The following is a 56,745-nucleotide window of genomic DNA, read 5'->3' as shown; positions in this document are numbered from 1 at the left end:
CGCGGCCGTCGTCGGGCATCCGCGCGGTGCCGATCGTGGTCTTGATCCGCTCGGCCGTGCTTTCGCCGACGAGCAGGTTCATGTTGCGCCGCAGGTAGGAGATCACCGCCTCGTCCATGCGGTCACCGCCGACGCGCACCGAGCGCGCATAGACGATGTCGCCAAGCGACAGAACGGCGACCTCGGTGGTGCCGCCGCCGATATCGACGACCATCGAGCCGGTGGGATCGGTGATCGGCATGCCGGCGCCGATCGCCGCGGCGATCGGTTCGGCGATCAGCCCGGCGCGACGCGCGCCCGCCGAAAGAACCGACTGCCGGATCGCGCGTTTCTCGACCGGGGTCGCGCCATGCGGCACGCAGACGATGATCTTCGGCTTCGACAGGGTCGAGCGCTTGTGCACCTTGCGGATGAAGTGCTTGATCATCTCTTCGGCGCTGTCGAAATCGGCGATGACGCCGTCGCGCATCGGCCGGATCGCCTCGATCGAGCCGGGGGTGCGGCCCAGCATCAGCTTGGCATCCTCGCCGACCGCGAGGACCTGCTTCTTGCCGTCCTTGACGTGATAGGCGACCACCGAGGGCTCGTTCAGCACGATGCCCTTGCCCTTGACGTAGACCAGCGTGTTCGCCGTGCCGAGGTCAATTGCCATGTCCGAGGAAAAAATCCCGCCCAGTCCCGCCATGTCCGCTTCCCAATGAGTGATCGCCCGCGACTCGCCCCCCGAGCCCGGCCTCCCGCCCATATAGGCAAAGCCTCGAAAATGCGGAAGCAGATTCCCCTCACGGCCCGGTAACAGCCGCGGCATTCCGCCGGCCGGGGGAGGTCGAATAGCAGATTTCGAACATGAGGTCCGTCCGTGAGGCCGTGTCCCGGTTCGAAATGTTCATTTCGCAATTTCTCACGAAATCGTGTGATTTTGCGGCCAAAAACGGGTTGGCTGGGCTTGCGCGGGACGGGAAGGGGCGCCGGCGGATGCCGGCGCCCCCGGTCCCTGTCGCGGCCCGCTCAGAGCTTGTAGCTGACCGTCTTCATGTCGGCGTCGGGTGCGGTCTTCTGGCTGCGCACGCGCAGCCGGTTCAGCGCCCCGACATAGGCCTTGACCGAGGCGAGGATGGTGTCGGTGTCGGCGGCCGAGCCGGTGACAATGCGGCCATCCTCCTCCATCCGGACGCTCACCGTCGCCTGCGCGTCGGTGCCCTGGGTCACCGCCTGCACCTGATAGACCTTCAGCTTCGCCTTGGTCGGGTAGATCGCCTTCACCGCCTTGAAGCAGGCATCGACCGGGCCGTCGCCGGCGCAGGTCGCGCTTTTCTCGACGCCGTCGACCAGCATTTTCAGCTCGGCCTCCTGCCCGTCCGAGCCGCAGATCACGCGCAGCCATTTTACCTGCAGATAGTCGCTGCCGGTGTTGGCGGCGCTGTCCGACATCAGCGCGATCAGATCCTCGTCATAGATTTCCTTCTTGCGGTCGGCGAGCGCCTTGAACCGCACGAAGACGTCGTTGAGCTGGTTCTCGGCCATGTCGAAGCCCAGATCCTTCAGCTTGGTGCGCAGCGCGGCGCGGCCCGAATGCTTGCCCATCGCGATGTTGGTCTCGGTGATGCCGATGTCGGCGGGCTTCATGATCTCGAAGGTCTCGACGTTCTTCAGCACGCCGTCCTGATGGATGCCCGACTCGTGCAGGAAGGCGTTCTTGCCGACGATCGCCTTGTTGAACTGCACCGGGAAGCCCGAGACCTGGCTGACGCGGCGGCTCAGGTTCATGATCTTCGTGGTGTCGATGCCGGTGGTGTAGGGCATCAGATCCCGGCGCACCTTCATCGCCATCACCACCTCTTCGAGCGCGGTGTTGCCGGCGCGCTCGCCGAGCCCGTTGATCGTGCATTCGATCTGCCGTGCGCCCGCGGCAACGGCGGCGAGCGCGTTCGCCGTCGCCATGCCGAGGTCGTTGTGGCAATGGGTGGCGAAGACGATCTCGTCGGCGCCCGGCACCTTTTCGAGCAGCATCGCGATGATCTCGGCCGATTCCTGCGGCAGGGTGTAGCCGACGGTATCGGGGATGTTGATCGTCGTGGCGCCGGCCTTGATCGCGGTCTCGACGACGCGGCACAGATAGTCGCGTTCGGTGCGGATCGCGTCCATCGCCGACCATTGCACGTCCTCGCACAGGTTGCGGGCGTGGTTCACGGTGTCGGCGATGCGCTCGATCATCTGCTCCTGATCGAGATTGGTGATGCCGCGGTGGCTCGGCGAGGTGCCGATGAAGGTGTGGATACGGGCGCGCCTGGCGTGCTTCACCGCCTCCCAGCAGCGGTCGATGTCCTTGTAATTCGCGCGGGCGAGGCCGCAGATCACCGAGTTCTTGGCGTTCTTCGCGATGTCCGACACCGCCTCGAAATCGCCTTCCGAGGCGATCGGGAAGCCGGCCTCGATGATGTCGACGCCCATCTCGTCGAGAGCCTGGGCAATCTCCAGCTTCTCGTCATGGGTCATCGTCGCGCCGGGCGACTGCTCGCCGTCACGCAGGGTGGTGTCGAAAATCAGGACACGGGATTTGTCGGTCATGTTCGCAGCCATGGAAATGTCTCCTCGGGGTCTTCCTTAGCGTCAGGGAAACCCGAAGGCCAGCGTTCGCGTGGGCTTCGGGAAGGTCGGGCGCTGGATACCCCTGAGCGGTCGCGCCCGAAGGCACGCTCAGAGGCTGCTAAGAAGAAGGAGGCCACGGACGGACAGGCCGGAGGCAAAGGCCCCGGGACGGTTCGTCGAAATGTTCAGCATCCGTGTCATGGGAGGGGACTATAACGGCGCGGTCGCGTTTGAAAAGCGGAATCTGCATCCGGTGCGGGGCTGCACCGGGCGCAGGGCTCCCTTGCACGCACGCCCGGGTTGAGAACCGCGCCCGCACATGCCACATCGCGGAGCAGGGGAGAGACCGAAAGGACGAGAGATGAGCGAGATGAATACCCCCGAGGGGATGGAGCTGACGCTGCGGACCCTGGCGATGCCGGCCGACACCAACGCGGCGGGCGACATCTTCGGTGGCTGGGTGATGTCGCAGATGGACCTTGCCGCCGCGATCCGCGCGAACGAGCGCTGCAATGGCCGCACGGTGACGATCGCGGCGAACGAGATCGTGTTCAAGCAGCCGGTGAAGGTGGGCGACACGCTGTGCGTCTATACCGCGGTCGATCAGGTCGGCCGCACCTCGATGGTGATCCGGATCGAGGTCTGGGCCCGGCGCGCCTATACCGCGCTGCGCGAGAAGGTGACCGAGGCACGCTTCACCATGGTCGCGGTCGATGCCGAGGGCAAGCCGCGCGCGGTGGACACGCCCGCAGTCTGATCCCGGTCCCTGTCCGCCGCGGGGCGGGCAGGGATCAGTTCGCGGCGGGAGCTTGCGCGGCAGGGGGCTGCGCGGCGGGGGAAACCCCGGCCGGAGCCTCCGTCGCCGGCGCAGCGCTGGCCGGCGGCTCGGTCACGGGCGCTTCCTCGGTCAGCACGTTCTCGTTCCAGGTGCCCGAGGCCACTTCGCCCGACTTGTAGCGCATCACCCCCTTGCCCTGACGCTTGCCCATCACGAAGGTGCCTTCATAGCTGTCGCCGTTCGCATAGGTCGCCTTGCCCTGGCCGTCGATCTCGCCATTGTGCCAGCCGCCCTCGTAGACGAAGCCGTCGGGCATGGTGATCCGGCCCTGGCCCGAACGCTGCCCGGCCTCGAAGCCGCCCTCGTAGACGGTGCCGTCGGCATAGGTGGCCTTGCCCTGGCCCTGGCGCTGGCCATCGGCCCAGTCGCCGTCGTAGACATAGCCGTCGGGGTAGGTCATCTTGCCCTTGCCGTGGTTGCGTGCGGCCAGGAACTGGCCCTCGTAGACGAGCCCGTTCGCATAGCGCGCGATGCCGCTGCCCTCGATCACGCCGGCCGACCAGTCGCCCTCATAGCTCGAGCCGTCGGGATAGGTGATCTTGCCCTTGCCCTCGGGCAGGTCGTTCCTGAACGCGCCCTCATAGACCGAGCCGTCGGGGTAGGTGACCTTGCCCTGGCCTTCGATCCGGCCCTCGGTCCAGTCGCCCTCGTAGACATAACCGTCGGTGCCGCGGAACACGCCATGGCCCGAGCGCGCGTCGCCTGCGAAGCTGCCCTCGTAGGTGTCGCCGTTCGCGTAGGTCACCTTGCCCTGGCCCTGGCGTTTGCCGTCGACCATCTCGCCCTCGTAGGCGTCGCCGTTCGGCTGCACCAGCCGGCCGGTGCCGTTCATCTGGCCGCCGGCCCAGAGCCCCTCGTAGACGAGCCCGTTCGCCATCGTGAGCCGTCCGTGGCCTGCGCGCGCGCCCGCCAGCATGTCGCCCTCATAGACCGAGCGGTCGGGATAGGTGATCTTGCCCTGTCCCTGCTTCACCCCCCGCACCCAGTCCCCCTCGTAGCGATAGCCGTCGGGGCCGGTCAGCACGCCGTGGCCCTCGTGCAGGGCGTTGACGAACTTGCCCTCGTAGGTGGTGCCGTTCGCATAATGGGCGATGCCGTTGCCGGTGATCTCGCCCATCACCCAGTCGCCCTCGTAGGTGCCGCCGTCGGCGAAGGTGATCTTGCCCTTGCCGTCGGGCTTGCCGTGCGAGAAATGGCCGACATAGACCGAGCCGTTCGGAAATTTCGCCGTGCCCTCGCCGACGATCTCGCCCATCACCCAATCGCCCTCGTATTCGTATCCCGAGGGCAGGCGGTAGATGCCGTGGCCGTGCTGCTTGCCGTCCTTGAACGTGCCTTCGTAGATGCCGCCATCCTCGTATTGCTTGGTGGCGACCTCCTGGGCCGCAGCAGCGCCTGCCGCCAGCGAAACCGCCAGTCCGATTGCGAGAATCCGTGTGCGCGCCATGTTTCCCCCTGACTCGGCTGCCCGAAGGCCGGGCAAATCTAGAGCGCGGGGGCAGATCGCACAAGCATCGCCGCCCCCCGCCGCCGCATTGCGGCACAGAACGGCGCCGGTTTTCGTCCCGTGCGGCTTTCCACCGCAGCGCCAAGAGGCTACATCGGGGGGCAGACGAACGAGGAGCCCCGCATGGCCGACAAATTCCGCCTCACGCTCGCCCAGCTTAACGCCACCGTCGGCGATTTCGCCGGCAATGCGGCGAAGGCGCTTGCCGCCTGGGAGGCGGGCCGCGCCGCGGGCGCCGACATGGTGGCGCTGCCCGAGATGTTCCTGACCGGCTATCAGACCCAGGACCTGGTGCTGAAGCCCGCCTTCGTCACTGACGCGATGGCGGCGATGGAGGAACTCGCCACCAAGATCATCGACGGCCCGGCGCTGGGCATCGGCGGTCCCTGGTGGGACGAGAGCGGCCATTACAACGCCTGGTGGGTGCTGGAAAACGGCCGCGTCGCCGCGCGCATCCTCAAGCACCATCTGCCGCATGTGGACCTGTTCGACGAGCTGCGCGTCTTCGACAGCGGCCCGATCTCCGGCCCCTACCGGGTCGGCCCGCTGGTCATCGGCTCGCCGGTGTGCGAGGATTCCTGGCATGCGGACGTCGCCGAGACGCTGGCCGAGACCGGGGCCGAGATCCTGCTGGTGCCGAACGGCTCACCTTACTATCGCAACAAGCTCGATCTGCGGATGAACCTGATGGTTTCGCGCGTGGTCGAGACCGGGCTGCCGCTCGTTTACCTGAACATGGTGGGCGGGCAGGACGACCAGCTCTTCGACGGGGCCAGTTTCGTGCTGAACCCGCACGGGGCGCTGGCCGCCCAGCTGCCGGCCTTCGAGGAGGCCGTGGCGCATATCGACTTCGAGCGCGGCGCCGACGGCTGGCGGGCGCTTGCCGGCCCGGTGACCGAGGCGCCCACCGACTGGGAGCAGGATTACGCCGCGATGGTCACCGGCCTGCGCGACTACCTCGGCAAGTCGGGCTTCTCGAAGGTGGTGCTGGGGCTCTCGGGCGGCATCGACTCGGCTCTGGTCGCGACGATCGCGGCCGATGCGATCGGCGCGGCGAACGTGCATTGCGTCATGCTGCCCTCGCGCTTCACCTCGCAGGGCTCGCTCGAGGACGCGGCGGACCTTGCCCGTCGCCTCGGCGCCCGGCTCGATACCGTCGAGATCGAGGGGCCGCGCGACGCGGTTGCCGGCGCGCTTTCCCATCTGATGGCGGGCACGAAACCCGACATCACCGAGGAGAACATCCAGTCGCGCCTGCGCGGCGTGATGCTGATGGCGCTCTCGAACAAGTTCGGGGGAATGCTGCTGACCACCGGCAACAAGTCCGAGGTCGCGGTCGGCTATTGCACGATCTATGGCGACATGGCGGGGGGCTACAACCCGATCAAGGACCTCTACAAGACCCGCGTCTTCGAGACCTGCCGCTGGCGCAATGCGAACCACCGGCCGTGGATGCAGGGCCCGGCGGGCGAGGTGATCCCGCCCGCGATCATCGACAAGCCGCCAAGCGCCGAGCTGCGCGACAACCAGAAGGACGAGGACAGCCTGCCGCCCTATGAGGTGCTCGACGCGATCCTTGAACGGCTGGTCGAGCGTGATCAGTCGGTGGCCGAGATCGTCGCCGCGGGCTTCGACCGCGCCACGGTGAAGCGGGTCGAGCACCTGCTCTACATCTCGGAATGGAAGCGGTTCCAGTCGGCGCCCGGGCCGCGGCTGACGACCCGCGCCTTCTGGCTTGATCGCCGCTACCCGATGGTGAACCGCTGGCGCGACACCCGCTGAGGCGGGCGAACCGACAAGCAAAAGCCCCGGCGTCTCCGCCGGGGCTTTTTTGTCTCAGCGGGGGTCGGGATCAGCCGAAGACGGCGGTCAGCGCGCCGTCGACGGCATCGGTGATCGCGTCGATGTCATCGGGCGTCGCGATCAGCGCCGGGCTGAAGCACAGCGTGTTGTTGAAGCCGGTGAGCGAGCGGTTCGTCATGCCGAACATCACGCCGCGCTTCGCCCCCTCGGCCACCACGCGGGAAACCTCGGCCTCGGCCATCGGCTCCTTGGTGGCGCGGTCGGCGACCAGCTCGGCGCCGGCGAACAGGCCCGCGCCGCGGACGTCGCCGATCACCTTGTGCTTTTCCATCAGTGCGTTCAGGTTCGCCATGATCCGCTCGCCCATCGCGACGGTGTTCTCGAGCAGCCCCTCGTCCTCGATGATGCGCATGTTCTCGATCGCCGCCGCCGGGCCCGCGGTGCAGCCGCCGAAGGTCGAGATGTCGCGGAAATAGCTCAGCTTGTCCGAGGCGTCCTTGAACTGCTCGAACACCGCCTCGGTGGTCACGCAGCACGAGATCGCCGCATAGCCCGAGGCCACGCCCTTCGCCATCGTCACGAAATCGGGCTGGATGCCGTAGTTCTGATAGCCGAACCAGGTGCCGGTGCGGCCCATGCCGCAGACGACCTCGTCGATATGCAGCAAGATGTCGTATTTCTTGCAGATCTCCTGCACCCGCTGCCAATAGCCCTTCGGCGGCACGATCACGCCACCGCCGGCGGTGACGGGCTCGAGGCACAGAAGGCCCACGGTATCCGGGCCCTCGCGCAGGATCACTTCCTCGATCGCGTCGGCGGCGCGTTCGCCGTAGCTCTCAACCTCCCACTGCGCGCGGTATTCAAGGCAATGCGGCACCGAGACGAAGCCCTCGGGATAGGGGCCGTATTGCAGCGCGCGCTCCTCCTGGCCGCAGGCCGCAAGCGTGCCGATCGAGGCGCCGTGATAGTCGCGCTCGCGGTAGAGGATCTTCGACTTCTTGCCGCCATGCAGCCGCGCCGAGATCTGGCGCACCATCTTGAAGACCTTCTCGTTCGCTTCCGAGCCCGAGTTCGCGTAATAGACCCGGCTCAGCCCCGGCATCTTGGCGAGCAGCTTTTCCGAGAACAGCGCGCCCGGGATGGTGCCGCCGCTGCCCGCCCAATAGGGCAGCTCGATCAGCTGGTCGCGGATCGCGTTGGCGATGCTCTCGCGGCCATAGCCGACGTTCACCGTCCAGACCCCGCCCGAGACCGCGTCGATGAATTCGGCGCCGTGCTGGTCCCAGATCCGCAGGCCCTGGCCCTTGACGATGATGCGCGGGTCGGTGGTCTCAAGCGACTTGTGCTGCAGCAGGTGGTGCCAGACGTTGGCGCGGTCGGCCTCGGTGACGTGGGAAAGATCGTTGGTGAGCTTGTTCATGGGACTCGGTCCGTGCGTTCGGGGGAAAGGTGTCTACCTGCAAGGAAGCCACTTTCCGGTGCCTGCAACAATCCTTTTTCCGCTCTAGCCAAGTCCTTGATTTCGCGTGCGCGATCAGGGATGTTTTGCGAATGTCGAACAAGCGGAACGGGGCGGGGCGATGGATGTGGACGTCGGCGGCAGGTTGCGGGCGCTGCGCGCCGCGCGCGGGCTCTCGCAACGCGAGCTGGCGCGCCGGGTCGGCGTGCCGAATTCGACGATCTCGCTGATCGAATCGGGGCGCGCGAACCCCTCGGTCGGGGCGCTCAAGCGCATCCTCGACGGGTTGCCGATCGGGCTGGCGGAATTCTTCGCCTTCACCCCGGAAACCGAGCGGCGCTTCTTCTTCGCGGCCGAGGACCTGGTCGAGATCGGCAAGGGCAAGATCTCCTATCGCCAGATCGGTGAGGCGGGGGCGGGGCGGCTGTTGCAGATGCTGCATGAAACCTACCAGCCCGGCGCCGACACCGGCAAGGTGGCGCTCAGCCATCAGGGCGAGGAGATCGGCATCATCCTGACCGGCCGGCTCGAGGTGACGGTCGACGGCGAACGCAAGATCCTCGGCCCGGGCGATGCCTATGCTTTTGCCAGCCCGCTGCCGCACCGCTTCCGCAACCCGGGGCGCGAGCCCTGCACCGTGGTCAGCGCCTGCACCCCGCCGAGCTTCTGAGCGCCGGAAATCCGGCCGGACCCCGGCCCTTGGCTTCCAATTGCTCCAAATATCCCGGGGGTGAGGCCCGAAGGGCCGAGGGGGCAGCGCCCCCTTCTCCTGCCCCGCGCGCGCTCAGATCTCGGTGAGCGTGGTCGAGCGCAGCAGCCGTTTCACCGTGTGCAGCTCGCACAGGTCGGTGGCCTCGGTCATCACCGCCGCCGCCGCCGCCGCCGCGCCCCAGCGCAGCGCCTCGGGCTGCGGCAGGCCGCGGGTGCGGGCGAGCGAGAAGGCCGCGACGAAGCTGTCCCCCGCGCCGACCTTCGAGATCACCTCGTCCGGAAAGGCCTGCGCCACCCAGCGGCCCGCGGCGGTGGCAAGCACATTGCCATCCGCGCCGCGCGCCACGATCACCGCATGGGCGATGCCGCGGTTCACCAGGCTCTCGGCGAAATCGGCGCTGTCAGTGCGGCTGGGCAGCGGATGGCCGGCCAGCTCCTCGGCCTCGAGATCGTCCATCCGCAGCACGTCGGCCGGCTTCGCCCCCGAGCTCAGCAGCGCATGCAGTGCCTTGCCCGAGGTGTCGAGGAAGAAGCGCGCCTGGGTGCGGGCGATCCGGGTGGCGAGCCGTGCCGGGAAATCCGCGGGCACGCCCGGCGGCTGGCTGCCCGAGAGCACCACGATCCCCCCCTCGGGCGCGGCCCGGCCGATCCGGTCGAGCACCTTGGTCACGTCGCGCTTCGACCATTCCGGCCCGGGCATGACGAAACGGTACTGCTCGCCCGTCGAGGCGTCGGTGACAGTCAGGCTTTGCCGCGTCTCGCCGGGTGCGGGGAAGGGCGACAGCCCGATCCCCTGCTCGGCCAGCAGGTGCATCACCTTGTCCCCGGTCGGCCCGCCAAGCGCGACGAAGGCGGTCGAATGGCCGCCAAGCGCCGAGATCGCGCGGCTGACGTTGATGCCGCCGCCGCCCGGGTCGGTATCGGGGCGCGAACAGCGCAGCTTGCGCTCGGGCGCCACGTGATCGGCGGTGATCGCAATGTCGACCGTCGGGTTGAGCGTGATGGTCAGGATCGCGGGCATGCAATCTCCCCGGGTGTTTCGCGCGCGGCAAGTGCCGCGATCATGGCAGGTCCGCTGCCCTGTTCCAAGCGCTATCGCCGCAGTGCGGCACCTGTCAGAGGTCGAGCTGATAGCTCACCGGGACGAACCGAAAACCGTCCGCCGTCGGCTCGAGAAACCCGGCCCCGGGGAACGGCATGTGATAGCCGATGAACGGGATCCGTTCGGCCGCGATCGCGCCCAGCACGCGCTTGCGGGTGGCAATCGCCTGGGCGCGGTCGCTGTCGAAGCGCACCTCCCAGTCGGGGTGGCCGACCGACCAGACGTAATGGTTCGCGGTGTCGGCGGTCAGCATCAGCGCGCGCCCGGCGCTGTCGAGGCGGAACACCATGTGCCCCGGCGTGTGGCCCGGGGCGAGCGTCGCGGTGATGCCGGGCACCACCGTGTCGCCGTCCTCGAGAAAGCTGAAGCGGCGGGCGAGCGGGCGCACCCGGGTCTCGACGGTCTCGTTGCCGGCGGCGGACCAGTGTTCCCACTCGATCCGGCCGGTGACGCAGCGCGCCTTCGGGAAGGTGGGCACGCCGCCGTCACTGAGCCCGCCGATGTGATCGGCGTGCAGATGGGTGAGCACGACGAGGGTGACGTCCTCGGGCGCGTGGCCGGCGGCGACAAGTGCCGCCAGCACCCCCTCGGGGGCGAGCCCGGTGTCGAAGAGCACGGTCTCGCTGCCGGTCTCGACCAGCACCGGGGTGAAGGAATTGAGCGCGCGGTCGGCGGGCAGGAAGGCCGCGGCGCTGGCGGCGGCGAAGGTCTCGTCCGAGACGTTCAGGCCGAAGGTGCCATGCGGCGCCTCGATCGGTCGCTGGCCCGCCAGCAGCATGGTCACGGTGAAATCGCCAAGCCGCATCCGCCGCCAGGGCGCGATCGCCGGCGGAGGCGTTTCGGTCGCCGCGGCCGGCTGCGGCAGGGCCGAGGCGAGGGGCAGGGCGGCAACGCCGGCAAGGGCAGCGCGGCGGGTCGGGGGCGTCATCGTCGGTCCTCCGGGCGGGTTTCGGCTCAAGCTAGGGCCATGGCCCGCCCCGGCAAGCCGCGCTCACTCCCACCAGCGGTCGATCGCGGCGATATCGCCATCCGACCAGCCGAAGTGATGGGCGAGCTCGTGCACGAAGACATGGGCCACCAGCGCATCGAGCGCGACGTCGCCGCGCGCCGCCCATTCGTCGAGGATCGCGCGGCGAAACAGCCAGATCACGTCGGGCCCGCCCGGGTCCATCACCGATTTCTGCGTCATCGGGATGCCGTCATAAAGCCCGGTCAGCTCGAAGGCGTCCTCGATCTCGAGCTCGTCGAGCAACTTGTCCGCGGCGAAATCCTCGATCCGCAGCACCACCGCCGCGGCCGGGCCGCGGAATGCCTCGGGCAGGGCGGCGCGCGCGGCCTCGGCCATCGCCGCGATGTCGTCGAGCGAGGGCGCCTCGCAATCCTTCCAGCGTGCCGTCATCCTGTCCTCCGCCGTGCCGGTCCTGCCCCCGATATGGACAAGAACGGCCGGTTGTGAAAGAGCAGGGGCCCACAGGAGGCCCCCCGATGACCATCGTGACCCGTTTCGCCCCGTCGCCGACCGGCTACATCCATGTCGGCAACCTGCGCACCGCGCTGATGAACTATCTGCTTGCCCGCAAGGCCGGCGGCACCTTCATCCTGCGCATCGACGACACCGACCGGGAACGCTCGAAACAGGAATACATCGACGCGCTGAAGGCGGATCTCGAGTGGCTCGGCATCGAGTGGGACCGCGAGGAGGCGCAGTCGCGCCGGCTCGACCGCTATGCCGAGGTGGCCGATCAGCTGCGCGCCGCGGGCCGGCTTTATGAGTGTTTCGAGACCCCGACCGAGCTTGACCTCAAGCGCAAGAAGCAGCTCAACATGGGACGCCCGCCGGTCTATGACCGCGCCGCGCTGACGCTGGGCGAGGCCGAGAAGGCCGCGCTGCGCGCCGAGGGCCGCGAGGGCTATTGGCGCTTCGCCCTCGATCAGGAGCGGATCGAGTGGGCGGACGGCATCCTCGGCCCGATCTCGATCGACGCAGCCTCGGTCTCGGACCCGGTGCTGGTGAAGACCTCGGGGCAGGTGCTTTATACCTTCGCCTCGCCGGTCGACGATGCCGACATGGGGGTGACCCATATCGTGCGCGGCGCCGACCATGTGACGAATACCGCGACGCAGATCCAGATCATCCGCGCGCTCGGTGCCGAGCCGCCGGCCTTCGCGCATCATTCGCTGCTGACCGGGCCGCAGGGCGAGGAGCTGTCGAAGCGGCTTGGCGCGCTGTCGATCCGCGATCTGCGCGCACAGGGGATCGCGCCCGAGGCGCTGCTGTCGATGATGGCGCGGCTCGGCTCGAGCCAGCCGGTCGAGCTGAAGATGTCGCTCGAGGAGCTGGCCGAAGGGTTCGAGCTGAGCCAGTTCGGCGCGGCGCCGACGAAGTTCGACGCGGCCGAGCTCATCCCGCTGACCCGCGCGCGCAACCAGCATCTGCCCTTCGCCGCGGTGGCCGAGCGGATCGCGGCGCTCGGCATTCCCGCCGCGCAGGCCGAGGCGTTCTGGCGCGTCGCCTCGCACAACATCGACCGGCTCGACGATCTCGGCCATTGGGCGGATCTGTGCCTGAACGGCGCCGAGCCGGTGATCGAGCCCGAGGATGCCGAGTTCGTCGCGACGGCGCTGGCGCTTCTGCCCGAGCCGCCCTTCGGCCCCGGGACCTGGGGCGAGTGGACGGCGCAGGTGAAGGCCGCGACCGGGCGCAAGGGGCGGGGCCTCTTCATGCCGCTGCGCAAGGCGCTGACCGGGCAGTCGCACGGGCCCGAGATGGCCGATCTGCTGCCGCTGCTGCACCGGGTGCGGGCGAAGGGCTGAGGCCGCGCCGGGCCCCCGGCCGGGGCAGGGGGCGCTGCCCCCTCGGCCCGTCGGGCCTCACCCCCGAGGTATTTTTGCCAAGATGAAAGGGGCGCGCTCGGCGCCCTTTTTTCATGGCTTTTTTCCTGACAGGAATGTCGCTTTTTTCTGTAAAGCGTCGCATCCGTTTTCTTGCTTGCCAGATACGGGGGGCTTCGGCTATCGGAAGAGACGTCAGGAACGGGAGAAGCCGGCCACGCGCCGGTGCCGAAGGAGCAACCGCCCCGGTAAACTCTCAGGCAAAAGGACCGACCTGATCAACGACTCTGGAGAGAGGCACCCGGACACGGGGGCCCGCCGAAGGGATAACGATCTCAGGCGCCCGGCAACGGGTTGGGACAGAGGGGGCATCGAGCGGGCCGAAAGGCCATGGGATTCGGTGCCGGGGCTTTTCCGGCTGAAAGAGAGTGTGACATGGCCCGTGAAACCGGCCTGAAGCGGACGCCGCTTTTCGATCTGCATCTCGAGCTTGGGGCGAAGATGGTGCCCTTCGCCGGCTGGGAGATGCCGGTGCAATATCCGATGGGGGTGCTGAAGGAGCATCTGCACACCCGCGCCGCGGCGGGGCTGTTCGATGTCAGCCACATGGGGCAGGTGATCCTGCCCGCGGGCGCGGTCGCCGCGCTCGAGGCGCTGGTGCCGGTCGATATCGCGGGGCTCGGCCTGAACCGGCAGCGCTATGCGATGTTCACCGATGCCGCGGGCGGCATTCTCGATGACCTGATGGTGGCGAACCGCGGCGATCATCTGTTTCTCGTGGTGAACGCCGCCTGTGCCGAGGCCGATATCGCGCATCTGCGCGCCCATGTGCCGGGCGTCGAGGTGATCGCCGACCGCGCGCTGCTGGCGCTGCAGGGGCCGGCGGCCGAGACGGCGCTGGCGCGGCTGGTGCCGGGTGTGGCCGCGATGCGCTTCATGGAGGTCGCGACGCTTTCCTGGGAGGGCGCGGAGCTCTGGATCTCGCGTTCGGGTTATACCGGCGAGGACGGGTTCGAGATCTCGCTGCCCGAAGCGCGCGCCGAGGGGTTCGCCCGTGCGCTTCTCGCGATGGCCGAGGTCGCGCCGATCGGTCTTGGCGCGCGCGACAGCCTGCGGCTCGAGGCCGGGCTGTGCCTTTATGGCCATGACATCGACACCACCACCTCGCCCGTCGAGGCGGGGCTTGCCTGGGCGATCCAGAAGGCGCGCCGCACGGGCGGCGCGCGCGCCGGCGGCTTCCCGGGCGCCGAGCGGATCCTTGCCGAGCTGGCGCAGGGCCCCGAACGCCGCCGCGTCGGCCTGCGCCCCGAGGGCCGCGCGCCGATGCGCGAGGGCACCGAGATCTTCGCCGCAGAGAGCGGCGGCGCGGCGCTTGGCCGCGTCACCTCGGGCGGTTTCGGCCCCTCGATCAACGCGCCGATGGCGATGGCCTATCTGCCGGCCACGCTGGCCGAGGGCACGCTCGTCTATGGCGAGGTGCGCGGCAAGCGTCACCCCGCCCGCATCGCCCCGATGCCCTTCCATCCCCATTCCTACAAACGCTGAGGAGCCCCCGAGATGACGATCAAATTCACCGAAGAGCACGAATGGCTGCGCGTCGAGGGCGACCTCGTGGTTGTCGGCATCACTGAGCATGCCTCGGAACAGCTGGGCGACGTGGTTTTCGTCGAGCTGCCCGAGCCCGAGACCAAGGTCGCCAGGGGCGACGAGATCTGTGTGATCGAATCGGTCAAGGCGGCCTCCGACATCCTCGCCCCGGTCGATGGCGAGATCGTCGCGGTGAACGAGGCACTTTCCGACAACCCCGGCCTCGTCAACGAGGACCCGCTCGGCGCGTGGTTCTTCAAGATGAAGGTCGAGGACATGGAGCAGCTCGACGGCTTCATGTCGGAAGAGGATTACAAGGATTTCATCGGTTAATCCCATGTTCACGCCCACCTCCTACGATACCTACGATTTCGCCAACCGCCGCCATATCGGGCCGAGCCCGGCCGAGATGGCCGAGATGCTGAAGGCGGTGGGCGTGCCCTCGCTCGAGGCGCTGATCGACGAGACGGTGCCCGCCGCGATCCGGCAGACGCGTCCGCTGAGCTGGGGGCCGATGACCGAACACGCGCTGCTTGCAAAGCTGCGCGGGGTCGCCGCGAAGAACCGGGTGATGACCTCGCTGATCGGGCAGGGCTATTACGGCACGGTCACGCCGCCGGCGATCCAGCGCAACATCCTGGAAAACCCGGCCTGGTACACCGCCTATACGCCCTATCAGCCGGAGATCGCGCAGGGCCGGCTCGAGGCGCTGCTGAACTACCAGACGATGGTGGCGGACCTCACCGGCCTGCCGGTGGCGAACGCCTCGCTTCTTGACGAGGCGACCGCGGCGGCCGAGGCGATGACCATGGCCGAGCGCGCGGCGAAATCGAAGGCGCGCGCCTTCTTCGTCGACGTGAACCTGCATCCGCAGACGATCGGCGTGATCGAGACCCGGGCGTTGCCGCTCGGCATCGAGATCATCAAGGGCGAGCCCGAGGCGCTGGTTCCCGAGCAGGTCTTCGGCGCGATCTTCCAGTATCCGGGCTCCCATGGCCATGTCCGCGACTTCACGGGGCTGATCGAGAAACTCCACGCGGCGAAGGCCCTGGCGGTGGTCGCCACCGACCTGCTGGCGCTGTGCCTGCTGAAGGAGCCGGGCGCGATGGGGGCCGATATCGCGGTGGGCTCGGCGCAGCGCTTCGGCGTGCCGATGGGCTATGGCGGCCCGCACGCGGCCTTCATGGCAACGCGCGACGAGCTCAAGCGCGCGATGCCTGGCCGCATCGTCGGCGTCTCGATCGACAGCCGCGGCAACAAGGCCTATCGGCTCAGCCTGCAGACCCGCGAACAGCACATCCGCCGCGAGAAGGCGACCTCGAACGTCTGCACGGCGCAGGCGCTGCTGGCCGTCATGGCGAGCTTCTATGCCGTCTTCCACGGCCCGGTCGGGTTGCGGAGCATCGCGGAAATGGTGCATTTCAACGCGGTGCGGCTGCGCGATGCGCTGCTTGCCGCCGGCGCCGAGGTCGCGCCCGAGGCCTTCTTCGACACGATCACGGTGAAGGTCGGCGTCGGTCAGCAGGGGATCATGGCGGCGGCGCGCCATCGCGGCATCAACCTGCGCAAGGTCGGACGCGACCGCGTCGGCATCTCGGTCGACGAGCTCACCGACGGCGATGTGATCGCCCGCGTGCTCGACGCCTTCGGCATCGCCGAACCCGCGCCGGAAACGGTTGCGCTCGGCTTCCCCGAGACGATGCTGCGGCAAAGCGCCTATCTCACCCACCCGGTCTTCCACATGAACCGGGCGGAAAGCGAGATGATGCGCTACATGCGCCGGCTCTCGGACCGCGACCTCGCGCTTGACCGCGCGATGATCCCGCTTGGCTCGTGCACGATGAAGCTCAACGCCGCGGCCGAGATGATGCCGATCTTCTGGCCCGAGTTCTCCTCGCTCCATCCCTTCGCACCGTCGAACCAGGCCGAGGGCTATGCCGAGGTGATCGCCGATCTCGAGCAGAAACTGTGCGAGATCACCGGCTATGACGCCTTCTCGATGCAGCCGAACTCGGGGGCGCAGGGCGAATATGCCGGGCTGATGACGATCGCCGCCTGGCACCGCGCGCGCGGCGAGGGGCACCGTCGCGTCTGCCTGATCCCGGTCTCGGCGCATGGCACCAACCCGGCCTCGGCGCATATGGCGGGGATGCAGGTTGTCGTGGTGAAGGCCGCGCCGAACGGTGACATCGACCTCGAGGATTTCGCCGCGAAGGCGACCGAGGCGGGGGACACTCTGGCCGCCTGCATGATCACCTATCCCTCGACCCATGGCGTCTTCGAGGAGACGGTGAAGCGGGTGTGCGAGATCACCCATGAGCACGGCGGGCAGGTCTATATCGACGGCGCGAACATGAACGCGCTGGTGGGTCTGGTGAAGCCCGGAGAGATCGGCGGCGACGTCAGCCACCTCAACCTGCACAAGACCTTCGCCATTCCGCATGGCGGCGGCGGCCCGGGCATGGGGCCGATCGGGGTGAAGGCGCATCTCGCGCCACATCTGCCGGGCCACCCGGAGGTCGGCGGCGTCGAGGGGCCGGTGAGTGCCGCGCCCTATGGTTCGGCCTCGATCCTGCTGATCTCCTGGGCCTATTGCCTGATGATGGGCGGTGCGGGGCTCACCCAGGCGACGCGGGTCGCGATCCTGAACGCGAATTACATCGCGGCGCGGCTGAAGCCTGCCTATCCGATCCTCTTCATGGGCAACCGCGGCCGGGTGGCGCATGAGTGCATCCTCGACACCCGCGCCTTCGCCGAGGTGGGGGTGACGGTCGACGATATCGCGAAGCGGCTCGTCGACAACGGCTTCCACGCGCCGACGATGAGCTGGCCGGTGGCCGGCACGCTGATGGTCGAACCGACGGAATCGGAAACCAAGGCCGAGCTTGACCGCTTCATCACCGCGATGGAGGCGATCCGGGCCGAGATCGACGACGTCGCCGCGGGCCGGATCGGCGCCGAGGACAGCCCGCTGCGCCGTGCGCCGCACACGGTCGAGGATCTGGTGGCCGACTGGGACCGGCCCTACAGCCGCGAACAGGGCTGCTTCCCGCCCGGCGCCTTCCGCGAGGACAAGTACTGGCCGCCCGTCGGCCGGGTCGACAACGTCTATGGCGACCGGCATCTGGTGTGCACCTGCCCGCCGGTCGAGGACTGGATGTAGGACAGGCCGGGGGCGCTGCCCCCGGACCCCCGGAGTATTTGCGCCAAGAAAAAGACCGGATGGAAGGGGAGGGGAAACCTTCCCCTTTCCGCTTCCAATTGCCGCAAATATCCCGGGGGTGAGGCCCGCAGGGCCGAGGGGGCAGCGCCCCCTGGCGCCGTCACCGCCGGCGCTGTTGCCGAACCTCGCTCCCGCGCGGGGGCCGCCGGGCGGCGCGCCCGGTGATCTTCGCGGCCATCTCGCCGGTGCGCCTCTCCTTGCATTGCCGCCCGCCGCTTCCAATATATTCGGCAAGTCGAATGCAACGGAGGCAAACATGGCCGAATCGATGCGCGTGACCTGTCTCGAATGCGGACAGGCAAACCGGGTTCCCGCCGACCGGCTGGTCGCGGGGCCGAAATGCGGCGTCTGCGGCGCGCCGCTGATCTCGGGCAAGGTGACCGAGATCGAGACCGAGACCCTGATGAAGGCGGAAAAGGACGACCTGCCGCTGCTCGTCGACTTCTGGGCGCCCTGGTGCGGGCCCTGCCGGCAGATGGCGCCGCAGTTCCAGGCGGCGGCGGGGATGCTGGCGCCGCAGGTGCGGCTGGCGAAGATCAACACCGAGTCTCACCCGACGGTGGCGCAGCGCTACCGGATCCAGGGGATTCCGGCCTTCGTGCTGTTGCGCGGCGGGCGTGAGGTGGCGCGTGCGGCAGGCGCCCGGCCGGCCGCCGATCTCGTGGCCTTCGTGCGCGGCAAGCTTGGCGCCACGGCCTGAAACGGGGGCGCGGCGGGGGCGGAAAGTCTTCGACACCGGAAAATGAAAAATCTTTCATTCCCGTGTTTTGGGGCGCTTGACATTCCCCCGCCAAAGCGCGAAAAGCCCCCCCACGGCGAGGGGCTGTAGCTCAGTTGGGAGAGCGCATCGTTCGCAATGATGAGGTCAGGGGTTCGATCCCCCTCAGCTCCACCAAGCCGTTCCTTGTAATTTACAGATAACAGTGCCGATCTGGAGCGAAAGCGACCCGATCGGCTGTCAACATGTTTGTTGACGCGCAGAAGCCGTCCTCTCCACGACGTTTTCCGCCTTTCGGTGAATTTCCTCCTGTCCTTCGGCGATACGCTCTGCGTTGAACATGACGGCATCCGGATCGTGTTTGCGCGCACTCGATGTGCGGCCAGACGGGGTCGGCTTCCCTCTGAGACCAATCCCCATGACCTTCTGGACCACCGCCGACCTCCATTTCGGGCATGAGAGCATCATCGCCAATGCCCGGCGCCCGTTCCGCGACACCGCACATATGGACGTCACGCTGATCGAGGCGCTCCGGCAGAAGGTCGGGCCGGAGGGCGACCTCTGGATCATCGGCGATTTCGCCTTCGGCCCGAAGGCGAAGGATCCCGACTGGCTGCTCGCGCTCTTCGGTCAGCTTCCGGGCGCGCGGCGGCACCTGATCGTCGGCAATCACGACGGCCCGCTGACGCAGGCGCTGCCGTGGGGCAGCGTGTCCCTGCTTGCCGAGGTCGAAGGTCTCGCAGCGGATCTGCCGGTCACGCTGTGCCACTACCCGATGATGACGTGGAACGGCGCAAGGAAAGGCGCGCTGCACCTGTTAGGGCACGTTCATGGGAACTGGCAAGGCAGCGCCAAAAGTCTCAATGTCGGCGTCGATGTCTGGAATTATGCGCCTGTCACGATTGCTGAGGCCGCCCGGCGCGCAAAGGCATTGCCGAAGCACAAGCACTGGAAGGACGTGGAGCCGAGGGCGTGAGAGATAGTGGCGCTTTCTCGAATGGACGTCGGTGACGTATTCGGCAATAACCGCCGTTCGCTGCCCACGTGAGGAGCAACGCGACGCGCAGGTCACGGCCGTCGCAGATGGGGAGGCGCGCCTTGCGCGATCGACGTACCCGGCCCTGAGCCGACGGTCGAGCATGCGTCGCCGCCGCGGTGCAGCTTCCCCGAAGCGGTCGGTCGTGGCATTGTGCAGCAAAATCCGGGGCGAATGTCGCTGATGCGGGACGAAGCGGACAGTTGTACCTCGTCACCCTTGAAATGATGGGATGTGCGCAAAGGGGATACACATGGAAATTATACTGGGTGCATTCGAGGATTATATCCTCAAAAATATGAGGAAACGTAGCGTCATTAAGTACGTGCTTCTAGCCCTCATCGCCACGCTAGGTTGTGGCTTGGCTTACATGGAGTGGGCTGTCCTCTTCGGCGGCTAAAGGCTTCGAAGCGGCCATGCGGCGTCGCGGCATGACTGTCTTGAGGCCCGCGCCGCCGAATCGACGCCCCCGGCCCTGAGCTGCCTTTCAGTCCCTTGCCGATCTCCGCGGTGCAGCTTCACCGAACCAGCCATTCGTGCATCGCGCAGCATTTTTCGTGGGTGAAGGTCGGCGGTGCGGGACCTTGCAGACGATCAGTCAGTGCTTTCGAGATCCAAGTAGCCGATGAAAGACCAACTCAACGTCACTGCGAAGCTCGTAGAGCTGGTCGTTCCCTACGTTGCTAATTCTAAAGCAGTCGTTAGGGTCGGTATGTCCCAGCAAGCTTGTGCCCACAACATACGAGTAAATGTCAAAGGCCATTTCTCTTATTTCTTGGCCTACCTCCTTGCCTGCATGGATATTGATAGCCTCGGAAAGTTGGCGAAAAAGAGAATGATCCCAAATTTTCTCTTCGTGCAGCCGTCCGACGAACGACTGGTCTGAGTAATAGGGGCTGACAACGGCATTTTGGCCGATGATGAGTGATGCTTCGTGCTTATCCATTCTCCGAGGATAGAACCTTGATACGTTCGCAGCAACGTCCGCAATGGGCTCGAAGCGGCCATGCGGCGGCGCGGCGAGCCTTTCTTGGGGGCAGCGCCGCCGCGTCGACCTGTTTGGCTCTTAGCCGACCTTCGTCCCAGGGAACAACGCTGCCCAACAAGCCGTAGAAGCTGACACTGGATTATCCCACAAAATTCACCAGTATGAATCGCGAGCATGACCGATAGATTTAGACCATGAGATTTTACCGCGGATGCATGATGCTCCCTGATGCTGGTCATCCTTCCGCTCGCGGCGCGCGACGGTGCATGCCGCGCGCGTGGCATCGAGAGCGCGGCGCACAGAGGCGCCGCGCCCTGCTCCCCACGCTTGCCGCGCTCGTGCTTCTCGTGCTCGCAGGCTGCAACGAGGAGCGCTGGTACTGGCATCAGCGCCTGACCTTGGTGGTGAACACCCCCGCGGGCCCGAAAGCCGCCTCGAGCGTGGTGGCCTGCGAGGCGACGCGTCGGTACGGGGCGCTCTGGCTGCCGGAGGCGCGGGGAATGGGCGACGGCCGGGCCTGTCAGGGCGAGGCGGTGGTGCTGGAGGTGGCGCCGGGGCGCTATCTTTTCGCCTTGCTGGGCGATCCGAGCGCCTTTCGGGTGTTCTTCCCGGGCGCCTCGAAGGAAAAGGTCGTCGCGAAACTCGTGAAGCTGCGCGAGACGCGCGAAGTGCCGCGCCGGTTCTATCCGGTTCTGGTGACCTTTGGCGACGTATCCGACCCGAAGACGGTGATGCAGGTGGATCCGCAGGACCTGGCGGCGAGTTTCGGCCCCGGGGTGAGCCTGAGCGCGGTGACGCTGGAGATCACGGAAGCGCCAGTGACGACGGGCGTGGTCGAGGGGGTGTTGCCCCAACCCTTCTTCGTCGAGTGGGGACGAATTCATAAGGAAGCACTCGCGAGCGGGATAAGTGCTCCGTATTTCCAGAGTTTGCTTGGCAAGCTCAATCGAACTGATTTTCAGAGGTAGCGGCTCATGACGATTTCCAAGGAACTGCTTTTGGCGATTTTGTCTATGGATTCCTACAACAGGGGCTATGGAGCGGGTGTGAATAGTGATGGTGAGTCCGTTGGTGACGCTCACCTTTCGATCGACTCAGAAGCCGTATTCAAGGATCCTGAAGCTGCTCCTGAAGAATCCTCACCCGCCAAAACCGCCGGCTTCTACGCCCTCGCCTACAGCATCGACGCAACCGGCCCCGAAGACCTCGCGAATAAGACCGTCCTCGCCTATCGCGGCACCGACAATCCATCGACTTCCTATGACGCGGATTATGGTGGTTCAGCGATTACACAGGTGCAGGGGCTTTGCCGAGTAGCCTGCCGAAAGCGGGCAGGCTGTTGGCTGATCGGGGCTATGACGCCGATTGGTTTAGAGAAGCGTTGAAAGACAAGGGGATAAAGGTCTGCATCCCGGGCCGGAAGTCCCGCAAGAAGGCCATCAAATACGACAAGCGGCGCTACAAACGGCGCAACCGCATCGAGATCATGTTCGGCCGCCTCAAGGACTGGCGGCGCGTCGCACCCCGCTATGACCGCCGCCCGGAAACCTTCTTCTCAGCGATCATGCTCGCAGCAACCGTCTTGTTCTGGTTGTGAAACTCAATGAGTCTGGAGCCTAGGAGGCAATACCTAGCCGCATGGTAGACTTGGGCTCGAAGCGGCCATGCGGCGGCGCGGCGAGCCTTTCTTGGGGGCAGCGCCGCCGCGTCGACCTGTTCGGCCCTGAGCTGCCGTTCACGCCGGGCGCAGCGGATGGCCGGTCCCAGCCCCGAAGCGGACCTGCCCCGCGCCCCTGATCCGAGGCTTTGAGTCAGTCACGCAGGGCGGAAAGCGGTCGGTGGCTGCACTTCCTATGCAGCTGACCAGCTAACGCCTATCATGTCGCACTGGTGCGGCGATGCGCTGGTAGATGGTCGATTACCGTTTGCTGCAAATCCGGCTCCCAGAAGTAGTAGATGCGAAGGCACCGCTTCGGGTCGTGGCTGTTTCCGCCATTCTTCACATGCTGATCCACCTCGTAGCGCCTTCCCTGCCAAACAGTCTCATAGGTATCGCCGCCGCAATAGGCATTCAGTATACCCGGCTCAATTACTTCATCGCGAGTGCTGCCTCCTCCATTTAGCCGGCGCAGGTGTTGGTCCGTTGCAAGCCAACTTATAGCTCGCGCAACAGTTCCGACATCCTCAAACTCCGGATTTCGAACCAACCGCCGAGCGGTCGGCGTAAGGACAACACGATCAGGAAAAGTCTGATCGAGCCAATCAGAAAACTCCGACCAAGCTTGTGGAAGGGGCGGTTCGGTGGTCGGTGCCTCGGCTCCGTCTGCCAACGCACCCTGCAACTGCCTGATTTTGAAAAGAAGCGAACGGTTTTCTTGTTCTGCAGCCGTGGCGCGATCTTCGGCGATTCCAACTTCGGCGACGTAATCCCCGATCTCCTTTTCTTTCGAGGCGACCCGCTTTTCAAGATCGTCTATTAGCTCTTGCGCAAGGGATAGAAGCTCAGCGTCTGGAGCCTTCTGTTCAGCAAGGCTGTCTTTGCGTAAACGGCGACTGGCGGTCCGGACGGCGGAAAATTCAACGACGTCCTTGCCAAGTCTTGTAGATGAAATGCTCAGATCGGCGACAATACGGCGCAACCAAAGGCCGCAACGGGCAGCGTTTTCATCTTTTTGCAGCCATGTCGCCAAAAACAAGCGATGGCGGTAAGGATCATCGGAACTTGAGAAACCGGGAAGGTAGACCCGGACAGCGCCGTCGAAAACAGACCTCAACTTGCCGAAGCGTTTGGTCAAGACCCATGTAAGCTCAGCCGGAACACGAACTACCCTTACAAGTCCGGTCAATGCGCGCGCTACTTCGCTATCATTGATTAAAGGAGCGCTAACCTCTCCCTCCGGAAGCGCCACGACAATGATAGACAGACGACGTTCCGGGTCTTCGAGGTGATCGCACAGGTCTTGGGCGTCATTTTCGTTCCGAAGCGTGCTGGGAGAAGCGGCGAGTGTCCTGCCGCCTCGCAACAGCCCAGGAGCTGTCGCAATTTGTAAAACTGGACCGGGCACATGGTGTTCGATATTGAGATTTGGCTCGGTTGTGCTGACGATGAGCCGCAAGCTAAGATGCGGGCGTTTTCCGATTTCTCCTCCGATGACAATCTCATTGGTCCAGACCCGCCCAGGCACATTTTCGTCGGGCACTTCAGCACGCAATGACCAAAGATCTGCGGTGTCGGTCAGGAACCTGACCGCCGTGCTGTTTCGCCCGCCTGCTAGAAGTTCGAAGTCGGTGTGATCCCATGCCTCTTCAGGGAAGGTTCCACCTGCCCTCTTACGCGATGACGCCCATTTCAGAACAGCCTCTCGGGCCATCCTAGCCGAGGCATTAAAATCGTCACCGTCCAAATGGGTCGCTATCCGCAGGATTTCGATGTCACGCACTGGGCGCGGCATGCGCTTAGAGAGGGGAGCAAGAGCTTCGGCAAAGGTTACGGTCACAGAAATACCTTCCAAAATTCAGGTCTAATTGTTTCTCCACGATCGGCCTGTCTCTCAGACATGCATGCCTATCGGAGACGAATAGGAAGGGCTCTCAAGTCCTTCCTACGGCTCCCCTAGACAATGCCTTTCTGCATATTTTACGGTCAATATAAATTACGCAATTTCTGTTCGAGCGTCGATGTAGTTGCCACAGGCATTCGAAAATTGTCTCGCATCGGAAAGACTGAGCGCCGAAATCGAAAGCCCGTTTGGTGAAGCTGCACCAAGGCGCGATGACTTAATGCGACCGTCCGCAATGGGCCGGTCGCGCCCTGCCACCATGCGCGGCGGCTTGGACTTTGCAAAGGGCGCTTCTGCGCATCACCGACGTTCATGCACCGCGCCGCGAAGGTCCGGTCTCCGCCCGTGACGGGCAAAAGGGCGCGACCTTCGCTGCGCGGTGCATGAATGACCGCTTACCCTAGGCTCGCTGCGGTCGCCAAGCTGCGCCGCCGCAAGTCCGCTTCCCGCCCTCCACGTCTACAGCCGGCTGGAATCGCGGCACCATGCGCGAACGGCCGCTTTCGTCCGATGCTGCGGTCGTCATGCTCCATCGCCGTCAGGCTGCTTCTGCCCAATCTCCACTTCGCGACCACTGCAGCATCCAGCTACCACAAGTCGTTGAACCGATGCGCTGCCGTCCGCGTGTAGTGCGCTGTGTGCCTGGGGTCTCGGTGGCCGAGGTAGTCTTGGATGACCCGCAAATCGCGCCCCTTGTTGGCCAAGGCGAAACCGCAGGAATGGCGTAGCATATGTGGGTGGACACGCTCGAGCCCGGCACGGGTGCCGGCGGTCCCGACGATGTAGTTTACGGCCTGCCGTGAGAGCGGCTGCTTGCGCTCCGAGACGAAGAGCCAGGGCAGGGCATCCTCCCTGCGGGCGAGCCAGCGCTTGATAGCCCGCAGCTCTTCGCCCGCGACTGGCTGCTCGACGCTGAGTCCGTTCTTCAGCCGTGTGATCCAGATCCGCGACTGCTCTAGATCCACATCTCGCCGTCGAAGCCCGATCGCTTCGGAGACGCGAAGGCCGTGCCGGAACATCATCAGGATCAAAAGGTGGTCGCGAACCCCGTGGCGGCCCTTTTTGGCGGCAGCGAGAAGCAGGTCGATATCCGGCTGACCAAGGTAGTCCTGCTTCCAGGTGTGGGCATCAGTCGCTTGGTCATGGTCACTTTTGACACTTCGCCAGTTGGGCATGGATCCGTTGCCTCTCACAAGTCTCTACCTGGCAGGGCTTGGCCTTGAACAACTTTTACAAAACACACGAAGTGTAAAGAGTCGGTCGAGCGTTGAGGAAACATGAGCATGCGCGTCGCAGCGCACCAAGCGCACTTCTTTGACGGTATTCTCCGAGCTCGTGATGCATGCGAGCCAGTCATGCCGAGGTTCGGCGAGGACCGCAGGCTGCCCTTCCACGACTGTCGCGCCCCGAGCAGCGTCCGACCAAGCCCCGACGCGAAGGGCGGAAGGACTAAGCCGCTCCGCGGCATGGGCGCCTGTGGCTGGCGCTCAGCTCCCAATTCAGCGTTGCGCTTTGTGTGAGGCCTTTCCGGGCTGACGATTTGGGTCTTCCCACCCGTCAGACAGGAGGTTTCGATGAAGGAGGAGAAGACCACCCCGCTGCGCCAGCGGATGATCGAGGACATGAAGATCCGTGGGTTGTGCGAGAAGACCGAACAGGGTCACATCCGCGGCGTGACGCATTTCGCGTCTTTCCCTGGCCGATCGCCCGATACTGCCACGCCGGATGACCTGCGATCTTATCAGCTTCAAATGACGAAGGACGGGGTCTCGGCCGCCACGTTCAACGTCCGGATCATCTCGCTGCGGTTTTTCTTCAGCGTCACCTGCGGACGCGAGGAGATGAAGCGATACATGCAGTTCCATCGCCAGCCACGGAAGTTGCCGGTGGTGCTGAGCGTGGAGGAGGTCGCAAAACTATTGGCCTCGGTGCCCGGGCCCGGATTGAAGTATCGGGCGGCCCTCGGCATCAGCTACGGGGCAGGGCTGCGGGCCTCCGAGGTCTGCAACCTCAAGGTTCGCGACATCGACAGCCAGCGCATGCTGATCCATGTCGATCAAGGCAAGGGCAGCAAGGACCGGCAAGCCATGTTGTCGCCCAGCCTGCTGGAGGTGCTGCGGCAATATTGGCGCGAGTCCCGGCCCGAAGGCTGGCTGTTTCCGGGCGAGCCGAAGATTTCGCCTCTGTCGTCCAGGCAGTTGAACCGTGCCTTCATGGCGGCCAAAGAATGAGCAATGGTCCGCCATCGGTCCGAGGACCGTGGCGAATGCGGGGATCACGAAGCCCGCGACCCTGCACACCCTGCGCCACAGCTTTGCCACGCATCTACTCGAGGCCAATACCGATGTGCGGGTGATCCAGGTGCTTCTGGGGCACGCCAAGCTCAGCACCACGGCGCGGTATGCCCATGTCGCCACCAAGACGATCCAGAGCACCGTCAGCCCCTTCGAACAGATGAAGCTTGTGCAGGACAGGGTGCTGCGATCCGACGGCCCGGATTGACGCCGAGGCTCTATGCCCCGCCCATCGCTGGAGCTGGCTGACATCTTCCGCACCTACGGCCCGGCGTGGCGACGGGCCAATGCGGGGCATGTCAGCCTGACCCAGCTGAAGGTGATGTCGGCGATCGAGGCCTGCCGAACCGAGGCGCCTGGGCCAAGCATGTGGCCGGTTGCGCCAGCTGCGGCCAGCAGCACATCGCCTATAACTCCTGCAAGAACCGGCATTGCCCGAAGTGTCAGGGGCCGGCGGCGCGGGACTGGATGGCCGCGCGCGCCGAGGATCTGCTGCCGGTCGAGTATTTCCACGTCGTCTTCACCCTGCCGGCCGAGATCGCGCAGATCGCCTATTGGAGTGAGCCAATGGAACGCCAATGGTTCGAGAGACATTGGCGAACGAAGGCAGTCTATGACCTGTTGTTCCGCGCCTCGGCCGAGACGGTTCTGACCCTCGCCGCCGATCCCAGGCGCATCGGCGCACGGCTCGGCATGACGGCGGTGCTGCACACATGGGGCTCGGCGCTGACCCACCATCCCCACATCCACATGATCGTTCCGGGCGGCGGCCTGTCGCCCGACGGCACCCGCTGGATTGCCTGCAAGCCCGGTTTCTTCCTTCATGTGCGGGTGCTGTCGCGCCTATTCCGGCGACTGTCCTTGAAGGGCTGCTCGCCTTGCACCGCGCCGGGGATCTCGCCTTCTTCGGCGATCTGGTGGGGCTCGCGGACAGCGCCAAGTTCGCCGCCTGGCTGGCCCCGTTCCGCAAATCCGAATGGGGGGTCTATGCCAAGCCCCCCTTCGGCGGCCCCGAGGCGGTGCTGGCCTGTCTCAGCCGCTACCCCCACCGCGTTGCCATCTCGAACCACCGCCTGCTCAGCGCCGACGACGGAACCGTCGCTTTCCGCTGGAAGGACTATCGCATCAAGCAGGGCGACCGGCAAAAGGTGATGCGCCTCGCCACCGACGAGTTCATCCGCCGGTTCCTGATCCATGTCCTGCCCGACGGCTTCCACCGCATCCGGCATTACGGTCTGCAGGCAAGCGCAAGTCACAAGGTCAAGATCGCGAAGATCCGCGCCCTGCTCGGGGTGCCGCAACCCGCGGCGGCGCCCAAAACTGCGGCTGAACCCGCACCCCTGACCCTGTGCGAACCATGCCCCTGTTGCGGCGCGCCGATGCGGATCATCGAGATCTTCCGGCGCGGACAGACGCCGCGATCACGAGCGCCACCGCGGGAGCAGGCCGCATGATGAAACGCCCATCCCTTTGCCTGATCCACAGCCGGTGCCTGACTGGAACCGGCGTGGCCCCGATTTGCACGCAACGGAACGGATCGCCAAATTCGGCAGACGGTCGCCCGCTTTCGAGGCTCAAAGCGGCGGCAACTGGCGGAAAAAGCCAGGGTGTCGCCGGGCGCCCCGAACACCGGTGGCCGTCTGTGCGCCAGGTCGACCACACCCTCGGCGCTCTTTCCCCATAGGCAGCGCCTCGCCCCCCGCGGCTTCGTCCTTCCGAGGTTTGTCAACGTGGACCGCCACCACCTGGCAGCGACCCTTGCACTGCGGTCCACGTTGAAAAACCTCCAGGAAAGCTGTCATTCGCTGTGTTTGCCAAACGGCATGCTTCCGGCCCTTACTTACCGGTCGGGTGTATGCCGTCGCCGCAGTGCGGCTTTCCCGAAGCGGAAAACCAACACTTGGTACGACGAAATCAGGCGCGGCCGGCGGCTACGCAGGACGAAGCTGCCATCGCATGATTTAAGAGCAAGAAACGGATCGCGCGGACCTCCCCGAATATGCGCAGTTCTCTCTGAGAGACAGCCCTGATGGCCGCGCCGGAGGGCCGTCTATGTTGCGACAATCTTCATCCCGCGCCATGACCCCGTTGGAATGGACCATGATGCTGGCTCTTGCTACCGTCTGGGGTGGGTCGTTCTTCTTCAACGGCATCGCGGTACGAGAAGTGCCTGTTTTCACCGTGGTCGTGTTCCGGGTAGCCCTCGCAGCCATCATCCTGCTGATCATCATGCGGCTGCGGGGCGAGCGAATGCCGCGTGGTCGTCGGGTCTGGACGGCTTTTTTCTGCATGGGACTGCTGAACAACGCGATCCCCTTTTCGCTGATCGTGTGGGGCCAGCAGCATATTGCTTCGGGGGTGGCTTCGATCCTGAACGCCTCGACGCCGCTGTTCACGGTCGTCCTCGCGCATTTCCTTACCAGCGATGAACGCATGACGCCGGGAAAGTTCGCCGGGGTGCTGATCGGCTTCGCCGGGGTCGCGGTGATGATCGGCCTGGATGCGTTGCGCGACCTCGGCACCGGCATCATCGCGCAGCTTCTTTGTCTGGCAGGCGCCGTTTCCTATGCTTTTGCAGGCATCTATGGGCGCAGATTTCGGGCAATGGGGGGCAGCCCGATGGGCACGGCAACCGGGCAGGTCGTGGCCTCAAGCCTGATCATGCTGCCCCTTGTCATGATGCTGGATCGCCCATGGACACTGCCATCCCCCAGCCTGACCGCCATTGCGGCGTTGATTGGTGTGGCGGCGATTTCGACAGCGCTGGCCTATGTTCTCTACTTCCGCATCCTTGCAACGGCAGGGGCGACAAACCTGCTGCTGGTGACCTTCCTGATCCCTGTCAGCGCGATCCTGCTTGGAACATCTTTCCTCGGGGAAAGCCTGCTTCCCCGCCATTTCGCAGGCATGGCGCTGATCGGTGTTGGTCTTGCGGCCATCGACGGGCGGCTTTGGCGCACCGTGCAGACCGCAATCGACCACAGGAAAGAGAGGACCAGTGAGCCATGAAGATTTGCGCAGGCGCGTCATCAGGACTTGCGACGTAAAAGCGGCAGGAGCCTTCGTCTGTGGCCGGGAGAGGGATGGGATCTATCACTCTCCAATCTGCTGCAGCCGCCCCACAAAACCGCAATGACCTCAAGTTTTTCGACACGAAGGATGCTGCGCAACAGCAGGGGTTCAAGGCCTGTGAGGATTGCTACCCAGATCAGGCCGGATGGCTGGTCGGCGCGAGCCGGTGGAGGTGACGACCGGCAGGCATGGCCTCGAAGCCGCCTTGCGGTGGTGCCGGGCTTCCGACGCCACCCTGAGCTTGACCAGGCCTGTAAACTTCCGGCGCTTCGCCATTCTCATATCCCGTCAAAGACGTGGACTAGAGCTTGGCCGACGGTCCAGTGTCCTGGGGTCACGTCAGTCTAACCGAGCAGGACCGGAAATCTTGTTGCATCTTGGTGCAAAACGAATTTCACTTATGATATGAGTGAAATCGGAAAACCATCCTTTCTGGGCGCGGTGCGGGAAAGCCTGTCTCGCATGCCGCCAACCGAGCGCCGTCTTGCGGAGTTCCTCCTGAACTTCCCGGGGGAGCTTGCGAGCTACAATGCGTCCGAGTTGGCGAAGCTGGCGAATGTTTCGAACGCCACGGTGTCCCGTTTCGTTCAGAGGCTCGGCTATGCGAGTTATGAAGATGCCCGGCGCCATGTACGGACCGAACAGAACACAGGTGCTGCGATCTACCTCTCGGGCACGAAAGAGGATGCGGCCTCCGATCTCATTGACCTTCATTTTGCGCAGGGCGCGCGCAATCTCACGGAGACGGGCAAGACCATGTCCCCCGCCGAGATTGACGAGATCGCGGACTCGATCCTGTCAGCGCGCCGCGTGGCGCTGTTCGGATTTCGAAGCAGCCAGGCTTTCGCAAGCTATCTGCATTGGCAGATGTTGCAGGTGGTCGACAGCAGCCGCTTGCTGCCGCAACCAGGCCAAACGCTTGCCGAGGAAATCGCGAGTTTCACCGAAGAGGACTGTGTCCTGTTTTTCGCGCTGCCACGGCGCATTCGCGATAACGACCAGATCCTTGAACACATCCGCAAGTCTGGCGCGAAGCTGCTTTATATCACGGACGACAAGATGCCCCCGCATGCCGGGGTCACATGGCACCTGCGCTGTCGGATCGCAGCGCCTGGTCCGTTGTTCAATCATGTGAGTGTCATTGGGCTCTGTCATCTCCTGGCGACCCGCGTGATCGAGCGCGCAGGCACACCGGCGCGCAAGCGCTTGTCCTGCATCGAAGCCCTCCACGATTCGCTCAACGAGCTTTAAGGCGCCCATCCCCTGAGCATTGCGCCCAAAATCCATGCGTCAGGCGGGGTGGTTCGTGCTGTGCCGACGTGAAAATGTGTTTTCATAATCTTCTTACAGGAAAAATATTGACCGAAAATTTTCGGAAAATACGTTGGTGAAAAGTTACAACCAGACAGAAATCACACTCCGAACACGAGGAAGGCCATGAAAACTCCTATTCTCCGCGCGTCAGGACCTCTGCCTTCTCTGAAGTCCATGCTGCGGCTCTCGATGACCGCGGCGGCAATTTCCATCGGGCTGTCCGGTGCGGCGCTGGCCGAAGGCTCGCTGCGTATCGCAATGACCTCCTCCGATGTGCCGCTGCCGAACGGTCAGACGGATCAGGGCGCCGAAGGCATGCGCTTCATGGGCTACCAGGTCTTCGAAGCGCTCGTGGCTTATGACCTGTCCTCGGCCGACAAACCGGTGACGCTGATCCCGGGGCTGGCCTTGGAATGGTCGGTCGATCCCGAAGATCAGACCAAATGGACCTTCAAACTCCGCGACGGCGTGACCTTCCATGACGGCTCCGCTTTCGATGCCCATGCCGTCGTCTGGAACTTCGACAAGATCCTGAACCCCGATGCCGCGCAATATGACGAAAAGCAATCGGCGCAGGGCAGGGGGCGCATCCCGACCGTGGCAAGCTACCGTGCGGTGGACGACATGACCGTCGAGATCACCACCACCGCGCCGGACGCGCTGATCCCCTATGAGATCGCGTGGATCGTGATGTCGTCGCCCGCTGCCTTTGAGGCCGCAGGAAGCTGGGACGCATTTTTGCAGGCACCTTCCGGCACGGGGCCTTTCATGGTGTCCGAATACGTTCCCCGTGAACGTGCGGTGCTGGTTCCCTATGACGGCTACTGGAACGAGGACCGCAAATCCGATCTCGACGAGGTCGTGTTGATGCCGGTGCCCGATCCCTCGGCGCGCGTGGCGGCCCTTCGCTCTGGTCAGGTCGACTGGATCGAAGCCCCGCCCCCGGATGCGCTCGACAGCCTCAAGGCCGCCGGTTTCACCATCTCCTCGAACGTCTACCCGCATATCTGGCCGTGGCATTTCTCCATGCTTGAAGGGTCGCCCTGGACCGATGAACGCATCCGCAAGGCCGCCAACCTCGCCATCGATCGTGAGGGGATGAAAGTCCTGCTGGGGGGCATGATGGTGCCCGCAAAAGGCATGGTGCCGGAGACGAGCGACTGGTTTGGCAACCCGGAATTCGAGGTCAAATACGACCCGGAGGCCGCCATCGAACTGATGAAGGAGGCGGGCTACGGACCCGACCACCGGCTCAAGGTCAAGGCGATCATCTCGCCCGCAGGCTCCGGTCAGATGCAGCCGATGCTGATGAACGAGCTGATCCAGCAGAACCTCGCCGCCATCGGCATCGACGTTGAATTCGATGTGCGCGACTGGAATGCGTTGCTGGCGAACTGGCGGGTGGGGGCGAAAGATGCCTCCACCGACGGGGCGCAGTCCACGAACAGCTCGTATTTCAGCCAGGACCCGTTCACAGCCCTCATGCGGCACATCGACAGCCGTCTGGTCGCGCCGAAGGGCACGAACTGGGGCTATTACAGCAACCCGGAGGCCGATGCGCTGATCGACCGGATCCGCACCACCTTCGACCCGGTGGAACAGCTCAAGGCCATTCAGGCCCTGCATGAGCTTTACGTGAACGACGCCCTGTTCCTCTTCGTGGCCCATGACGTCGCGCCGCGCGCCATGGCGCCCGAGGTCAAAGGGTTCGTTCAGGCCCAGAACTGGTTTCAGGACCTGACCCCGGTGACCATCGAAAAGTAACGCGCGTTCCCCCGGAGGACTGACCCATGTTGGGATACATCCTGAAACGACTGCTCTACGCTGTGCCTGTCACGCTGGCGGTCAGTGTCATCTGTTTCTCACTGGTTCAGCTTGCGCCGGGGGATCCGCTCACCGTGGTGCTTCCAGCCGATGCATCTCAGGCAATTGTCGATCAGACCCGGGCGCGTTACGGGCTCGATAAACCCTTGCCGGTGCAATATCTTTTGTGGCTGGGCAATGTGCTTCGGGGCGATCTGGGCACTTCGATCGCCACCGGGCGGCCGGTTGCAAGCGAGATCGGTCATGCCATTGGCTACACCCTGTCGGTCGCCGTCCTGGCCTGTCTTCTGGCGCTGGTGGTCGGTCTCGCCCTCGGGCTTGTCGCGGGGTATCGCATGGGTTCTCCGGCGGACAAGATCGCCTCGGCCACCGCGATCTCTGGCGTCTCCGTGCCGCATTACTGGCTTGGCATCGTTTTGGTGGCGTTTTTCTCCGTCAAACTCGGCTGGTTCCCGGCCATGGGGGCGGGGCGGTCGGGACAAAGCCTTGGCGACGCGCTGAGCTTCATGATCCTGCCGGTTCTGACCATGGCCGCGATGCCTGCCGGGATCATCACCCGGTCCGTGCGGGCGCTGGTGGCGGAAAAGCTCGGGCAGGAATTCGTCACGGCGCTGCGGGCCAAGGGACTGACCCGCCCGCAGATCTTCGCCCATGTCGTCAAGAACGCAGCCCCCACCGCGCTCGCCGTGATCGGTGTGCAGATGGGCTATCTCATGGCCGGCTCCATTCTGGTCGAAACCGTCTTTGCCTGGCCCGGCACCGGGCTTTTGCTGAACAATGCCATCCTGACGCGCGACATCCCGCTGTTGCAGGGCACCATTCTGGTGCTCGCCCTGATCTTCGTCGTGCTCAACCTGATCGTCGACATCCTGCAGCCCCTGTTCGACCCGAGGATTCAACGCACATGACGGTTTCCGAGATCTCTCTCCCGACACGGCCGACAGGTTCGCAGGGCTACTGGTCCGGTGTCTGGCGCAAATTGCTGCGCGATCCGGTCTCCGTTGCCTGCATGATCGTGCTCGCCATGGTCATCCTGTCGGCCCTTTTCGCGCCGCTTCTGACCTCCTACGACCCGGCCGTCGGCAGCGTGGTGCAACGTCTCAAGCCGCCCTTGACCGAGGGCCACATCCTCGGCACCGACGAGTTGGGCCGCGACATGCTCACCCGGTTGCTCTACGGCGGGCGCATGTCGCTGGTCATGGGCATTCTGCCGGTGCTTCTGGCGCTTCTGATCGGCGGCACGCTTGGCACGGTTGCGGGCTTTGTCGGGGGCTGGACCAACACGATCATCATGCGCGCGACCGATGTGGTCTTTGCCTTCCCGTCGATCCTTTTGGCCGTCGCCATCGCGGGCGCCTTGGGGTCGGGTCTGCTCAATGCGCTGATCGCCCTGACCGTGGTGCTGATCCCGCCGATGGTGCGGGTCACGGAAAGCGCCACGACACAGGTCCGCAGCCTCGATTTCGTCGAGGCGGCCCGGGCCAGCGGGGCAGGGGGGCTGGCGATCATCCGGGTGCATATTCTCGGCAATATCCTCGCGCCTGTCGTGGTCTATGCCACGAGCCTGCTGTCGGTCGCCATCATCATGTCGGGGGGGCTCTCGTTCATCGGGCTCGGGACGAAACCGCCGACGCCCGAATGGGGATTGATGCTCAACACGCTGCGCTCCGCGATCTACAGCCAGCCTTTGATCGCTGCGCTCCCTGGTGTGTTCATCTTCGCCGTCTCCCTGTCTTTCAACCTGCTCTCGGACGGGCTGCGCTCCGCCATGGATGTGTCATGACCGATCAAAGCCTCTCTCCTCACGCCGCCCCCGCCCTCAGCGCCTCCGGCCTGAACAAGACCTTCACCGTCCGTGAAAACAGCCTTGGCAAGCCTGCGCGCCATGTCCATGCCGTCTCGGATTTCAGTTTCGATCTCCCGGCCGGCTCCACTCTTGGCATCGTGGGCGAATCCGGCTGTGGCAAATCCACGACCGCGCGTCTTCTGATGCATCTCGTCGAACCCGACAGCGGGCAAATCCGCCTCTCCGGCAGGCCGGTCAGCACGACGAAACGCGACCTGAAGGCCTTTCGCCGTCAGGTGCAGATGGTGTTTCAGGACAGTTCCGCCTCGCTCAACCCGCGTCTGACCATCGAGCACTCCATCACCTTCGCCCCCAGGGTGCATGGTGTGGCCTCAAAAGAGGCGCGCGAGATCGCCTGGCGGTTGTTGGACCGCGTGGGCCTCGATCCGGCGCGCTTTGCCGGGCGCTATCCGCATGAGCTGTCCGGCGGTCAGCGCCAGCGCGTCAACATCGCCCGGGCGCTCGCGCTCAATCCGAAGGTGGTGATTTTCGACGAGGCGGTCTCTGCCCTCGACAAATCCGTCGAAGCGCAGGTTCTGAACCTCTTGAACGAGCTGAAAGCCGAATTCGGCCTGAGCTATATCTTCATCAGCCATGACCTGAACGTGGTGCGCTACATCTCGGACCATGTGCTGGTGATGTATCTCGGGCAGGTCGTGGAACAGGGGCCAGTCGGGCAAATCTATGCTGCCCCGCGCCATCCCTACACGCGCGCGCTTCTGGCCTCGGTGCCAAGCGCCGACCCGGATCAGCGTACCATGGCCGCGCCGATCACCGGCGATCCGCCCAGTCCGATTGATTTGCCGCCCGGCTGCCGGTTCGCGCCACGCTGCGGCTTTGCCGAAAGCATCTGCAACACCATGCCCTATGAGCTGCGCCACGGCGAGACGCGTGTGCGCTGTCACATCGCCGATCCGAAATCGGGTCATTCCAAGGCGGAGGCGCTGCAGTGAACACGCCCCTTTTGTCCGTCAGGGACTTGACCGTTCAGTTCCGCACCGCCAAAGGCCCGATCACCGCAGTCGATGGCATCGGCCTGACGCTCGGGCGTGGCGAGGTGCTTGGCATCATCGGCGAAAGTGGCAGCGGCAAAAGCGTCACCCTGCGCGCGCTGCTGCGCATTTTACCCGAAGCCAAGACGCTGATTTCCGGAGATCTGCAACTCGACGGCAAGGATGTGCTGAGCCTCGAGGGGCGTGATCTTGCCGGCTATCGCGGCGGCGATGTCTCGATGGTCTTTCAGGAACCCGCGACCGCGCTCGATCCGGTGTTCACCATCGGCACCCAGATCGCCGAGACCGTTCGGCGTCACCGCAAGGTGGGCCGCAAGGAGGCCCGGGCGCGCGCGCTCGAAATGCTCGAGCTCGTGCGCATCCCCTCGCCGGCGTCGCGGCTGGACAATTATCCGCATGAGATGTCCGGCGGCATGCGGCAACGCGCCATGATCGCACTGGCGCTGGCCGCCGGGCCAAAACTCTTGCTGGCCGATGAACCGACAACCGCGCTCGACGCGACGGTGCAGATTCAGGTGATCCTGTTGCTCAGAGAGTTGCAAAAGGAGATGGGCATGGCGACGATTTTCGTCACCCACGACGTCGGGGTGGCTGCCGAAATCTCTGACCGGATCGCGGTGATGTATGCCGGGCGGATCGTCGAAACCGGCACTGCCGCCGAAGTGCTCAAAACGCCGAAACACCCCTACACGCAGGGGCTTTTGTCCTCGACCGTTCAGGGCGCCAGACCCGGCGCCCCGATCAAGGCCATTCCCGGCATGCCGCCCGATCTGGCGCGTATGCCGCCGGGCTGTGCCTTTGCCCCGCGCTGCCCGCTGGCCACCTCCGCCTGTCAGGCGGCTGTCCCGGAGTTGCGGGCGCAAGGCGCGGAACGCCGCGTGGCCTGCGTCAGACTGGAGGAAATCGCATGACCCGTCCGCCCTATCGTATCGCTTTGCTGAACCCGAACACCAATACGGTCACGACCTCGCTGATGACGGGCATCGCGCAAGCGCTTTGCCCGCCGAATGTCGAGGTTCAGGGCCACACCATGATGCTCGGCCCGAGCATCATCACCAACGAAGCGGCACTTGATGCGGCGGCGAAACAGGTGGTGACAATCGGCGTCGGGCTGGCCTCCGCCGGGGTGGATGCACTGATCGTGTCGGCATTTGGCGATCCGGGGCTTCTCGAGCTGCGTGACCGGGTCGATATTCCCGTCGCCGGGATCGCCGAAGCGGGCATGACGGAAGCCAGCGCGGGCGGGCGGAAATTTTCGATCATCACGACGACGCCCGATCTCGAGGCCTCGATCCGGGGCAAGGTCTCGCTCTATGGCCATGACGATCATCTCGCCTCCCTGCGCATTTCCGAGGGCGACGCCTTCACGGTGATGTCCGACGAGGCGCGCATGAGTGCGGCTCTGATCGCCATCGCCCGCCAGTGCGAAACGGACGGGGCCGAGGCGCTGCTCCTTGGCGGTGGCCCCCTGGCCCGTGCGCTCACCGCCGTCGCGGATGCGAGCCCGCTGCCGATCATCGAGCCGGTCTCCGCCGGTTTGCGTCAGGCTCTGACCGCTTTGGGCCTGACCTCCCCTGTCTCAACGAGACGCCCTGAATTGTCGCTTTCGTAATCCTTTCCCTGCCTCAAATAGGAGCAAAACCCATGTTCAAATCCCTAAGCCGCCTTTCCGCGGTCTCTCTTCTGCTGCTTGCAACCGCCCTGCCGTCGCAAGCCGAGACCTTGCGGTGGCTGACCGAGACCCAGCCCCACAACGCCCAGTATCCAGTTGAAATGGCCGCGATCGAAGCCATCGGGGCAAGTGGCGTCACGGTTGAGCGCAACGAGTTTCAGGTGCTGGGCCTGAACCTTGCGGACTCGCTGCGCCTTGTCGGCTCCGGCGCGTTTCAGCTTGGCACAACTCAGATCGGCTCTGCCGCGAAAGACGATCCGTTCCTCGAAGGCATCGACCTGATCGGCGTCTCCACCAACATGGATGAGCTGAAACAGGCCGTGGACGCCTATCGCGAGGCGTTCAACGCGCGTCTGGGCGAGAAATTCGGCGTCAAAGCCGTGGCGATCTGGCCCTTCGGGCCGCAGGTGTTTCTCTGCAATCAGCCGATCGAGGGCCTCGGCGATCTCAAAGGGCTGAAAGTGCGCTCCTTCACGGCCTCGATGTCGACCCTGCTCGAAAATCTGGGCGCGACGCCGGTGACCCTGAGCTTCCCCGAGGTGTATCCGGCGCTTCAGCGTGGTGTGGCGTCCTGCGGCGTGACCTCTCCGACGTCGTCGAACACCGGCAAATGGCCGGAAGTGACCAGCCATCTCTACCCGCTCTCCGTCTCTGGCTCGGTCCAGGCGCATCTGGTCAATCTGGATTGGCTGAACGGTCTTCCCGAAGACCAGAAAGCTGCCTTCGAAGCCAGCATGGCGGAGATGGAAGCCGCGCTCTGGTCGCTGGCGGTCGAGACCAATGCTGTGGCGCAGAGCTGTTCCACCGGGGGCGATTGCCCGGACGATGGGCTTTACACCTCCTACGACATGACGCTGGTGCCGGTGAGCGACGCCGACAAAGCGACCGTCGCCGGGATCGCCGCGACCAAGATTCTGCCGGAATGGGCGGCGCGCTGTGAGGCGGGCTATCCGGGCTGCACCAAGATCTGGAACGACACGGTCGGCAAGGCACGAGGGCTCGTGATCGAATGAGCCAGTTGCCAGCAGAGACACCGTTTGTGTTGAAACGCATCGAGACCCTGTCTCGTCTGTTTGCCCTTGCAGCCGGAGCATCGGTGGCTCTGCTGGCTGTGCTGATCTGCCTCGACATCGGGGCGCGCAGCCTGCTCAATGTCTCGTTGCAGGGCACCGATGAACTGGGGGGCTATGTTCTGGCCTTCGCGGGCTCTTGCGGGCTGGCCTATACGCTCTTGCACAAGGGCCATCCGCGCATCGACATCGCCCTGAGCCATCTGCCGCGCCGGGGGCAAAACCCGGCGCATGTGCTGGCGCAGGGCACATTGGCGGCCATGGCCATTTTCATGACATGGCATGCCGCGGGCGAGCTGTTGCAGACCATCCGCTTCGGGGCGGTCACGAACACGCCGTTGCAAACCCCGCTCTGGGTGCCGCAAGGGCTCTGGGCATTGGGGTGCGGCGTCTTCGCCCTCACCACGATCACGACCACGCTGCATGCGATCTGGCTCATGGTCCAGGCGCCCGAGAAGGTTTCGCTCTTCTACGGGCCGATGACCGTCTCGGAAGAGGTCGAGGAATTCATGGAAACACCTCACGGGGAGGCTCGGTCATGATCGGGATCGAAGGCGCCGTCATCGGCTTTGCCCTGTTGCTCTTTCTTCTGCTGATCGGTCTGCATATCGCCGTGGCCCTGTTCAGTGTCGCCGTTCTGGGCGCCTGGGTGTTTTTCGGAGACGCCATGTTCCGCCCCTTCGGCACGATGATGTGGGGCACGCTGAACAATTTCCTTCTGGTCGCGATCCCGCTCTTTGTCTTCATGGGCGAAGTGCTTGTCAGGGGCGGTGTGACGGAGCGCATGTACCGGGCGCTCTCCGACTGGCTGCGTCCGCTGCCGGGCGGGCTTCTCCACACCAATATCATCGCCTCCACGGTTTTCGCAGCAATCTCCGGCTCGTCGGTTGCGACGGCGGCGACGATCGGCACGGTGGCTTTCCCGACCTTTCGCAAACAGAATTATTCCGAACGCTGGGTGGCGGGCACTGTGGCCTCCGGCGCCACTTTGGGCATTCTGATCCCGCCTTCGATCAACCTGATCATCTATGGCGCGATCACCAACACCTCAATCGGTGCTCTGTTCATGGCCGGGATCGTGCCAGGGCTTATCCTGGCTGCCCTGTTCATGGGGATCACTGCACTCTGGAGCGTCATCGACCCGCGTATCGCCGGCCCACGCGGGAAACTTGCCCCATGGTCTGAGCGTCGCAAGCGGTTAAGCGACCTTCTCCCGCCGCTGATCATTTTCATTGTCGTGATGGGCTCGATCTATGGCGGCTGGGCCACCCCGACCGAAGCGGCAGGCGTGGGCGTGGTCATCGCCATGATCCTTGTGGCCCTCTCCCGCCGATTGAACTGGGAGATGTTGAAAGAGGCAATGCTGTCGACCGTGACCACCACGGCCATGACGCTCTTGATCCTCGTCGCCGCGTTTTACATGAACTTCATTCTCGGCGTGCTGGGGGTGCCGCGCGTCGTGTCGGAATTTGTGGCGAGTCTGGATGTACAGCCGCTGGTCATGCTTCTGATCCTCGTCTGCCTCTATCTGATCCTCGGCTGTTTCCTTGATGCGCTGGCGATGATGATCGCAACCATTCCGATTGTCTGGCCGATCATGGAACAACTCGGCTATTCGCCCGTCTGGTTCGGGATTTTCCTGGTGATGATGTGTGAACTGGCCCTGATCACGCCACCTGTCGGTATGAACCTCTACATCGTGCAAAGCGTGCGCGGGCGTGGAAATGTCGGGACGGTGATCGCCGGGGTGCTGCCATTCCTCATGTGTATCCTCGCCCTGGTTGCCCTTCTGGGCATCTTTCCTGGCCTCATCCTGGGTTGACGGAAACCGACGGGCGCAAAGTGGAAGATATGGGGGAGAGCAGCAATCTTGGCCGAGGAAAGGACGGTCCCATATCTCAACCTCTCCTATACGCGCATGGGAGACAATTCGTTCAGCGCGCAGCGAATGACAGCTCTGGGTAATCCTCTCCGTTTTGGCGGGGTGCAGAAGCAGACTTCACGCAGCCATCTTCAGTTTTTGGGCGGGTGTGATGCCGCCGATGCCGATGTTGGGGCGGTCGTTGTTGTCAGTCCATAGCCTGTCAGTTGCGATGTGCTGCGCTTCAGCCGTCGCCGGGCCTGATTGCTGTGCCCCCCGATAGTTCCTCCAGTTGATGCCAGAATCCGACCCAACAGAGGGATCAGACCATGAAGTCATCGAAGTTCAACGAAGCCCAGATCATCAACATCTTGCGCGAGGCTGAGGCTGGGGCGAAGACCGCCGATCTCTGCTGTCGTCATGGGATCAGCGGTTCCACGTTCCACGCTTGAAAGGCGATTTTCGGAGGCATGGAGATCTCGGACGCGAAGCGGCTGGAGGCGCTTGAGGCGTGAGCCCGTGAACGCCACCGGTTCGAGAGAACGGGTGAACAACGCGAGGCTGAAGCGCGTGCTGGCGGATGCGCTGAAGGATCGCCTCGGCAGAAAGTGGTAACGCCCGCTGCCAGGCGTGCGGCCGCACCCCATCTCGAACAGCGTTACGAGAGGCGCGAGGCTGGAGCGTAGAGCAAACAGTCCGGAGGAGTGTTTGCAGCGAACAACGGCGGGTTCCGTGATCGGTCCGCGACAGCAGCCGACGCGCCGATGATACCGGGCTGAACCGCGCCGGGCCTGATCGTCAGCGATCATGATGAGATGGGGCCGTGGCCCCAGTGCCGCATAAAGCCCATCGAGTGAGTTCACCTTGAACGCGATGTTGGGCTGGACCGAAGCGGCGGGTGTTGCCTGGCACTTCATCTCGCCGGGCAAGCCGATGTGAGGCACCGGATCTGCGAGGCCGTCAACTCGAAGATGCGCGACGAGCTCTTGAACGAGACGCTGCTTCACGGGCTCAACCACGCCCGCGCCGTCGTCGTCGCGGACTGGGTGGCCGACGCAATGCCGAGCGCCCGCACTCCGCTCTCGGCGACCAGCCTCCTGCCGCTTTCGCGGCCCAACTCCCCGCACTGGGCGGCCGGCTCCATCTACGCGCTTAGCCCACGACGCGCCGGGAAAACAGGTCCGGCACGGCGGCAACGTAGAGCCAGCCCGCCGGGGTCCAGATGCAGGCGAAGTCGGCCCACCATTTCTGGTTTGGCCGGTCAGCCTGGAAATCCCGGCCCAGAATGCTGTCGGCGATGACCGACCGTTCGCCGTCGCCCCGGGCTTTCCACGACGCCTGGGCCGCGCCCGTAGGACATTGCCCCGCATGCGCCGCTCGATCCGATGCAGCCCGCAGGCGAGCCCTTCTTCAAGCATGTCGCGCCAGATGCGGCGCGCGCCGCAGGTCCGGTCGCCGCCCCTGAAGCTCATCTCGATCGCCGTGACGCGCTTCGCGTCCGGGAACTCGCGGGGGCTGGTCGGGCGTGGAAGCCGGCGCGTGAAACCTCCAGAGCCTGGCGCAGCCCGCTGACCGGCCAGATCTGGCGGTGTTTGGCGATGAAGGCGAACCTCATATCGCCTGGCGCGCGCCACCGCCACGCTCCGGCCCGTCACCAGCTCGACCAGCTCGTGTGCCAGGGCGCCGACCAAGGCGAGGTGACCGCAGTCTTCGATCGGCCGGCGGCCCACCCCGCGCAGGCAATTCTCGCCGAGGCCGGCATTCCCGCGGGCGAGGAGCTGACGCTGTGCCGAGTGAATGTGCGCGGCGGGTGCAAGACCGCCTGGATCAACGACCGCAGCGCGCGACAGCCGAGGAGCTGGTCGCGGGCTGAGGAGAGGGCACTGCCTCCTCGGCGGGCACCGCCGCCCCCGAGGACATTTCGGCCAGATGACTGCGGGGGTCAGGGCGCAGGCGGGCCCTGGCGCATCGTCTCGCCGAAGGCGCGGCGATAGGCGCGTGCGAGCGTCGAGGGCGAGGAGAAGCCGGTGCGCGAGGCGATCTCGTAAAGAGTCAGCTTGGTCTCGCGGGCCAGCGCGCGGGCATATGCAAGCCGGATCTGCCGGTAATAGCTGCCCGCCGACATCCCGAGATGGGTGTGGAACAGCCGGTCAAGGCTGCGCGGCGAGAGCGCGGAGCGTTCGGCGATGCGCGGCAGGGGCAGCGGCTGTTCGGTGCTCTCGCGCATCGCCACGATCGCGCGGCGCAGCGCCGGGGGCAGGGCGTGATCGCTCATCCGTTCGACCGGGCGGCTGCCCGCCTCGGGCGGCGCGCCGGGTTCGTTGCGGCCGAACATATTGGCGACATCGTAGCGCAGTGCCTCGCCCGCCTGCGCGCCGATCAGCGCGAGCGACCAGCTCAGCACACTCTGCGCACCGCCGCAGGTCAGGATATTGCCATCGGTCACATGGGGGGCGCGCACGAGGGTGACCTCGGGAAAGGATTCGGCCAGCGCCTCGCGCTCCATCCAGTGGATCACCGCGCGCCGCCCGGCGAGCAGCCCGATCTGCGCGAGCAGCCAGGCGCCGGTGTCGAAACCGCCGATCAGCGGCAGCCCGCGCGCCTTGCGCCGCACCGCCGCCGCCGCGCCAAGCGGCAGGTGATCGCGCATCCCGTATCCCGAGACGAGGATCAGCGCATCGGTCGCCCCCACCCGTTCAAGCGGCTGGTCGACCGCGATCACAATCCCCGAGGAAGTCGCGACGGGCGCGCCGCTCAGCGACGAGAGCGTCCAGGAGAACAGCCGCCGCCCGGAGAGGTCGCGCGCCGCGCGCAGCGGTTCGATCGCGCTCGCCAGCACCATGTTGGAAAAGCCGTCGAACAGCAGGAAGGTGAGATGCAGCGGTGATTTTGGCGACATAAGCAAATGATTGGGCGAAATTCGCACATCTGGCCAGATGATTCCCTGTCACGCTCGGATCAATCCAGACATTGACCGGAGTTCACGGATGAATCGCGACGTCTTCATCACCTGTGCGGTGACGGGTTCGGGCCAGAGCCACAAGAAATCCCCGCTGGTGCCGATCACCCCGGCAGAGATCGCTGCAGCCTGTATCGAGGCCGCAAAGGCGGGCGCGGCGATCGCCCATGTCCATGTGCGCGACCCCGAGACCGGCGCCCCCTCGCGCAATCCGGCGCTGTATCGCGAGGTGGTGGAGCGGGTGCGCGCCGCCGACACCGATGTGGTGCTGAACCTCACCGCGGGGATGGGCGGCGATATCGTGCTTGGCTCGCCCGAGGCGCCGCTGCCGCTCTCGCCCGCCTCGGATATCGTGGGCGCGACCGAGCGGCTGGTCCATGTCGAGGAGCTGCTGCCCGAAATCTGCACCCTCGACTGCGGCACGATGAACTTTGCCGAGGCGGATTACGTGATGACGAACACGCCGGGCACGCTGCGCGCGATGGCGGCGCGGATCCAGGCCGCGGGCGTGCGCCCGGAGATCGAGGTCTTCGACACCGGCCATCTGTGGATGGCGCGCACCCTGGTCGAGGAGGGGCTGATCGACGATCCGGTGATGATCCAGCTCTGCATGGGCATCCCCTATGGCGCGCCGGAGGATCCCAACAGCCTGATGGCGATGGTGAACAATATCCCGGCGGGCTGGGTCTATTCGATGTTCTCGATCGGGCGGATGCAGATGCCCTATGTCGCGCAGGCGGCCCTCGCGGGGGGCAATGTGCGCGTCGGCCTCGAGGACAATATCTGGCTCGACAAGGGGGTGCTGGCGCGCAACGGCGATCTGGTGGAACGTGCCGCCACGATCCTGAGCGCGATGGGCTGCCGGATCCTCGGCCCCGAGGAGGTGCGCGCGAAACTGAAACTGACCCGGCGCTGAGGCGGCGGGCACCACAAGGCAGGCCGGCAAACGGCCGCAGCAACAGGGAGACTGCACAGATGAACGGATCGGGATTGAGACTTTCACGACGGGCGCTGCTGGCGGGGGCGGCGGGGGTCACCGCGGCGGGGCTGATCCTGCCGCGCGCGGCGCGCGCCGCAGAGGCGAAACGTGGCGGCACGGTGCGCATCGGCCATGCGGGCGGGGCGAGCTCGGATTCGCTTGACCCCGCGACCTATGCGGCGGGGCCGGTGGTGACCGCGATGCTCGCGGTCTGCAACAACCTCGTCGAGATTGACGCCAAGGGGCAGGCGGTGCCTGAACTTGCCGAAAGTTTCGCCCCCGATGCCGAGGCGAAGGTCTGGACCTTCCGGCTGCGCGGCGATGCGACCTTCTCCGACGGGCGCAAGGTGACGGCGAAGGACGTGATCGCCTCGTTCAACCATCACCGCGGCGACGATACGAAATCGGGGGCGAAGGGCTCGCTGGAACAGGTCACCGACATCCGCGCCGATGGCGACGGCGTGGTGATCTTCGAGCTTTCCGCGCCGAATGCCGATTTCGCCTATCTGACCTCGGATTACCATTTCGTCATCATGCCGGCGAAGGAAGACGGCACGCTCGACTGGCAGTCGCAGCTTGGCACCGGCGGCTATGTGATCGAGAATTTCGAGCCCGGCGTGCGCATCAGCCTCAAGCGCCGCGACGATTATTGGAAAAGCGACCGCGCCTGGTTCGATGCGGCGGTGCTGCTGACCATCAACGATCCGACGGCGCGGCAGAATGCGCTGATGACCGGCGAGGTCGACATCATCAACTCGCCCGATCTTGCGACGCTGCACCTGCTGCAACGCCGCCCCGGGCTGCAGCTGATCGAGGTGACGGGCACCGCGCATTACACGATGCCGATGTTCTGCGATCAGGCGCCGTTCAGCGACGTGAACCTGCGGCGCGCGCTGAAATATGCGGTGAACCGGCAGGAGATCCTTGAAAAGGTGCTGCGCGGGCATGGCCAGATTGCCAATGACAGCCCGATCGCCCCGGCGAACCGCTTCTATGCCGCCGATCTGCCGCAGCACGCCTATGATCCGGAGAAGGCGAAATTCTACCTCAAGCAGGCCGGGATGGAGGGGATCAAGCTGCAGATCTCGGCCGCCGATGCGGCCTCGGTCGGCGCGCTCGACATGGTGCAGCTCTATCAGCAATCGGCTGCGGCGGCGGGGATCACGCTCGACGTGAAACGCGAGCCCGATGACGGCTACTGGTCGAATGTCTGGCTGAAGAAACCCTTCTGCGTGAGCTACTGGAACGGCCGCCCGACCGAGGATGACATGTTCTCCCTCGTCTATGCCAAGGGCGCCGAGTGGAACGAGAGCCACTGGTCGAACGACCGCTTCAACGAGCTGCTGCTCAAGGCGCGCGCCGAGCTCGACGAGGGGCTGCGCCGCGAGATGTATCACGAGATGCAGGCGATCGTGAGCGACGAGGGCGGCACGGTGATCCCGATCTTCGTCAATTACATCGACGTCGCGACGGACAAGATCGGTCATGGCGAGGTGGCCTCGAACCGCTTCCTCGACGGCTGGAAAGTGGTGGAACGGTGGTGGATGGCATGAAGATCGCGGCAATTGGCGGTGGGGTGATCGGCGGCGGCTGGATCGCACGCTTCGCGCTGAGCGGGCATGACGTGGCGGTCTTCGACCCCCATCCGGAGGCGCAGCGGATCGTGGGCGAGGTGATGGCGAATGCCGCCCGCGCCTGGGAAAAGCTGTTCCAGGCGCCGCTGCCCGACCCCGGGCGGATCACCTGGGCGGGCTCCATCGCCGAGGCGGTGGCGGGGGCGGATTATGTGCAGGAAAGCGTGCCCGAGCGGCTTGATCTCAAGCATCACATCCTTGCCGAGATCGAGGCTTCGGCGCCCGAAGGGACGATCATCGGCTCCTCGACCTCGGGGTTCAAACCCTCCGAGCTGCGCGTGGGGGCGCGCCATCCGGCGCGCATCCTCGTCGCCCATCCGTTCAACCCGGTCTATCTGCTGCCGGTGGTCGAGGTGGTCGGCGGCGGCGCCGCGGCCGGGCGCGCCTGTGAGATCCTCGCCGCGGTGGGGATGAAGCCGGTGCAGATCGCCCGCGAGATCGACGCCCATATCGGCGACCGGCTGCTCGAGGCGGTCTGGCGCGAGGCGCTCTGGCTGGTGAAGGACGGCATCGCCACCACCGAGGAGATCGACGACATCATCCGCTTCGGCTTTGGTCTGCGCTGGGCGCAGATGGGGCTGTTCGAGACCTATCGCATCGCCGGCGGCGAGGCGGGGATGCGCCATTTCCTCGGCCAGTTCGGCCCGGCGCTGAAATGGCCCTGGACGAAGCTGATGGATGTGCCCGAGCTTGACGAGGCGCTGATCGACACCATCGCGGCGCAATCCGACGCGCAGTCGGGCGCGCATTCGATCCGGGAGCTCGAACGCATCCGCGACGACAATCTCGTTGGCATCTTCCAGGCGCTGAAGGCGACGGACTGGGGCGCGGGGCGGATCGTGCGGGAGATGGAGAACGGCTTTTACGCGCGCGAGGGGCGGCCCGCGACGGGCTATCCGCTGCGCCTGCATCAGGTCATCGTGCCGGGCGGCTGGGTCGATTACAACGGCCACATGACCGAATTCCGCTATCTGCAGGCCTTCGGCGATGCCACCGACGCCGTCCTGATCCATATCGGTCTTGACGAGGCCTATCGTGCGACGGGCTTCTCCGCCTATACGGTCGAGACCCATATCCGCCACCTCGCCGAGGTGAAGGCGGGCGAGCGGCTCACCGTCGAGACCCGGCTGCTGGGCCATGACGGCAAGCGGATGCGGCTGCATCATGCGATCCTGCGCGCCGATGGCAGCGTGGCGGCGACGGGCGAGCACATGCTGCTCCATGTCGACACCGATGCCGGACGCGCGGCGCCGATGCCCGCGGCGCTGCTCGCCGCGCTGGCGGCGCTGGCGGCGCTTGAGCGCGGGCCGGCGCCCGATCATGCCGGCGTCGGCATCCGGCGGATCGGTGCGGTGGCGGAGGCGCAGGCATGAGCGCCGAGGCCCGGCCGCATCATCCGCTTGCGCGGATGATCGCCGCACGGCTTGGCATCGGGGTCTTCACCCTCTTCGTGATCTCGGTGCTGATCTTCCTGGCCGTGAGCCTCTTGCCCGGAGACATCGCGCAGCAGGTGCTCGGCCAGTCGGCAACGCCCGAGACCGTGGCGGCCTTCCGCCGCGAGCTCGGCCTCGATCAGCCGCTCGCCTGGCGCTACCTCACCTGGATCGGCGGCGTGCTGCGCGGCGATTTCGGCACCTCGCTGGCCAATGGCCGCCCGGTGGCGGCGCTGCTCGCCGCGCGGCTGGGCAACACGATGTTCCTTGCCGCCTATGCGGCGCTGATCGCGGTGCCGCTTGCGGTGACGCTCGGGCTGCTCTCCGCGCTCTGGCGGGGGCGGATCTTCGACCGGGTGAGCAATGTGCTCACCCTCTCGGCGATCTCGCTGCCGGAATTCTTCATCGCCTATCTGCTGATGTTCTGGCTGTCGATCCGGATGGGCTGGCTGCCCTCGATCGCCGATCCCGGCCCCGATCCGGGCCTGGGCGATCGGCTCAGCCATGCCTTCCTGCCGGCGATCACCCTCGTGCTCGTGGTCACCGCCCATATGATGCGGATGACGCGGGCGGCGGTGGTGAACGTGATGGGCAGCCCCTATGTGACGATGGCGCGGCTCAAGGGCGTGTCGCGCTGGCGCGTGGTCACCCGCCATGCGCTGCCCAATGCGGTGGCGCCGATCGTCAACGTCGTCGCGCTGAACATCGCCTGGCTGATTACCGGCGTCGTCATCGTCGAGGTGGTCTTCGTCTATCCCGGCCTCGGCCAGCTGATGGTCGACAGCGTGACCAACCGCGACATTCCCGTGGTGCAGGCCTGCGCGATGATCTTTGCCGCGGTCTATATCCTGCTCAACCTGCTGGCCGATGTGGTGGCGATCGCCACCAATCCGCGCCTGCTGCATCCGAGGTGAGGCCATGACCCGTATCGTTCCGCTCCTGCGCACGATGCCGCCGACCGCGCTTTTCGGGCTGGTGGTGATCCTGGCCTATCTCGTCACCGCGCTCTGCGCGCCGCTGCTCGCCCCCCATGGCGAGGCCGAGATCGTCGGCGCCCAGTTCGAGCCCTGGGGTGCGGCCTTCCGCATGGGCACCGACACGCTGGGCCGCGACATGCTCTCGCGGCTGATCTGGGGGGCGCGCAACACCGTCGGTGTGGCGCTCGCCACCACCGCGATCGCCTTCAGCGTCGGCGCGCTGGCGGGGCTGCTTGCCGCGGCGCTCGGCGGCTGGGTCGATCTCGTGCTCTCGCGCGTGGTCGACGTGATGATGGCGGTGCCGCCGCTGATCCTGACGCTGCTCGCGCTTTCGGCGCTGGGCCCGGGCGTGCTCAACCTCATCGTGGTCGTGGCCGTGCTCGATGCGACGCGGGTCTTCCGCCTTGCGCGGGCCTCGGCGATGAACGTGATCGTGATGGATTACGTCGAGGCGGCGAAGCTGCGCGGCGAGGGCACGAAATGGATCATCCTGCACGAGGTGCTGCCCAATATCTCCGCGCCGCTGATCGCCGAGTTCGGGCTGCGCTTCTGCTTCGTCTTCCTGACGATCTCGGCGCTGAGCTTTCTCGGCCTCGGCCTGCCGCCGCCGATGGCCGACTGGGGCGCGATGGTGCGCGACAATGCCGCGCTGATCACCTTTGGCGACATCACGCCGCTGCTTCCTGCCGCCTGCATCGCGGTGCTGACGATCTCCGTCAATTTCGTCATCGACTGGATGCTGCATCGCGCCTCCGGGCTGAAGGAGTGACCATGCTGCTCGACATCGAGAACCTGAAGATCGAGGCGAAGACGCCCGAGGGCTGGGCGCCGATCCTGCACGGGGTCGACCTCAAGGTCGATCGCGGCGAGGTCGTCGGGCTGATCGGCGAATCCGGCGCCGGGAAATCGACGCTCGGCCTTGCGGCGATGGGCTTTGCGCAGCCGGGGCTGCGCTTTGCCGGCGGCCATGTGCGCTTCGAGGGCACCGATCTCTTGCGCCTGTCGGAACGGCAGCGGCGCGCCTTTCGTGGCGATCGCGTCGCCTATGTGGCGCAATCGGCGGCGGCAAGCTTCAACCCGGCCTGGCGGCTGATCGACCAGTTCTGCGAGGGGCCGGCGATCCATCGCAGCGCCGACCGCGCCAGCTCCGAGGCCTTCGCGCGCGCGCTTTACGCCAAGATGCACCTGCCCGATCCCGAGCATTTCGGCCTGCGCTTTCCGCATCAGGTCTCGGGCGGGCAGCTGCAGCGCGCGATGGTGGCGATGGCGATGGCCTGCAAGCCCGACCTCATCGTCTTTGACGAGCCGACCACGGCGCTTGACGTCACGACGCAGATCGGCGTGCTCGCCGCGATCCGTCAGGCGGTCGAGGCGACCGGCACCGCCGGCATCTACATCACCCACGACCTCGCGGTGGTGGCGCAGATGGCCGACCGGATCAAGGTGATGCGCCATGGCCGCGAGGTCGAGGAGGCGCCCACGCGCGCGATGATGGCGGCGCCCGCGGCCGAATATACCCGCTCGCTCTGGGCGGTGCGGGAGTTCCGCCGGCCCGAGCGCGCGCTGGACCGCACCGCGACCCCGGCGCTGGAGATCCGGGGGGTGACCGCGGGCTATGGCCGGCAAAAGGTGCTGCGCGAGGTCAGCTTCGAGGTGCCGCGCGGGGCGACGGTGGCGGTGGTGGGCGAATCCGGCTCGGGCAAATCGACCACGGCGCGGGTGATCACCGGGCTCTTGCCGCCGAGCGCGGGGACGGTCGCGCTGGACGGCGCGATCCTGCCGCCGCGGCTCGACCAGCGCACGCCCGAGCAGCTGCGCAAGATGCAGATGATCTATCAGATGGCGGACACCGCGCTCAATCCGCGCCAGACGATCCGGCAGATCCTGTCGCGGCCGCTCGGCTTCTATCGCGGGCTGAGCGGGCAGGCGCGCGAGGACCGTCTGCACGAGCTGATGGAGCAGATCGAACTCGCCCCCGAAAAATTCCTCGACCGGTTGCCGGGGGAATTGTCGGGCGGGCAGAAGCAGCGCATCGGCATCGCCCGGGCGCTTGCCGCCGATCCCGAGTTCATCATCTGCGACGAGGTGACCAGCGCGCTCGACCAGCTCGTCGCAGAGGGCATCCTGCGGCTGCTGAGCCGGCTGCAGGACGAGACCGGCGTTTCCTACATGTTCATCACCCATGACCTCGCGACGGTGCGCGCGATCGCCGACGATGTGGTGGTGATGCAGGGCGGGCGGGTGATCGACAGCGGGCCGCAGGGCGCGGTGCTCGACCCGCCGCGGGCGGATTACACCCGCACCCTGCTCGCCTCGGTGCCGCAGATGGATCCGGACTGGCTGGAGCGGCGCATCGCGGAGGGTGCGGAATGATCTCCGATCCGCAGGTGCGCGCCTTCATCGCGCAGACCGAGGCCGCCTATCCGCCCGAGGCGAATGGCGCGAGCGCGGCCGAGAACCGCCGCTATTACGACGCGATGTGTGCGCAGTTCCGCGCGCCACGCCCGCCCGGGCTTGCGGTCGCCGATCGCACCTTCGGCGGCGTGCCCTGCCGGGTCTACGGGGCGCAGACGCCGGTCGCGGTGCTCTACATTCACGGCGGCGGCTATGTGGTGGGCGGGCTCGAGAGCCATGACGACATCTGCGCCGAGATCGCCGATGCGACCGGGCTGCAGGCGGTCGCGGTCGACTACCGGCTCGCGCCCGAGCACCGCTGGCCGGCGCAGATCGACGATGTGATCGCGGTCTGGCGTGCGCTCGACCGCCCTGCGGTGGTGGTGGGCGACAGCGCGGGGGCGGCGCTGGCCGCCGGGCTCTGCCTTGACCTGCGGGGCGGGCGGCAGCCGCTGGGTCAGGTGCTGATCTATCCGGGGCTTGGCGGCGACGGCGCGGCGCCGTCCTATACCGAGAACGCCGAGGCGCCGCTTCTGCGCACCATCGATCTGGGCAGCTACCGCAGCGCGCTGCATGGCGAGGGGCCGGTCACCGACCCGCGCGCGGCGCCGCTGATGGCGCCCGATCTCTCGGGGCTGGCGCCGGCCTTCGTGGTGTCCGCCGATGTCGATCCGCTGCGCGATGACGCGCCGGCCTTCGTCGCGCGGCTGCGTGCGGCGGGTGTCGCGGCGGAGTGGCGCAACGAAGCCGAGCTGCCGCATGGCTACCTGCGCGCGCGGCGCAGCTCGGATCGGGCGCGGCGCAGCTTTCAGGCGATCCTCGCCGCGATCGCGGGCTTTGCCGCGCGCGGCTGAACGGCTTTCATCTTGCCGAAAATACCTCGGGGGGCGCGTCAGCGCGGGGGCAGCGCCCCCTCGCGCGCACCGCTCAGGCCTCCGGCACGAAGTGCGCCGCGCCGATCCACCAGCCCTCGGGCCCGGGCTCCATCGTCGTGCAGAAGATCGCGCCGATGCGGCCCGCGTCGCTGCCATCGGCATGCACGATGCCGCTGAGCACGAAGCGCTGATCTGCTGCCGGTTTTGTGGACACGAAGATAAGATCGTGATCAAGAAACTGGAGAGTGGATCTGGCGAGGCGGAAGTTCAGCCGCGAGTTCAGGATCGGGGCCGTCCGGCCTGTGACGGACCGGGGCGTGGCGGTGGCGCGCGCGTGAGGCGATGTGAGGTTCGCCTTCATCGCCAAACACCGCCAGATCTGCGGGCTGCGTCAGGCTCTGGAGGTTGCACGCGCCGGCTTCCACGCCCGACCAGCCCCCGCGAGCTCCGGGACGCGAAGCGCGTCACGGCGATCGAGATGAGCTTCAGGGGCGGCGACCGGACCTGCGGCGCGCGCCGCATCTGGCGCGACATGCTTGAAGAAGGGCTCGCCTGCGGGCTGCATCGGATCGAGCGGCGCATGCAGGTCAATGTCCTGCGGGCGCGGTCCAGGCGTCATGGAAAGCCCCGGGGCGACGGCGAACGGTCGGTCATCGCCGACAACATTCTGGGCCGGGATTTCCAGGCTGACCGGCCAAACCAGAAATGGCGGGCCGACTTCGCCTGCATCTGGACCGCGGCGGGCAGGCTCTACGTTGCCGCCGTGCCGGACCTGTTTTCCCGGCGCGTCGAGGTCTGGTCCATGACGCCGGAGCGCGATGCGTCGTTCGTCATGGATGCGCCGATGATGGCCGTCTGGCGGCGCGGCAAGGCCAGCGCTTTGCCGCATCATGCGGACCGCGGATCGCGATATACAGTGAGCGGTTTCAAAGGCTTCTGGCCGAAAATGGCATCACCTGCCCGATGCGCAGGGCCGGGAAGGTGTGGGACAATTCCGCAATGGAGAGCTTCTTCTCTTCGCTGAGAACCGAACGCACGGCCCGCAAGGTTTACCGCACCGGTAACGATGCCGGAGCTGATGCATTCGACGACATCGAGCGCTTCGGGAACCCGCACAGGCGGCATTCGAAACTCGGCTATCTCAGCCCAATGCAGGCCCGCGCAATGCGCGCTTGACCTGCCGGCCACGAATCCGGCAGCAGCGCCAGGTCATCTTCTCCTTCCGAATCCCGCACGAAAGCGTGGGCTTTTGCCGCGCACAGAACTTGGGTCGCGCGCAGCGCTTCGCAGGCAATTGGTTCAAAACGGCACGGAACAGGTTCAATATTTCGGGCGGTAAAGATACGTTTTTTTGCCAATGAATTACAGGCAGTTCGTTTTGCTTCCTGGCAAAATCTGCACTCTTTTTCTCCGGTGGCACCACCTGAAATGTGAACGCGAATTCAATGCCATCCGGCGTTGATGGGCGTCCGGACCGGCTGCCATCCCGGCCCCGTCGCGGCGGTCCCGCCCGGGGCCTTGTGCTGTTCGGGGGGCCGTTTCAGGGCGCCTTGCGCGCGCTGCGGATGGTGCGGTTGAACTTCGTCGGTGCGGTGCCGAAACGCGCCTTGAAGCTCTTCGAGAAATGCGCGACCGAGCCGAAGCCGCAGGCCAGCGCCACCTCGAGCAGCCCCATGTCGGTGGTCGAGAGCAGCGTGCGGCCGTGGTCGAGGCGAATCCCGCGGTAGAACTCGCCCGGCGTCTCGCCCAGCACCGACAGGAACATCCGCTCGATATGGCGCCGGGAATAGCCCGCCACCCGCGACAGGTCGTCAAGCGTCAGCGGGTCCTCGATATGGGCGTTCATCAGGGTGACGATGTTCAGGAGGCCCGGATTCCGCGAGCGGATCAGCACCGAAAGCGAGCTGCGCTGTTCCTTCTCGATGCCGACCATCACCTTGCGCAGGCACATCTCCGAGACCATCGCGGAAAATTCCGCGCCGTGGTCCTCGGCGATCAGCGACAGCATCATGTCGGTCGCCGCGGCGCCGCCGCCGCAGGTCATCACCGGGCCCGAGATCTCGAAGCGGTTGGCCGAGGGGCAGAGCGCGGGGAAGTCCTCGCGGAAGGTGGGCTGGTTTTCCCAGTGCAGGGTGAAGGGATGGCCCTCGAGCAGGCCGGCCGCGGCGAGCGCCACCGCGCCGGTGCAGATCCCGCCGACGGCGCCGCCGAAGCGGGCGTGGCGCTGGATCGCGCCCACCACCTTCGGCGCCAGTGCGGCTGTGGGCGGGGTGCCGGCGCAGACGAAGGCGCGGGTGGCGCGGTCCATCGTCCCGATCGGGCCGTCGACGCAGACCGAGATCCCCGAGGAACTCGCGACCGGCGCGCCGCTTTCCGACATCAGCTGCCAGCGGTAGAGCGGCTGCTGCGAGAGCTGGTTGGCGATGCGCAGCGGCTCGACCGCCGAGCTGAAGGCGAGAAGGGTGAAGCCGGGCACGAGCAGGAAGGCATAGGACCGCGTCGGGCCGCCCGCGGGCACCGGGTAATAGGCCGCCCCGAGGGGCACGATGGTGTCGTCTGTGGGCATGAACGCTCCCCTTCCGCCTGTCCTCACCGCTCTAGCACCTCGGCGGGCGCGGTGACAGGGGATCGGGCGGGGGGAGGCGGGCCGGCGACCCGTGGGCCGCCGGTCCGCTGAGCGTGAGCTGCGGCTTACTTCGCCGAGAGCAGTTCCGGCACCGAGAGCAGGATGAACTCGTTGTTCGCGGCCTTGCCGACCTCGCGCCCGCCCGAGAACGGCAGGTTGTTGTCATTGGCCACCAGGATGTGGGTGTCGTCCACCCGCGCCACGTCCTCGATGGTGAAGAACGGGAAGGTGAAGGGGCCCGCGGCGGGTTTCATCCCGGCGAGCGCCTTGCCCTCGGGATCGGCGATGTTCAGCAGGTCGATATGGCCGATGCGGCGCAGATAGCCCTCGGCATCGACCGAGGCGGTGTCGAGCAGAACGATGTTCTTCACCTTCGCCGGGATCGGGTAGCAGGCCGAGGTGTCGGTGGCGCCCGCGGCGCAGGCCTTGGCCGCGTCGCCCTCGCCGTTGTCGCGTTCGATCACCAGCGCATGGGTGGCGTCGATGAAGTTGAAATCGCCGATCGCCGTCGCGCCTTCGGAGAGGCGGAACTTGAAGCTCTCGCCGGTCCAGTCCTTCTTCGCCGGATCGAAGGTCATCACCCGCAGGAAATCGCCCTCGGTGCCGCCGCCGGCCACCAGCAGCGGTTTTTCCAGCATCGCCCAAAGCAGGTTGGTGCCGGGCTGCAGCGCCATGCCCTCATAGCCGCCCGAGCGTTGCACCTGATAATCCTTGCCCGCCTCGGCCGGAACCTTGACGCCGGGGGTGTCGGGGCCGGCGAGCACCGCACCGTCAAGCCGCGTCGGGATCACGTCGAGGATCGCGCCGTCGCGCGCCACATGCAGCAGATAGGGGCCGAATTCCTCGCCGATCCAGAAGGTGCCGTCGAGAGACTGCAGGCTTTCCGGGTCGAAATCGGCGCCGGTCAGATAGCGGCTGTCGGTGCCTTCATTGGCGATGCGGAACGGCACCTTGTGATCGGGGTCGTGCAGGAAGATGGTTTCCTTGCGGGTCACCGTGCCGGTGGCGAAATCGGGGGCCATGCGGTGGAAGAACAGCATCGCATCGGGGCTGTTCGCCTTCGAGCCGAAACCGTTGTCGGTCAGCGCGAACCAGCTGCCATCCTCGGCGCGGTTCATCGCGAAGCCCGACATCCCCTGCACCGGCTGGCCGATGAAGGGCAGGGCGATGCCGGTCTCGTGGCCGCCATAGCTCTTGCCGACATTGCCCATCACGCTCATCGGCGCCTCGTTGCGGGTCGGGCCGGTGAACTTGCCCGAGATCCACAGATCGCGCGGCGCATCGGCGGGCGGCGCGACGAGCGACAGCGCCGGCAGGAAGGCATGGCCGGCGAGCGTTGCCGGGAAGACCTCTTCGGCAAGGGCCGGGGTGGACAGGGCGGTGCAGGCCGCCAGCAGGGCGATCTTGAAGGTCATCGGTGTCTCCTGTGAGTTGGTGAGGCAGGAGCTAGCGGCACCAGATGACGCTCACGCAAAAGGTGAACGATGGTTTCTTGAAGGAAATGTGGCGCTTAGCCCGCGCTTGCCCGGGCCGCGATGGCGGCGATCAGTTCGCGCAGGAACAGATCCTGAAGCGGCGTCGCGCGCACCCCGGCCCGCGTCGCCAGCATCAGCGGCGAGGTCAGGGGGAAGCCCGTGCCAAGGATGCGCAGGTTGCCCGCCGCGACATGGGCCTTTGCGTAATGGGCGGGCAGGTAGCCGATGTAGCGCCCCGACAGCAGGAACATCGCCTGCGCCTCCATGTTCGCGGCGCTGGCCGGCATCACCGCCCCCGGGAACGGGCCAAGCTCGCGCTGGTTCGCATAGGGCCGGCCGACGAAGGGCCAGAGGGCAATCTCGGCCGGCGTGACCGCCTCGCCGGCACGGGGAAACAGCGGATGGCCGCGGCCGCAATAGAGCAGGTGGCGCTCCTCGTGCAGCGGGCTCAGCCGCAGCCCCTCGGCGAGCCGCGTCTCGGGCAGGATCGCCAGGTCGAGCGCGCCGCCGGCCAGCCGCACCACCAGCGTCTCGGGATCGGCCATGGCGATGTCGAGCCGCGCCTCGGGGGCCCGCGCGCCGATCCGGCCGATCACCTGCGGCAATGGCAATCCGCTGTCGGTCACCGTGTTGTCGATCATTCCGATCCGCAGCGTGCCGGTGATCCGGTCGCGCAGCCGACCGACCTCGCTTTCAAACGTGTCGAGCGAGAGGAACAGCGCCTCCGAGCGGGCATGGACCAGCGCGCCGCGCTCGGTCAGGGCAAAACCGCCGCGGCCGCGCCGGCACAGCGGGAAGCCGAGCCGCTCCTCGAGCGCCTTGACGTGAAAGCTGATCGCCGATTGCGACAGGCCAAGCGCGATCTGCGCGCCGGTGAAGCCCTCGTGCTCGACCACCGCGCGGAACACGGCAAGGGCGCGCAGATCGGTGTTGGCAATCTTCATTCACATCAACCTTTCTGATGTGAAGATCATATGTTCCGTATTCTTGGGTGCAATGCCTCGTGCCATGCCTTGGCCCGAAGCCCTGCGGAAAGGACCCCCGATGGCACATGATTACGAGAGCGGCCGGCTGAACCTGCCCTTCGTCGGCATCTCCACCTTCGCGAAATCGCCCTACGAGCCGGACTGGAGCCGGATCGACGCCGATGTGGCGGTGATGGGCGCGCCCTTCGACTGCGGCACGCAATGGCGCGCCGGCACACGCTTTGGCCCGCGCGGCATCCGCGAGGCCTCGACGCTCTTCGCCTTCGGCCATGCCGGGGCCTATGATTTCGACGACGACACCACCTATCTCGACGGGGTGCGGATCGTCGACATCGGCGATGCCGACATCATCCACACTGACACCGCGGCAAGCCATGCGAATATCGAGGCGGGGGTGCGCGCGATCCTGCGCGCGGGGGCGCTGCCGGTGGTGCTGGGCGGCGATCACTCGATCAACATCCCCTGCATCAACGCCTTTTCCGACGAGG

General features: G+C 65.8%; 46 protein-coding genes, 1 tRNA gene, 6 pseudogenes and 1 riboswitch (2 of these 54 cut by a window edge). Of the genes and pseudogenes, 37 read left to right on the top strand and 16 right to left on the bottom strand.

Annotated elements, in window-relative coordinates; translation table 11 throughout:
- Together EOW66_RS10805 and EOW66_RS10800 are read right to left on the bottom strand one after the other, a co-directional pair.
- Window positions 1-685, bottom strand: partial view of a rod shape-determining protein gene (locus EOW66_RS10805; protein WP_113900799.1) — the 5' portion only. Its footprint begins 353 nt before the window's first position; only the first 685 of its 1,038 coding nucleotides appear in the window; it begins with the start codon at window positions 683-685; its stop codon lies beyond the left edge, outside the window.
- 323 nt (window positions 686-1,008) lie between these two features.
- Window positions 1,009-2,568, bottom strand: a complete 1,560-nt coding sequence (locus EOW66_RS10800) for a 2-isopropylmalate synthase (RefSeq protein WP_128156367.1) — start codon at window positions 2,566-2,568, stop codon at window positions 1,009-1,011.
- A 382-nt stretch (window positions 2,569-2,950) separates the two neighbouring features.
- Here EOW66_RS10800 and EOW66_RS10795 point away from each other — a divergent pair, with 382 nt between their 5' ends.
- Window positions 2,951-3,346 carry an acyl-CoA thioesterase gene (locus EOW66_RS10795; protein WP_206363688.1) on the top strand — a complete coding sequence of 132 codons (396 nt, stop codon included), beginning with the start codon at window positions 2,951-2,953 and terminating at the stop codon, window positions 3,344-3,346.
- Between the two features lie 34 nt (window positions 3,347-3,380).
- On the opposite strand, the gene EOW66_RS10790 is transcribed toward EOW66_RS10795, so the two are convergent.
- Window positions 3,381-4,874, bottom strand: coding sequence for an MORN repeat-containing protein (locus tag EOW66_RS10790; RefSeq protein ID WP_128156366.1), 1,494 nt, complete (start codon window positions 4,872-4,874; stop codon window positions 3,381-3,383).
- Window positions 4,875-5,057: 183 nt separating this feature from the next.
- Here EOW66_RS10790 and EOW66_RS10780 point away from each other — a divergent pair, with 183 nt between their 5' ends.
- Window positions 5,058-6,716, top strand: coding sequence for an NAD+ synthase (locus EOW66_RS10780; RefSeq protein ID WP_128156365.1), 1,659 nt, complete (start codon window positions 5,058-5,060; stop codon window positions 6,714-6,716).
- Between the two features lie 70 nt (window positions 6,717-6,786).
- Here the strand turns inward: EOW66_RS10780 and EOW66_RS10775 are convergent, their stop codons facing one another.
- Window positions 6,787-8,157, bottom strand: coding sequence for an aminotransferase family protein (locus tag EOW66_RS10775; RefSeq protein ID WP_128156364.1), 1,371 nt, complete (start codon window positions 8,155-8,157; stop codon window positions 6,787-6,789).
- A gap of 160 nt (window positions 8,158-8,317) precedes the next feature.
- Here EOW66_RS10775 and EOW66_RS10770 point away from each other — a divergent pair, with 160 nt between their 5' ends.
- On the top strand, window positions 8,318-8,866 hold the full coding sequence (locus EOW66_RS10770; RefSeq protein ID WP_128156363.1) for a cupin domain-containing protein: 549 nt from the start codon (window positions 8,318-8,320) through the stop codon (window positions 8,864-8,866).
- A gap of 114 nt (window positions 8,867-8,980) precedes the next feature.
- Here EOW66_RS10770 and EOW66_RS10765 read toward each other — a convergent pair whose 3' ends face one another.
- The 3 genes from EOW66_RS10765 to EOW66_RS10755 all read right to left on the bottom strand — a co-directional run bounded on the left by EOW66_RS10765 (window position 8,981) and on the right by EOW66_RS10755 (window position 11,408).
- Entirely contained in the window at window positions 8,981-9,928 is a 948-nt protein-coding gene (locus EOW66_RS10765; RefSeq protein ID WP_128156362.1) for a 1-phosphofructokinase family hexose kinase, read from the bottom strand.
- A gap of 94 nt (window positions 9,929-10,022) precedes the next feature.
- A complete protein-coding gene (locus tag EOW66_RS10760; protein WP_128156361.1) occupies window positions 10,023-10,937 on the bottom strand; it encodes an MBL fold metallo-hydrolase in 915 nt (304 codons plus the stop codon).
- 63 nt (window positions 10,938-11,000) lie between these two features.
- A complete protein-coding gene (locus tag EOW66_RS10755; RefSeq protein ID WP_128156360.1) occupies window positions 11,001-11,408 on the bottom strand; it encodes a metallopeptidase family protein in 408 nt (135 codons plus the stop codon).
- Window positions 11,409-11,494: 86 nt separating this feature from the next.
- Here EOW66_RS10755 and gltX point away from each other — a divergent pair, with 86 nt between their 5' ends.
- The 7 genes from gltX (at window position 11,495) to EOW66_RS10720 (ending at window position 19,345) form a co-directional block, all read left to right on the top strand.
- Window positions 11,495-12,823 carry a glutamate--tRNA ligase gene (gltX, locus tag EOW66_RS10750; RefSeq protein ID WP_128156359.1) on the top strand — a complete coding sequence of 443 codons (1,329 nt, stop codon included), beginning with the start codon at window positions 11,495-11,497 and terminating at the stop codon, window positions 12,821-12,823.
- A 210-nt stretch (window positions 12,824-13,033) separates the two neighbouring features.
- Window positions 13,034-13,123, top strand: a riboswitch (glycine riboswitch).
- A 153-nt stretch (window positions 13,124-13,276) separates the two neighbouring features.
- Window positions 13,277-14,386 carry a glycine cleavage system aminomethyltransferase GcvT gene (gene gcvT / locus EOW66_RS10745; RefSeq protein ID WP_128156358.1) on the top strand — a complete coding sequence of 370 codons (1,110 nt, stop codon included), beginning with the start codon at window positions 13,277-13,279 and terminating at the stop codon, window positions 14,384-14,386.
- A gap of 18 nt (window positions 14,387-14,404) precedes the next feature.
- Complete coding sequence (gcvH, locus tag EOW66_RS10740) at window positions 14,405-14,761, top strand: glycine cleavage system protein GcvH (protein WP_128156408.1); 357 nt, start codon at window positions 14,405-14,407, stop codon at window positions 14,759-14,761.
- A gap of 4 nt (window positions 14,762-14,765) precedes the next feature.
- Window positions 14,766-17,591, top strand: a complete 2,826-nt coding sequence (gene gcvP, locus EOW66_RS10735; protein WP_128156357.1) for an aminomethyl-transferring glycine dehydrogenase — start codon at window positions 14,766-14,768, stop codon at window positions 17,589-17,591.
- Between the two features lie 316 nt (window positions 17,592-17,907).
- Window positions 17,908-18,351, top strand: a complete 444-nt coding sequence (gene trxC, locus EOW66_RS10730; RefSeq protein ID WP_128156356.1) for a thioredoxin TrxC — start codon at window positions 17,908-17,910, stop codon at window positions 18,349-18,351.
- Window positions 18,352-18,470: 119 nt separating this feature from the next.
- Window positions 18,471-18,546: transfer RNA gene (locus EOW66_RS10725), tRNA-Ala, on the top strand.
- Between the two features lie 241 nt (window positions 18,547-18,787).
- Complete coding sequence (locus EOW66_RS10720; RefSeq protein ID WP_128156355.1) at window positions 18,788-19,345, top strand: metallophosphoesterase; 558 nt, start codon at window positions 18,788-18,790, stop codon at window positions 19,343-19,345.
- Window positions 19,346-20,003: 658 nt separating this feature from the next.
- On the opposite strand, the gene EOW66_RS10715 is transcribed toward EOW66_RS10720, so the two are convergent.
- Window positions 20,004-20,351, bottom strand: a complete 348-nt coding sequence (locus tag EOW66_RS10715) for a hypothetical protein (RefSeq protein WP_128156354.1) — start codon at window positions 20,349-20,351, stop codon at window positions 20,004-20,006.
- Window positions 20,352-20,659: 308 nt separating this feature from the next.
- On the opposite strand from EOW66_RS10715, the gene EOW66_RS10705 reads away from it, so the two are divergent.
- The 3 genes and pseudogenes from EOW66_RS10705 to EOW66_RS10695 form a co-directional block, all read left to right on the top strand.
- Window positions 20,660-21,361: a hypothetical protein gene (locus EOW66_RS10705; protein WP_164881095.1), complete on the top strand. Its 702-nt coding sequence runs from the start codon at window positions 20,660-20,662 to the stop codon at window positions 21,359-21,361.
- 6 nt (window positions 21,362-21,367) lie between these two features.
- Window positions 21,368-21,778 carry a hypothetical protein gene (locus tag EOW66_RS10700; RefSeq protein ID WP_128156351.1) on the top strand — a complete coding sequence of 137 codons (411 nt, stop codon included), beginning with the start codon at window positions 21,368-21,370 and terminating at the stop codon, window positions 21,776-21,778.
- Window positions 21,676-21,990, top strand: a pseudogene (locus EOW66_RS10695) (transposase); the annotation flags it as partial. The gene EOW66_RS10700 and the pseudogene EOW66_RS10695, both read left to right, overlap by 103 nt.
- A 280-nt stretch (window positions 21,991-22,270) precedes the next feature.
- Here EOW66_RS10695 and EOW66_RS10690 read toward each other — a convergent pair.
- A complete protein-coding gene (locus EOW66_RS10690; protein WP_128156350.1) occupies window positions 22,271-23,833 on the bottom strand; it encodes a hypothetical protein in 1,563 nt (520 codons plus the stop codon).
- Window positions 23,834-24,540: 707 nt separating this feature from the next.
- Complete coding sequence (locus tag EOW66_RS10685) at window positions 24,541-25,128, bottom strand: tyrosine-type recombinase/integrase (protein ID WP_128156349.1); 588 nt, start codon at window positions 25,126-25,128, stop codon at window positions 24,541-24,543.
- Window positions 25,129-25,527: 399 nt separating this feature from the next.
- Between EOW66_RS10685 and EOW66_RS10680 the strand changes: the two are divergent.
- The 15 genes and pseudogenes from EOW66_RS10680 to EOW66_RS20680 all read left to right on the top strand — a co-directional run.
- A pseudogene (locus tag EOW66_RS10680) lies at window positions 25,528-26,455 on the top strand (tyrosine-type recombinase/integrase).
- Between the two features lie 12 nt (window positions 26,456-26,467).
- Window positions 26,468-27,701: pseudogene (locus EOW66_RS10670) on the top strand (IS91 family transposase).
- Window positions 27,702-28,347: 646 nt separating this feature from the next.
- Entirely contained in the window at window positions 28,348-29,256 is a 909-nt protein-coding gene (locus EOW66_RS10665; RefSeq protein WP_239017558.1) for a DMT family transporter, read from the top strand.
- 74 nt (window positions 29,257-29,330) lie between these two features.
- The gene (locus EOW66_RS20920; RefSeq protein WP_128156345.1) at window positions 29,331-29,495 is read left to right on the top strand and encodes an Ada metal-binding domain-containing protein; all 165 of its coding nucleotides are present in this window, start codon (window positions 29,331-29,333) and stop codon (window positions 29,493-29,495) included.
- A 229-nt stretch (window positions 29,496-29,724) separates the two neighbouring features.
- Window positions 29,725-30,570: a MurR/RpiR family transcriptional regulator gene (locus EOW66_RS10655; protein ID WP_128156344.1), complete on the top strand. Its 846-nt coding sequence runs from the start codon at window positions 29,725-29,727 to the stop codon at window positions 30,568-30,570.
- 186 nt (window positions 30,571-30,756) lie between these two features.
- Complete coding sequence (locus EOW66_RS10650) at window positions 30,757-32,397, top strand: ABC transporter substrate-binding protein (protein ID WP_239017557.1); 1,641 nt, start codon at window positions 30,757-30,759, stop codon at window positions 32,395-32,397.
- A gap of 26 nt (window positions 32,398-32,423) precedes the next feature.
- Complete coding sequence (locus EOW66_RS10645) at window positions 32,424-33,365, top strand: ABC transporter permease (RefSeq protein WP_128156343.1); 942 nt, start codon at window positions 32,424-32,426, stop codon at window positions 33,363-33,365.
- Window positions 33,362-34,240, top strand: a complete 879-nt coding sequence (locus EOW66_RS10640) for an ABC transporter permease (RefSeq protein WP_128156342.1) — start codon at window positions 33,362-33,364, stop codon at window positions 34,238-34,240. The genes EOW66_RS10645 and EOW66_RS10640 overlap by 4 nt, the downstream gene beginning before the upstream one ends.
- A complete protein-coding gene (locus tag EOW66_RS10635; RefSeq protein WP_128156341.1) occupies window positions 34,237-35,256 on the top strand; it encodes an ABC transporter ATP-binding protein in 1,020 nt (339 codons plus the stop codon). The genes EOW66_RS10640 and EOW66_RS10635 overlap by 4 nt, the downstream gene beginning before the upstream one ends.
- The gene (locus EOW66_RS10630) at window positions 35,253-36,227 is read left to right on the top strand and encodes an ABC transporter ATP-binding protein (RefSeq protein WP_128156340.1); all 975 of its coding nucleotides are present in this window, start codon (window positions 35,253-35,255) and stop codon (window positions 36,225-36,227) included. The genes EOW66_RS10635 and EOW66_RS10630 overlap by 4 nt, the downstream gene beginning before the upstream one ends.
- A complete protein-coding gene (locus tag EOW66_RS10625) occupies window positions 36,224-36,928 on the top strand; it encodes an aspartate/glutamate racemase family protein (RefSeq protein ID WP_128156339.1) in 705 nt (234 codons plus the stop codon). Before EOW66_RS10630 ends, EOW66_RS10625 begins: the two co-directional genes overlap by 4 nt.
- A gap of 32 nt (window positions 36,929-36,960) precedes the next feature.
- Window positions 36,961-38,001, top strand: a complete 1,041-nt coding sequence (locus EOW66_RS10620; RefSeq protein WP_128156338.1) for a TRAP transporter substrate-binding protein — start codon at window positions 36,961-36,963, stop codon at window positions 37,999-38,001.
- Between the two features lie 26 nt (window positions 38,002-38,027).
- A complete protein-coding gene (locus EOW66_RS10615; RefSeq protein WP_239017563.1) occupies window positions 38,028-38,600 on the top strand; it encodes a TRAP transporter small permease subunit in 573 nt (190 codons plus the stop codon).
- On the top strand, window positions 38,597-39,880 hold the full coding sequence (locus tag EOW66_RS10610) for a TRAP transporter large permease (RefSeq protein ID WP_128156336.1): 1,284 nt from the start codon (window positions 38,597-38,599) through the stop codon (window positions 39,878-39,880). The genes EOW66_RS10615 and EOW66_RS10610 overlap by 4 nt, the downstream gene beginning before the upstream one ends.
- 368 nt (window positions 39,881-40,248) lie before the next feature.
- Window positions 40,249-40,572: pseudogene (locus EOW66_RS20680) on the top strand (transposase); the annotation flags it as partial.
- Between the two features lie 502 nt (window positions 40,573-41,074).
- On the opposite strand, the pseudogene EOW66_RS20675 reads toward EOW66_RS20680, so the two are convergent.
- Together EOW66_RS20675 and EOW66_RS10595 are read right to left on the bottom strand one after the other, a co-directional pair.
- A pseudogene (locus EOW66_RS20675) lies at window positions 41,075-41,537 on the bottom strand (IS3 family transposase); the annotation flags it as partial.
- A 324-nt stretch (window positions 41,538-41,861) separates the two neighbouring features.
- Window positions 41,862-42,818, bottom strand: a complete 957-nt coding sequence (locus EOW66_RS10595) for a GlxA family transcriptional regulator (protein ID WP_128156334.1) — start codon at window positions 42,816-42,818, stop codon at window positions 41,862-41,864.
- 88 nt (window positions 42,819-42,906) lie between these two features.
- Between EOW66_RS10595 and EOW66_RS10590 the strand changes: the two genes are divergently transcribed.
- From EOW66_RS10590 to EOW66_RS10560, 7 genes are all read left to right on the top strand, one after another.
- Window positions 42,907-43,794 carry a BKACE family enzyme gene (locus EOW66_RS10590; protein ID WP_128156333.1) on the top strand — a complete coding sequence of 296 codons (888 nt, stop codon included), beginning with the start codon at window positions 42,907-42,909 and terminating at the stop codon, window positions 43,792-43,794.
- 74 nt (window positions 43,795-43,868) lie between these two features.
- Window positions 43,869-45,410 carry an ABC transporter substrate-binding protein gene (locus EOW66_RS10585; protein WP_239017556.1) on the top strand — a complete coding sequence of 514 codons (1,542 nt, stop codon included), beginning with the start codon at window positions 43,869-43,871 and terminating at the stop codon, window positions 45,408-45,410.
- Window positions 45,407-46,864: a carnitine 3-dehydrogenase gene (locus EOW66_RS10580; RefSeq protein WP_128156331.1), complete on the top strand. Its 1,458-nt coding sequence runs from the start codon at window positions 45,407-45,409 to the stop codon at window positions 46,862-46,864. Before EOW66_RS10585 ends, EOW66_RS10580 begins: the two co-directional genes overlap by 4 nt.
- Entirely contained in the window at window positions 46,861-47,838 is a 978-nt protein-coding gene (locus EOW66_RS10575) for an ABC transporter permease (protein WP_128156330.1), read from the top strand. Before EOW66_RS10580 ends, EOW66_RS10575 begins: the two co-directional genes overlap by 4 nt.
- Window positions 47,839-47,842: 4 nt before the next feature.
- Window positions 47,843-48,670 carry an ABC transporter permease gene (locus EOW66_RS10570; RefSeq protein ID WP_128156329.1) on the top strand — a complete coding sequence of 276 codons (828 nt, stop codon included), beginning with the start codon at window positions 47,843-47,845 and terminating at the stop codon, window positions 48,668-48,670.
- A gap of 2 nt (window positions 48,671-48,672) precedes the next feature.
- A complete protein-coding gene (locus tag EOW66_RS10565) occupies window positions 48,673-50,274 on the top strand; it encodes an ABC transporter ATP-binding protein (RefSeq protein WP_128156328.1) in 1,602 nt (533 codons plus the stop codon).
- Window positions 50,271-51,149 carry an alpha/beta hydrolase gene (locus EOW66_RS10560; RefSeq protein ID WP_128156327.1) on the top strand — a complete coding sequence of 293 codons (879 nt, stop codon included), beginning with the start codon at window positions 50,271-50,273 and terminating at the stop codon, window positions 51,147-51,149. Before EOW66_RS10565 ends, EOW66_RS10560 begins: the two co-directional genes overlap by 4 nt.
- Window positions 51,150-51,222: 73 nt before the next feature.
- On the opposite strand, the gene EOW66_RS20390 is transcribed toward EOW66_RS10560, so the two are convergent.
- Window positions 51,223-51,531 carry a hypothetical protein gene (locus EOW66_RS20390; RefSeq protein WP_164881081.1) on the bottom strand — a complete coding sequence of 103 codons (309 nt, stop codon included), beginning with the start codon at window positions 51,529-51,531 and terminating at the stop codon, window positions 51,223-51,225.
- On the opposite strand from EOW66_RS20390, the pseudogene EOW66_RS10555 reads away from it, so the two are divergent.
- Window positions 51,512-52,346 (top strand): annotated as a pseudogene (locus tag EOW66_RS10555) (IS3 family transposase); the annotation flags it as partial. The gene EOW66_RS20390 and the pseudogene EOW66_RS10555 sit on opposite strands and share 20 nt — an antisense overlap.
- 364 nt (window positions 52,347-52,710) lie before the next feature.
- On the opposite strand, the gene EOW66_RS10550 reads toward EOW66_RS10555, so the two are convergent.
- From EOW66_RS10550 to EOW66_RS10540, 3 genes are all read right to left on the bottom strand, one after another.
- Entirely contained in the window at window positions 52,711-53,736 is a 1,026-nt protein-coding gene (locus EOW66_RS10550) for a GlxA family transcriptional regulator (protein ID WP_128156326.1), read from the bottom strand.
- Between the two features lie 125 nt (window positions 53,737-53,861).
- Window positions 53,862-55,211: an esterase-like activity of phytase family protein gene (locus EOW66_RS10545; RefSeq protein WP_128156325.1), complete on the bottom strand. Its 1,350-nt coding sequence runs from the start codon at window positions 55,209-55,211 to the stop codon at window positions 53,862-53,864.
- Window positions 55,212-55,306: 95 nt separating this feature from the next.
- On the bottom strand, window positions 55,307-56,215 hold the full coding sequence (locus tag EOW66_RS10540) for a LysR family transcriptional regulator (protein ID WP_128156324.1): 909 nt from the start codon (window positions 56,213-56,215) through the stop codon (window positions 55,307-55,309).
- Between the two features lie 100 nt (window positions 56,216-56,315).
- Between EOW66_RS10540 and speB the strand changes: the two genes are divergently transcribed.
- A protein-coding gene (speB, locus tag EOW66_RS10535; RefSeq protein WP_128156323.1) for an agmatinase crosses the window boundary here: on the top strand, window positions 56,316-56,745 show its 5' portion. It continues 515 nt past the right edge of the window; the window shows 430 of its 945 coding nt (coding positions 1-430); it begins with the start codon at window positions 56,316-56,318; the stop codon falls past the right edge of the window.

The sequence above is a fragment of the Paenirhodobacter huangdaonensis genome (genome assembly GCF_004022465.1).
Taxonomy (GTDB): Bacteria; Pseudomonadota; Alphaproteobacteria; order Rhodobacterales; family Rhodobacteraceae; genus Rhodobacter; species Rhodobacter huangdaonensis.
Note: the sequence above shows the minus strand (reverse complement) of the source record. Positions and strands in the feature narration are given on the sequence as shown.

What these genes read in the sequence shown, in the direction of transcription:
- EOW66_RS10800 (WP_128156367.1), bottom strand. Translation starts at nt 2,568, where the DNA reads ATGACCGACAAATCCCGTGTCCTGATTTTCGACACCACCCTGCGTGAC.
- EOW66_RS10575 (WP_128156330.1), top strand. Translation starts at nt 46,861, where the DNA reads ATGAGCGCCGAGGCCCGGCCGCATCATCCGCTTGCGCGGATGATCGCC.
- EOW66_RS10650 (WP_239017557.1), top strand. Translation starts at nt 30,757, where the DNA reads ATGAAAACTCCTATTCTCCGCGCGTCAGGACCTCTGCCTTCTCTGAAG.
- EOW66_RS10795 (WP_206363688.1), top strand. Translation starts at nt 2,951, where the DNA reads ATGAGCGAGATGAATACCCCCGAGGGGATGGAGCTGACGCTGCGGACC.
- trxC (WP_128156356.1), top strand. Translation starts at nt 17,908, where the DNA reads ATGGCCGAATCGATGCGCGTGACCTGTCTCGAATGCGGACAGGCAAAC.
- EOW66_RS10580 (WP_128156331.1), top strand. Translation starts at nt 45,407, where the DNA reads ATGAAGATCGCGGCAATTGGCGGTGGGGTGATCGGCGGCGGCTGGATC.
- EOW66_RS10625 (WP_128156339.1), top strand. Translation starts at nt 36,224, where the DNA reads ATGACCCGTCCGCCCTATCGTATCGCTTTGCTGAACCCGAACACCAAT.
- EOW66_RS10790 (WP_128156366.1), bottom strand. Translation starts at nt 4,874, where the DNA reads ATGGCGCGCACACGGATTCTCGCAATCGGACTGGCGGTTTCGCTGGCG.
- EOW66_RS10770 (WP_128156363.1), top strand. Translation starts at nt 8,318, where the DNA reads ATGGATGTGGACGTCGGCGGCAGGTTGCGGGCGCTGCGCGCCGCGCGC.
- EOW66_RS10760 (WP_128156361.1), bottom strand. Translation starts at nt 10,937, where the DNA reads ATGACGCCCCCGACCCGCCGCGCTGCCCTTGCCGGCGTTGCCGCCCTG.
- EOW66_RS10635 (WP_128156341.1), top strand. Translation starts at nt 34,237, where the DNA reads ATGACCGATCAAAGCCTCTCTCCTCACGCCGCCCCCGCCCTCAGCGCC.
- EOW66_RS10545 (WP_128156325.1), bottom strand. Translation starts at nt 55,211, where the DNA reads ATGACCTTCAAGATCGCCCTGCTGGCGGCCTGCACCGCCCTGTCCACC.
- EOW66_RS10755 (WP_128156360.1), bottom strand. Translation starts at nt 11,408, where the DNA reads ATGACGGCACGCTGGAAGGATTGCGAGGCGCCCTCGCTCGACGACATC.
- EOW66_RS10540 (WP_128156324.1), bottom strand. Translation starts at nt 56,215, where the DNA reads ATGAAGATTGCCAACACCGATCTGCGCGCCCTTGCCGTGTTCCGCGCG.
- EOW66_RS10560 (WP_128156327.1), top strand. Translation starts at nt 50,271, where the DNA reads ATGATCTCCGATCCGCAGGTGCGCGCCTTCATCGCGCAGACCGAGGCC.
- EOW66_RS10610 (WP_128156336.1), top strand. Translation starts at nt 38,597, where the DNA reads ATGATCGGGATCGAAGGCGCCGTCATCGGCTTTGCCCTGTTGCTCTTT.
- gltX (WP_128156359.1), top strand. Translation starts at nt 11,495, where the DNA reads ATGACCATCGTGACCCGTTTCGCCCCGTCGCCGACCGGCTACATCCAT.
- EOW66_RS10565 (WP_128156328.1), top strand. Translation starts at nt 48,673, where the DNA reads ATGCTGCTCGACATCGAGAACCTGAAGATCGAGGCGAAGACGCCCGAG.
- EOW66_RS20390 (WP_164881081.1), bottom strand. Translation starts at nt 51,531, where the DNA reads ATGAAGGCGAACCTCACATCGCCTCACGCGCGCGCCACCGCCACGCCC.
- EOW66_RS20920 (WP_128156345.1), top strand. Translation starts at nt 29,331, where the DNA reads ATGGGATCTATCACTCTCCAATCTGCTGCAGCCGCCCCACAAAACCGC.
- EOW66_RS10645 (WP_128156343.1), top strand. Translation starts at nt 32,424, where the DNA reads ATGTTGGGATACATCCTGAAACGACTGCTCTACGCTGTGCCTGTCACG.
- EOW66_RS10595 (WP_128156334.1), bottom strand. Translation starts at nt 42,818, where the DNA reads ATGTCGCCAAAATCACCGCTGCATCTCACCTTCCTGCTGTTCGACGGC.
- EOW66_RS10620 (WP_128156338.1), top strand. Translation starts at nt 36,961, where the DNA reads ATGTTCAAATCCCTAAGCCGCCTTTCCGCGGTCTCTCTTCTGCTGCTT.
- EOW66_RS10655 (WP_128156344.1), top strand. Translation starts at nt 29,725, where the DNA reads ATGAGTGAAATCGGAAAACCATCCTTTCTGGGCGCGGTGCGGGAAAGC.
- EOW66_RS10775 (WP_128156364.1), bottom strand. Translation starts at nt 8,157, where the DNA reads ATGAACAAGCTCACCAACGATCTTTCCCACGTCACCGAGGCCGACCGC.
- gcvP (WP_128156357.1), top strand. Translation starts at nt 14,766, where the DNA reads ATGTTCACGCCCACCTCCTACGATACCTACGATTTCGCCAACCGCCGC.
- EOW66_RS10780 (WP_128156365.1), top strand. Translation starts at nt 5,058, where the DNA reads ATGGCCGACAAATTCCGCCTCACGCTCGCCCAGCTTAACGCCACCGTC.
- EOW66_RS10570 (WP_128156329.1), top strand. Translation starts at nt 47,843, where the DNA reads ATGACCCGTATCGTTCCGCTCCTGCGCACGATGCCGCCGACCGCGCTT.
- EOW66_RS10685 (WP_128156349.1), bottom strand. Translation starts at nt 25,128, where the DNA reads ATGCCCAACTGGCGAAGTGTCAAAAGTGACCATGACCAAGCGACTGAT.
- EOW66_RS10705 (WP_164881095.1), top strand. Translation starts at nt 20,660, where the DNA reads ATGCCGCGCGCGTGGCATCGAGAGCGCGGCGCACAGAGGCGCCGCGCC.
- EOW66_RS10765 (WP_128156362.1), bottom strand. Translation starts at nt 9,928, where the DNA reads ATGCCCGCGATCCTGACCATCACGCTCAACCCGACGGTCGACATTGCG.
- EOW66_RS10715 (WP_128156354.1), bottom strand. Translation starts at nt 20,351, where the DNA reads ATGGATAAGCACGAAGCATCACTCATCATCGGCCAAAATGCCGTTGTC.
- EOW66_RS10590 (WP_128156333.1), top strand. Translation starts at nt 42,907, where the DNA reads ATGAATCGCGACGTCTTCATCACCTGTGCGGTGACGGGTTCGGGCCAG.
- EOW66_RS10550 (WP_128156326.1), bottom strand. Translation starts at nt 53,736, where the DNA reads ATGCCCACAGACGACACCATCGTGCCCCTCGGGGCGGCCTATTACCCG.
- EOW66_RS10665 (WP_239017558.1), top strand. Translation starts at nt 28,348, where the DNA reads ATGATGCTGGCTCTTGCTACCGTCTGGGGTGGGTCGTTCTTCTTCAAC.
- EOW66_RS10700 (WP_128156351.1), top strand. Translation starts at nt 21,368, where the DNA reads ATGACGATTTCCAAGGAACTGCTTTTGGCGATTTTGTCTATGGATTCC.
- EOW66_RS10640 (WP_128156342.1), top strand. Translation starts at nt 33,362, where the DNA reads ATGACGGTTTCCGAGATCTCTCTCCCGACACGGCCGACAGGTTCGCAG.
- EOW66_RS10720 (WP_128156355.1), top strand. Translation starts at nt 18,788, where the DNA reads ATGACCTTCTGGACCACCGCCGACCTCCATTTCGGGCATGAGAGCATC.
- gcvT (WP_128156358.1), top strand. Translation starts at nt 13,277, where the DNA reads ATGGCCCGTGAAACCGGCCTGAAGCGGACGCCGCTTTTCGATCTGCAT.